The 57671-nt window shown below is 47.4% G+C and carries 58 protein-coding genes; 20 read left to right on the forward strand and 38 right to left on the reverse strand.

All coding sequences use genetic code 11. The features are described from left to right. Window positions 1-197 precede the first annotated feature (197 nt). From KO533_RS15540 to KO533_RS15555, 4 genes are read left to right on the forward strand one after another with little or no spacing between them, the layout of a single operon-like run. Entirely contained in the window at window positions 198-719 is a 522-nt protein-coding gene (locus KO533_RS15540; protein ID WP_113941345.1) for a hypothetical protein, read from the forward strand. A 60-nt stretch (window positions 720-779) separates the two neighbouring features. Continuing rightward, window positions 780-1457, forward strand: coding sequence for a response regulator transcription factor (locus KO533_RS15545; protein WP_006079763.1), 678 nt, complete (start codon window positions 780-782; stop codon window positions 1455-1457). Between the two features lie 49 nt (window positions 1458-1506). Further along, window positions 1507-2763, forward strand: coding sequence for a HAMP domain-containing histidine kinase (locus KO533_RS15550; protein ID WP_105251097.1), 1257 nt, complete (start codon window positions 1507-1509; stop codon window positions 2761-2763). A 33-nt stretch (window positions 2764-2796) separates the two neighbouring features. After that, window positions 2797-3489, forward strand: a complete 693-nt coding sequence (locus KO533_RS15555; RefSeq protein ID WP_219255004.1) for a TIGR01621 family pseudouridine synthase — start codon at window positions 2797-2799, stop codon at window positions 3487-3489. A 26-nt stretch (window positions 3490-3515) separates the two neighbouring features. Here KO533_RS15555 and KO533_RS15560 read toward each other — a convergent pair whose 3' ends face one another. After that, window positions 3516-4685 carry a GGDEF domain-containing protein gene (locus KO533_RS15560; RefSeq protein WP_219255006.1) on the reverse strand — a complete coding sequence of 390 codons (1170 nt, stop codon included), beginning with the start codon at window positions 4683-4685 and terminating at the stop codon, window positions 3516-3518. Between the two features lie 259 nt (window positions 4686-4944). Between KO533_RS15560 and KO533_RS15565 the strand changes: the two genes are divergently transcribed. Next, a complete protein-coding gene (locus KO533_RS15565) occupies window positions 4945-5112 on the forward strand; it encodes a YqaE/Pmp3 family membrane protein (protein ID WP_006079767.1) in 168 nt (55 codons plus the stop codon). Between the two features lie 72 nt (window positions 5113-5184). Here KO533_RS15565 and KO533_RS15570 read toward each other — a convergent pair whose 3' ends face one another. Further along, on the reverse strand, window positions 5185-7362 hold the full coding sequence (locus tag KO533_RS15570; protein WP_219255008.1) for a TonB-dependent receptor: 2178 nt from the start codon (window positions 7360-7362) through the stop codon (window positions 5185-5187). Window positions 7363-7786: 424 nt separating this feature from the next. Between KO533_RS15570 and KO533_RS15575 the strand changes: the two genes are divergently transcribed. Next, complete coding sequence (locus tag KO533_RS15575) at window positions 7787-7978, forward strand: DUF2986 domain-containing protein (RefSeq protein ID WP_113941341.1); 192 nt, start codon at window positions 7787-7789, stop codon at window positions 7976-7978. A gap of 19 nt (window positions 7979-7997) precedes the next feature. On the opposite strand, the gene KO533_RS15580 is transcribed toward KO533_RS15575, so the two are convergent. From KO533_RS15580 to KO533_RS15595, 4 genes are all read right to left on the reverse strand, one after another. Beyond that, the gene (locus KO533_RS15580; RefSeq protein ID WP_219255010.1) at window positions 7998-8510 is read right to left on the reverse strand and encodes a M23 family metallopeptidase; all 513 of its coding nucleotides are present in this window, start codon (window positions 8508-8510) and stop codon (window positions 7998-8000) included. Between the two features lie 37 nt (window positions 8511-8547). Further along, window positions 8548-9138 carry a hypothetical protein gene (locus tag KO533_RS15585; protein WP_219255012.1) on the reverse strand — a complete coding sequence of 197 codons (591 nt, stop codon included), beginning with the start codon at window positions 9136-9138 and terminating at the stop codon, window positions 8548-8550. Between the two features lie 12 nt (window positions 9139-9150). After that, window positions 9151-9816, reverse strand: a complete 666-nt coding sequence (locus KO533_RS15590; protein WP_219255014.1) for a CHAP domain-containing protein — start codon at window positions 9814-9816, stop codon at window positions 9151-9153. A gap of 189 nt (window positions 9817-10005) precedes the next feature. Continuing rightward, on the reverse strand, window positions 10006-11349 hold the full coding sequence (locus KO533_RS15595; RefSeq protein ID WP_105251110.1) for an anaerobic C4-dicarboxylate transporter: 1344 nt from the start codon (window positions 11347-11349) through the stop codon (window positions 10006-10008). A gap of 264 nt (window positions 11350-11613) precedes the next feature. Between KO533_RS15595 and KO533_RS15600 the strand changes: the two genes are divergently transcribed. Both KO533_RS15600 and KO533_RS15605 read left to right on the forward strand, forming a co-directional pair. After that, a complete protein-coding gene (locus KO533_RS15600) occupies window positions 11614-12792 on the forward strand; it encodes a monodechloroaminopyrrolnitrin synthase PrnB family protein (RefSeq protein ID WP_219251334.1) in 1179 nt (392 codons plus the stop codon). 4 nt (window positions 12793-12796) lie between these two features. Further along, complete coding sequence (locus KO533_RS15605) at window positions 12797-13918, forward strand: aminotransferase class V-fold PLP-dependent enzyme (RefSeq protein WP_113941336.1); 1122 nt, start codon at window positions 12797-12799, stop codon at window positions 13916-13918. Window positions 13919-14083: 165 nt separating this feature from the next. Here the strand turns inward: KO533_RS15605 and KO533_RS22670 are convergent, their stop codons facing one another. Further along, a complete protein-coding gene (locus tag KO533_RS22670; RefSeq protein WP_105251113.1) occupies window positions 14084-14407 on the reverse strand; it encodes a YceK/YidQ family lipoprotein in 324 nt (107 codons plus the stop codon). 492 nt (window positions 14408-14899) lie between these two features. On the opposite strand from KO533_RS22670, the gene KO533_RS15615 reads away from it, so the two are divergent. Next, window positions 14900-15772 (forward strand): hypothetical protein, encoded by an 873-nt coding sequence (locus tag KO533_RS15615; protein WP_219255016.1) that lies wholly within the window; start codon window positions 14900-14902, stop codon window positions 15770-15772. Window positions 15773-15955: 183 nt separating this feature from the next. After that, window positions 15956-16831 carry a hypothetical protein gene (locus KO533_RS15620; RefSeq protein ID WP_219255018.1) on the forward strand — a complete coding sequence of 292 codons (876 nt, stop codon included), beginning with the start codon at window positions 15956-15958 and terminating at the stop codon, window positions 16829-16831. A gap of 321 nt (window positions 16832-17152) precedes the next feature. On the opposite strand, the gene glnA is transcribed toward KO533_RS15620, so the two are convergent. Beyond that, window positions 17153-18562, reverse strand: coding sequence for a glutamate--ammonia ligase (glnA, locus tag KO533_RS15625; RefSeq protein ID WP_113941334.1), 1410 nt, complete (start codon window positions 18560-18562; stop codon window positions 17153-17155). A 1010-nt stretch (window positions 18563-19572) separates the two neighbouring features. Here glnA and typA point away from each other — a divergent pair. Then, the gene (typA, locus tag KO533_RS15630; RefSeq protein ID WP_105251119.1) at window positions 19573-21384 is read left to right on the forward strand and encodes a translational GTPase TypA; all 1812 of its coding nucleotides are present in this window, start codon (window positions 19573-19575) and stop codon (window positions 21382-21384) included. Window positions 21385-21496: 112 nt separating this feature from the next. On the opposite strand, the gene KO533_RS15635 is transcribed toward typA, so the two are convergent. From KO533_RS15635 to KO533_RS15655, 5 genes are all read right to left on the reverse strand, one after another. Continuing rightward, entirely contained in the window at window positions 21497-22522 is a 1026-nt protein-coding gene (locus KO533_RS15635; protein ID WP_219255020.1) for a diguanylate cyclase, read from the reverse strand. A 440-nt stretch (window positions 22523-22962) separates the two neighbouring features. Continuing rightward, window positions 22963-23379, reverse strand: coding sequence for a hypothetical protein (locus tag KO533_RS15640; protein WP_105251122.1), 417 nt, complete (start codon window positions 23377-23379; stop codon window positions 22963-22965). Between the two features lie 264 nt (window positions 23380-23643). Beyond that, window positions 23644-24858, reverse strand: coding sequence for a 4Fe-4S binding protein (locus KO533_RS15645; RefSeq protein WP_219255022.1), 1215 nt, complete (start codon window positions 24856-24858; stop codon window positions 23644-23646). Between the two features lie 266 nt (window positions 24859-25124). Then, window positions 25125-25778: a DUF2959 domain-containing protein gene (locus KO533_RS15650; protein ID WP_105251124.1), complete on the reverse strand. Its 654-nt coding sequence runs from the start codon at window positions 25776-25778 to the stop codon at window positions 25125-25127. A gap of 28 nt (window positions 25779-25806) precedes the next feature. Continuing rightward, on the reverse strand, window positions 25807-26028 hold the full coding sequence (locus tag KO533_RS15655; protein WP_006079786.1) for a hypothetical protein: 222 nt from the start codon (window positions 26026-26028) through the stop codon (window positions 25807-25809). Window positions 26029-26109: 81 nt separating this feature from the next. Here KO533_RS15655 and KO533_RS15660 point away from each other — a divergent pair, with 81 nt between their 5' ends. The 6 genes from KO533_RS15660 (at window position 26110) to azoR (ending at window position 30435) form a co-directional block, all read left to right on the forward strand. Next, entirely contained in the window at window positions 26110-27081 is a 972-nt protein-coding gene (locus KO533_RS15660; RefSeq protein ID WP_105251125.1) for a virulence factor BrkB family protein, read from the forward strand. 35 nt (window positions 27082-27116) lie between these two features. Continuing rightward, window positions 27117-28070 carry an alpha/beta fold hydrolase gene (locus KO533_RS15665; protein WP_168826472.1) on the forward strand — a complete coding sequence of 318 codons (954 nt, stop codon included), beginning with the start codon at window positions 27117-27119 and terminating at the stop codon, window positions 28068-28070. After that, complete coding sequence (locus KO533_RS15670) at window positions 28067-28672, forward strand: hypothetical protein (protein WP_168826474.1); 606 nt, start codon at window positions 28067-28069, stop codon at window positions 28670-28672. Before KO533_RS15665 ends, KO533_RS15670 begins: the two co-directional genes overlap by 4 nt. Window positions 28673-28688: 16 nt before the next feature. Beyond that, window positions 28689-29126: a D-aminoacyl-tRNA deacylase gene (gene dtd, locus KO533_RS15675; RefSeq protein ID WP_113941328.1), complete on the forward strand. Its 438-nt coding sequence runs from the start codon at window positions 28689-28691 to the stop codon at window positions 29124-29126. A gap of 93 nt (window positions 29127-29219) precedes the next feature. After that, window positions 29220-29657, forward strand: coding sequence for a thioesterase domain-containing protein (locus KO533_RS15680; RefSeq protein ID WP_219255024.1), 438 nt, complete (start codon window positions 29220-29222; stop codon window positions 29655-29657). Window positions 29658-29838: 181 nt separating this feature from the next. Then, complete coding sequence (gene azoR / locus KO533_RS15685) at window positions 29839-30435, forward strand: FMN-dependent NADH-azoreductase (RefSeq protein ID WP_219255026.1); 597 nt, start codon at window positions 29839-29841, stop codon at window positions 30433-30435. 167 nt (window positions 30436-30602) lie between these two features. Here azoR and KO533_RS15690 read toward each other — a convergent pair whose 3' ends face one another. From KO533_RS15690 to KO533_RS15700, 3 genes are all read right to left on the reverse strand, one after another. After that, the gene (locus KO533_RS15690; protein ID WP_219255028.1) at window positions 30603-30788 is read right to left on the reverse strand and encodes a hypothetical protein; all 186 of its coding nucleotides are present in this window, start codon (window positions 30786-30788) and stop codon (window positions 30603-30605) included. A 75-nt stretch (window positions 30789-30863) separates the two neighbouring features. Beyond that, a complete protein-coding gene (locus KO533_RS15695) occupies window positions 30864-31187 on the reverse strand; it encodes a rhodanese-like domain-containing protein (protein WP_219255030.1) in 324 nt (107 codons plus the stop codon). A 119-nt stretch (window positions 31188-31306) separates the two neighbouring features. Next, window positions 31307-31882 carry an XRE family transcriptional regulator gene (locus KO533_RS15700; RefSeq protein WP_219255032.1) on the reverse strand — a complete coding sequence of 192 codons (576 nt, stop codon included), beginning with the start codon at window positions 31880-31882 and terminating at the stop codon, window positions 31307-31309. 163 nt (window positions 31883-32045) lie between these two features. Here KO533_RS15700 and KO533_RS15705 point away from each other — a divergent pair, with 163 nt between their 5' ends. Further along, window positions 32046-33233, forward strand: coding sequence for a benzoate/H(+) symporter BenE family transporter (locus tag KO533_RS15705; protein WP_219255034.1), 1188 nt, complete (start codon window positions 32046-32048; stop codon window positions 33231-33233). 51 nt (window positions 33234-33284) lie between these two features. On the opposite strand, the gene KO533_RS15710 is transcribed toward KO533_RS15705, so the two are convergent. Beyond that, complete coding sequence (locus KO533_RS15710) at window positions 33285-33740, reverse strand: GNAT family N-acetyltransferase (RefSeq protein ID WP_219255036.1); 456 nt, start codon at window positions 33738-33740, stop codon at window positions 33285-33287. A gap of 572 nt (window positions 33741-34312) precedes the next feature. Between KO533_RS15710 and KO533_RS15715 the strand changes: the two genes are divergently transcribed. After that, window positions 34313-35308 carry a hypothetical protein gene (locus tag KO533_RS15715; RefSeq protein ID WP_219255038.1) on the forward strand — a complete coding sequence of 332 codons (996 nt, stop codon included), beginning with the start codon at window positions 34313-34315 and terminating at the stop codon, window positions 35306-35308. A 73-nt stretch (window positions 35309-35381) separates the two neighbouring features. Beyond that, window positions 35382-35543 carry a hypothetical protein gene (locus tag KO533_RS15720; protein WP_219255080.1) on the forward strand — a complete coding sequence of 54 codons (162 nt, stop codon included), beginning with the start codon at window positions 35382-35384 and terminating at the stop codon, window positions 35541-35543. 222 nt (window positions 35544-35765) lie between these two features. On the opposite strand, the gene KO533_RS15725 is transcribed toward KO533_RS15720, so the two are convergent. From KO533_RS15725 to recG, 21 genes are all read right to left on the reverse strand, one after another. Continuing rightward, window positions 35766-36509 (reverse strand): hypothetical protein, encoded by a 744-nt coding sequence (locus tag KO533_RS15725; RefSeq protein ID WP_219255040.1) that lies wholly within the window; start codon window positions 36507-36509, stop codon window positions 35766-35768. Window positions 36510-36540: 31 nt separating this feature from the next. Further along, complete coding sequence (locus tag KO533_RS15730) at window positions 36541-37800, reverse strand: beta-ketoacyl-ACP synthase (protein WP_219255042.1); 1260 nt, start codon at window positions 37798-37800, stop codon at window positions 36541-36543. Next, complete coding sequence (locus KO533_RS15735; protein ID WP_219255044.1) at window positions 37801-38526, reverse strand: 3-ketoacyl-ACP reductase FabG2; 726 nt, start codon at window positions 38524-38526, stop codon at window positions 37801-37803. 112 nt (window positions 38527-38638) lie between these two features. After that, window positions 38639-39172, reverse strand: coding sequence for a hotdog family protein (locus KO533_RS15740; protein ID WP_219255046.1), 534 nt, complete (start codon window positions 39170-39172; stop codon window positions 38639-38641). A gap of 4 nt (window positions 39173-39176) precedes the next feature. Further along, window positions 39177-40394 (reverse strand): beta-ketoacyl-[acyl-carrier-protein] synthase family protein, encoded by a 1218-nt coding sequence (locus KO533_RS15745; RefSeq protein ID WP_219255048.1) that lies wholly within the window; start codon window positions 40392-40394, stop codon window positions 39177-39179. A 28-nt stretch (window positions 40395-40422) separates the two neighbouring features. Next, a complete protein-coding gene (locus KO533_RS15750) occupies window positions 40423-41187 on the reverse strand; it encodes a DUF3261 domain-containing protein (protein ID WP_219255050.1) in 765 nt (254 codons plus the stop codon). Window positions 41188-41191: 4 nt separating this feature from the next. Further along, on the reverse strand, window positions 41192-42481 hold the full coding sequence (locus tag KO533_RS15755) for an NAD(P)/FAD-dependent oxidoreductase (protein WP_219255052.1): 1290 nt from the start codon (window positions 42479-42481) through the stop codon (window positions 41192-41194). Window positions 42482-42504: 23 nt separating this feature from the next. Further along, window positions 42505-44964 (reverse strand): MMPL family transporter, encoded by a 2460-nt coding sequence (locus KO533_RS15760; protein WP_219255054.1) that lies wholly within the window; start codon window positions 44962-44964, stop codon window positions 42505-42507. A 2-nt stretch (window positions 44965-44966) separates the two neighbouring features. Beyond that, window positions 44967-45740, reverse strand: a complete 774-nt coding sequence (locus KO533_RS15765; RefSeq protein WP_219255056.1) for an outer membrane lipoprotein carrier protein LolA — start codon at window positions 45738-45740, stop codon at window positions 44967-44969. Continuing rightward, window positions 45740-46171 (reverse strand): acyl-CoA thioesterase, encoded by a 432-nt coding sequence (locus KO533_RS15770; RefSeq protein WP_006086613.1) that lies wholly within the window; start codon window positions 46169-46171, stop codon window positions 45740-45742. Before KO533_RS15770 ends, KO533_RS15765 begins: the two co-directional genes overlap by 1 nt. Continuing rightward, entirely contained in the window at window positions 46168-47742 is a 1575-nt protein-coding gene (locus KO533_RS15775; protein ID WP_219255058.1) for an aromatic amino acid ammonia-lyase, read from the reverse strand. Before KO533_RS15775 ends, KO533_RS15770 begins: the two co-directional genes overlap by 4 nt. Then, entirely contained in the window at window positions 47739-49598 is a 1860-nt protein-coding gene (locus KO533_RS15780; protein ID WP_219255060.1) for a glycosyltransferase family 2 protein, read from the reverse strand. The genes KO533_RS15775 and KO533_RS15780 overlap by 4 nt, the downstream gene beginning before the upstream one ends. Continuing rightward, window positions 49592-49978, reverse strand: a complete 387-nt coding sequence (locus KO533_RS15785) for a thioester dehydrase (RefSeq protein ID WP_168826513.1) — start codon at window positions 49976-49978, stop codon at window positions 49592-49594. The genes KO533_RS15780 and KO533_RS15785 overlap by 7 nt, the downstream gene beginning before the upstream one ends. Next, on the reverse strand, window positions 49971-51335 hold the full coding sequence (locus KO533_RS15790) for an AMP-binding protein (protein ID WP_113941116.1): 1365 nt from the start codon (window positions 51333-51335) through the stop codon (window positions 49971-49973). Before KO533_RS15790 ends, KO533_RS15785 begins: the two co-directional genes overlap by 8 nt. Continuing rightward, entirely contained in the window at window positions 51332-51880 is a 549-nt protein-coding gene (locus KO533_RS15795) for a hypothetical protein (protein WP_113941115.1), read from the reverse strand. The genes KO533_RS15790 and KO533_RS15795 overlap by 4 nt, the downstream gene beginning before the upstream one ends. Further along, window positions 51880-52128 carry an acyl carrier protein gene (locus KO533_RS15800; protein WP_011787696.1) on the reverse strand — a complete coding sequence of 83 codons (249 nt, stop codon included), beginning with the start codon at window positions 52126-52128 and terminating at the stop codon, window positions 51880-51882. The genes KO533_RS15795 and KO533_RS15800 overlap by 1 nt, the downstream gene beginning before the upstream one ends. A gap of 9 nt (window positions 52129-52137) precedes the next feature. Further along, window positions 52138-52392 carry a phosphopantetheine-binding protein gene (locus KO533_RS15805; RefSeq protein ID WP_011787697.1) on the reverse strand — a complete coding sequence of 85 codons (255 nt, stop codon included), beginning with the start codon at window positions 52390-52392 and terminating at the stop codon, window positions 52138-52140. Beyond that, window positions 52376-53251 carry a lysophospholipid acyltransferase family protein gene (locus KO533_RS15810; RefSeq protein ID WP_219255062.1) on the reverse strand — a complete coding sequence of 292 codons (876 nt, stop codon included), beginning with the start codon at window positions 53249-53251 and terminating at the stop codon, window positions 52376-52378. The genes KO533_RS15805 and KO533_RS15810 overlap by 17 nt, the downstream gene beginning before the upstream one ends. After that, a complete protein-coding gene (locus KO533_RS15815; protein ID WP_113941113.1) occupies window positions 53244-53981 on the reverse strand; it encodes a beta-ketoacyl synthase chain length factor in 738 nt (245 codons plus the stop codon). The genes KO533_RS15810 and KO533_RS15815 overlap by 8 nt, the downstream gene beginning before the upstream one ends. Window positions 53982-54318: 337 nt before the next feature. Next, entirely contained in the window at window positions 54319-55215 is an 897-nt protein-coding gene (locus KO533_RS15820) for a DUF3014 domain-containing protein (RefSeq protein WP_219255063.1), read from the reverse strand. A gap of 202 nt (window positions 55216-55417) precedes the next feature. Continuing rightward, window positions 55418-57493 (reverse strand): ATP-dependent DNA helicase RecG, encoded by a 2076-nt coding sequence (gene recG / locus KO533_RS15825; RefSeq protein WP_219255066.1) that lies wholly within the window; start codon window positions 57491-57493, stop codon window positions 55418-55420. Window positions 57494-57671: the final 178 nt, after the last annotated feature.

Below are 57671 nucleotides of genomic sequence, written 5' to 3' on the forward strand. Positions count from 1 at the left end.
CGATTTAGGTTCTGTTGACGTTGGATTTCAGATCAATTGATGGCCGAACCAGAGTTAACGCTGACACAGTGTGATTCTATATCCAGTGGTAAATTGTGAGGGATTAGCTTGGAATTGCATACAGGCGCAATAGGTCCATCGACTTCTAACTGATTGTCTCATAAGATACAAACTTAGCTGATTTAAATGGAGGGGCCATGAGACTATGGTTGCTAGGATTCATGTTGGTATCTGGTGTCGCAACGGCGGCTCAGAGCATGTATTCGATGTTTGCGGGTGGAGACTATGTACCGCCGTTGAGCGTTATGCAGCAGATTGAAAAAGGGTTCTCCGGTGTGATTGCCGAATTTCATATGGAAGAGCAAGAGGGTGAATTAGTCTATCAGTTTGAGTTGATTAATCCTTTAGCAAACTCTATAACGCGGTTTGAATATCGTGCCCGTGATGGTAAGTTACTGAAACAAAAGGCGAGTAAAGTAAGCGCCGATGATCTGGGTGAGGTTGAGGCAACGCGTATGATCGCGGCAAAAGATCAAACCTTTTCAGGTCTAATCGTTAAGGCTACTAAAGATCATAAAGCCTTCTTAACCGAAGCAAAGTTAGACCACGACTTAGGTATCAGTTACTTAGAACTTAAGCTGCTAGACGATACGGGTAAGTTTAAGTTGGCCTTTGATGTCGAAAATTTACGACCGTTACCTTTACTCAAGTGGGATTGAAATATCTAAGTCAATCGAGCGCTCACACGAGTGCTTAAGATTGAGGAGCGCAACATACAGATGAAAATACTTTTAGTTGAAGATGATGCGACGACGATTGATTACATCGTCAAAGGATTTCTTGAGCAGGGCCACAATATCGAAACGGCGAGCGATGGCCACCAAGGTTTGTCACTCGCCACGAGTAGTCAGTACGATCTCGTGATCCTTGACCGCATGTTACCTCAGCTCGATGGCTTAAAATTGCTGGCCGCCTTAAGGGCAACGGGTAATCAAACACCAGTGCTGATTTTATCCGCTTTAGCGCACGTTGATGAGCGAGTAAAAGGCTTGCGGGCAGGTGGTGACGACTATATGACTAAGCCGTTTGCTTTCTCCGAGTTATTAGTCCGCGCTGAAAAACTGATGCACCGTGGGCAATCTGTGCCTGTGACCACTGATCTCGTTGTTGGTGGTTTGAAGATGGAGTTACTGACCCGTAATGTCACTTTAGACGGGCAGGAGTTGATGCTACAGCCAAAAGAGTTCCAGTTACTTAAGTATCTGATGGAACATGCTAATCAAGTTATTAGCCGCACCTTATTGTTCGAAGCAGTGTGGGATTATCACTTCGATCCGCGCACGAACGTCATCGATGTGCATATCGCAAAATTACGCCGTAAATTTGAAGAGTTAGGCCATGGCGAGCTTATCGAAACCGTGAGGGGAGCGGGTTATCGCTTACGACAAAGGCATTAAGCCTTACCAAAGCAGCGCCTGGCGCATCACAATCGTTTTTTCGACCTTAGTGATAGTGATCATCGGGGCGTTGCTATTTGCCCTTTATCGACAGTTGATTATTGAGCAGCAGTATCAAGTGACTCAATATTTAGAGTCAGAGACCCAACGTTATCAGCAACTTGCCCTAACGGTTGATCGCCGTAGTTTTGCCGCTCAAATCCGCGCCGCCGATCCACAAACTGCCCTGATCGCTTGGCGTAATAGCTACGATATGGTCGGTGCCTTGAGCTTTATGCCCGAAGGCATGCCCATGCTGCCGCAAACGCGGGATTTTCCTATCTTAACCGGTGGCCCGGATAAGCTGCATATTCTTACCGGCGGTCTGGTGATGACCCGCTACGGCCCAGTATTGATTGCGACCCGTACCGATAACTTAGCGACGTTAATTGATAAGTTTATCAGTGCCGCCGCGACGGCTGTCATGCTTACCGTAGTGTTGACTTTAGCGCTCGGCTATCTATTTTCTAAGGCGATTTTACGTCGATTAGTGCAATACAACCGCTTGAGTGAACAGATTGAACGCGGTCATTATGACACCCGCTTACCCTTGAGTTGGCGTCAGGATGAGTTCGATATGTTGGCGCTGCAGTTTAATAATGTGCTAGATATTCTCGAAAATAACCTGATGGCAGTGCGTGGTGCGACCGATAATATCGCCCATGATTTACGTACTCCACTGTCACATATCCGTATTGGTATTGAAGAGTTGGCGAGTAAGCCGAGCAATGAGATTAGCGAAGGTTGCGCCATTTTGACCGAGGAACTCGATCATTGTTTAGCGACGTTTGATGCCATGTTATCGCTCACGCGTATCGAAGAAGGTCAGCAGACACTCGATTTGCAGGAGTTAAGCCTAGCGCAACTGTGTACTGACTTATTGGATATGGCCGATGCTGTGGCTGAATCTAACGAGCAAACCTTGAGTTTATCGTTACTGACAGATCATAAGGTTTTTGGTGATAAATACTTATTATTCCAAGCCTTATATAATCTTGTCGATAATGCGATGAAGTATTCTGGCCAAGGTGCGCGGATTGAGATTATTCAGTCAGGCCCACAAATTCAGATCCGCGATAATGGCCCTGGTATTCCAGACGAGAGTAAAGAAAGAGTATTCGAACGCTTAGTGCGCCTCGACCCTAGCCGACATTTACAGGGCACTGGTTTAGGATTATCTATGGTCAAAGCGATTCTCTCACGGCACAATGCCAAAATTAATCTCACGGATAATCATCCTGGCTTAGTCGTCACTATTCAGTTTTAAGTCGATGATCCGCATTACAACGCCGAGTACTCCATGTATCGAATCATAGCCGATGAGGCTGATTTTATTGTTATTTCCAAATCAGCCAAAGTGCATTTCCACAGTCAGGATGGGACTGCAGGCGTGGTGGCGCAGGCTGAGCAAGATTTAGGGATTAAGCTTTTTGCTGTTCATCGACTCGATACGCCCACGTCCGGTCTGTTGATTCTGGCTAAGAGCGCGGTCGCCGCCAAGCAATTTACTGAGCTGTTTACCGCCCATAAAGTGCAGAAATATTACCTCGCCCTCGCGAAAGGCAAGCCGAAGAAGAAGCAAGGCTGGGTGATTGGTGACATGGCAAAGTCGCGTCGTAGCATGTTTAAGTTACTGCGGACTAAAGAGAATCCAGCGATTACGCAGTTTTTCTCCTTGAGTGTTAGCGAGGGATTGCGTTTATATTTGCTTAAACCCCACTCAGGTAAAACCCATCAATTAAGAGTTGCCTTGGCGAGCTTAGGTGTACCCATTTTAGGGGATGATTTATACGGCGGAGATGCTGCGGATCGGTGTTATCTGCATGCATATTGTCTGCATTTTCGCTATGGTGATGACGTGACAGGTTGGCGTGATTACGCTTATCGGGATTTGCCGACTCAAGGTGAGCATTTTGACGCTGAAGGTGTCACTGAGGCGCTAGTTTCATGGCGTGAGCCCGAGACTTTGGCTTGGCCTGCGAAAGGAGATTAATCTTTGCAGCGTTATGTTGCGAAAGCCTAGCAAGCTTGGCAAATACGGTCTCTGCCCTCAGATTTTGCGCGGTACATAGCTTGGTCTGCTTGAATGAGTAGTTTGTCAGGTTGGCATCCTTGATAAATCGTGGCGTAACCTAAACTGACATGGATTTTTATCGTAACACCTTGCCATATAAATGAATTATCCTTAAGTACTTGATGCAATTTCTCGGCGACGACTCTGGCCGCGGGGGCATCAGTTGCGGGTAAAATTACCAGAAACTCCTCTCCACCGTGACGACATAGGGCGTCATTTTCTCGCAATACTGATCCAAACAGTCTCGCCGCCGTCAGCAGGGCGAGATCGCCCGCATCGTGCCCATATTGATCGTTGATGTCTTTAAAATGATCAAGATCCAATAAAATCATACTGTAAGGTACTTTATCCCGCAGCCAGCGTTGATGGATATTGTTTAAAAACTTATGCATAGCACGGCGATTCCACAGGCCTGTAAGTTGGTCCCGCTCCGCTAACATGCGGATTTTACTGACAAGCCGAGTCATGGCATTACCTATCATCACGATATTGATCAATAGGGCCAGAAAGACATAGAACCAAAGCACAGGTATGGCTTCTTGTGTGTGCATGGCGATAAACATCGGACTTTCTTCGGGAGAGAGTAAGGCGATAAAGATACGAATGATAAAAATACCCACCATGGCGACTAAAGGCATAACCATAGCGATGGCAACTCGATTTCCCGTATCGCGTTTGATGGCAAGATAGTTATCTCGAGTTAACATGGCGAAAATGAGCGCGGCGCAGGCTGAGAATACGATGGCCAAAATGCGTTCGGAGCTGAAATTAGGTGGAACCAAGAGCATCACACCAGCGGTGAGTGCTAAAAGAATAAGATCCGATTTTACGCTGGGCTTGAGTCTGAAAAGCGCCTTCGTTCCCCAACGCGCTAGAATGAAGCCAAATAAAATCGCCATATCCGAGCAGAACCAAAAAAAGTAACTGGAGGCTTCGGTGCGTTGGCTGTTGAGTATGATGCCAAGGAGGACGAACAAGTTCGCCAGAGAAAAGCGCATACTGGCTTGAGTGGCAATTTTTAAAGGTTGTGCAATGAGTCCCCATGCGACGGCAGCCGTGCTAGTCAGCAGGCAAATAAACTTGATGAGTAATAAGGCTTGGGGATCAAATATCATTCTTTTACTTCATATTTTTCTTTAACTATAGATGCTTTTAGGGATTTTTGGTTGGAGTTTACTGGATATCTTAGTCTACTCTGGACGGATAATGGGTTTAATATCCTTTTTCATTTTAGGGAATGGTAAGGGCCTTCATTTAGGCTGCGGCTGGGATTATTTACGCCTTGCAAACTAAAAGGTTTGCAAATTCTGAGTCTTCCTGCGAAGTTAGATCTTGTTGATTTGCCTACAATCTCCGTTTTGAGGATGTTCTGTTATGGATACAAATAAACTACTTTTAGTCATTATTGCGATTTTATTGCCCCCAGTTGCTGTATTTTTGAAGGCGGGAGCGGGTAAAGATCTGCTAATAAACATCGTGTTATGTTTACTGTTCTGGTTCCCTGGTTTATTACACGCACTCTGGGTCGTGACCAAGGCATAATTTGCTTTCTTCCACACAATAAAAAAGCGCAATTTAATTGCGCTTTTTTATGTTTCAAAATGGGCCTTTCATTTAGAAAGGCAAGGTGTAGCCTATTGTTGCAGTACGCCCCATCCCTTTGAAATAACGATCATTTGTACCCATGGTTTGTGAGTAATAATTGAAATAATCCTTATTAAATAGATTTTGCAAACCTAGGCTCAGGGTGCCAGTGTAAAGCGGCATTGAGAAGGAAGCATCGACTGTCGTGTAGCCATCAAACTCTGCATACTTGTTGCCCGCCGCGTTTTTAAAATCGCGGTCCATGTAGTAATTGGCTTGAACGCGGGTCGACATTTCATTATCGAAGCTATGGGTCCAGAACAGGTTGATACGGTTTGGCGAAATATTTGCACCATCGAGATCGGTATCGACTTGGCTATCACCATTTGAATCGTATTCGCCCTGCTGGAAGGCGATATTCATGCCGAGATCATCATTGCTGGTAATGTAGGCGGTGACATTGGCTTCAATACCATCGATCACACTCTTTTCGCGCTTCACGTCGTAGAAACCATCACTATTTAAGGCCAAACGTGAACCAAAATCAGTGGCGGAACGATAGTAAGCTAGCTTAGCGCTTAAGTATTTACCTTGGTAATCGGCGCCGACTTCAACGTTATCTGTGACGATCGGTGTGAGCGCCAGTGAGCCATCTATGCTGGGATTGTCGCCGGGGAAGCTTTTACCATCACGCAGAATTCGGCCGATATCCGGCATGCCAAAACCTTGGTTATAGCTGGTATAAACACGAATGTCAGGAGTGATTTTATAAGAGATACCGACGTTAAATAAGGTTTCATCGAAGGTGGCTGAACCGCCCGCAATTTGCTTATTGCCTGCACCCCATAGGGTTTTGTAGTCATCGACACTTAACTCGGCATGTTCGTAACGAACACCAGTCGATAAGGTTAAATTTTCAATTAAGTCATAATCTAACTGTAAGTAAGGCGCAACGTTGTCATAGGTACTTTCGGGAACCCATGAAAAGCCAGTTTTTACTAAGTCTTGCTCAGTGGTGTCGCGGAAAAGGTCGACACCGTAGGCCGCATCAATTCCTGAGCCGGCAATATCCTTAGCGATCAAGGCGCTTTTTAAACCCCATTTAACCGAAGAGTTACGCGATTGCTCGTAGTACAAGCTTTCGCCTTTACTGCCGATACCGCATTGGATGACTTGATCGCTGCCTTCGAAGGATGGATCGTAGAAGCTATCGAAACAGCCACCGCCATAAACTGCTTTAAAATCTTGATTAAAGAGTTGCAGGCTAAGTTGTTGACCACCAATGTTGGCGTGGGTGTAAGTCAAACTTGTGGTGGTCACTTGGTTGTTGGCGGCTTCCCATGGCTGAGTTTCTTTAACTGCACCTGTGGGTACACCATTGGGCTTGTCACCTGCAACGGGCATCCAATCGCCATTGTTGTCTGCATTGTAATGGTTAACCATTAATTCAAGGCGAGACTCATCGAAGTTATGGCCAAGCTTAATGAAGAAGTCTTTACTCTGACTATCCATCGACTCGCCTTGAGTCGTGTCGACACCCACTACGTTATGATTAGCATCGTAATAGACGCCATTATTGCGGTAGCTAACCGAACCTATCATGTCGATAAATTCTGACTCGCCAGAAAACGCATAGCTAGCACCAAAGCTTAAGCCATTGGATTTCATTGAATCAGGCACTGTGACATCGAAACTAGCAACCTGTTCGCTGTCGCCTGTAGGCTTTTTAGTGATGTAGTTGATGATGCCGCCTTGGGCACCGAGACCGTGCATGGCATTGGCGCCGTGAATGATTTCGATGCGCTCAATCATGGCAGGATCTATGGTTTGTCCCTCTCTACCACCACTGCGAAGTGGGTTCGATTGAGGCACTCCGTCGATCATAATCAATGGTGGACGACCACGCAGGGTTTCACCTGTGTTACTCATCTTCTGGCGGCTCGGTGAAAAGCTAGGCGCTAAGTTACCGATAATAGTCGATAAATCTTTAGTGGTGCGGAACTGTTCTTCTAATTGGGCGCGGTCGATGATAGTGACAGTATTGGGGATCGAGCTGGGGGATTTATCCATTCGACTTGCGGTGACAGTGATTTTTTCTATGTCTTTATTTTTGTTGTTTGGACTGTTGTCGGTGGCATCTTGGGCCGTAGCGGATTGGGTTAACGCTGCCAATACGGCTAAAGCAACAAACGAGGTTTTGAATGTCATATAACTTCCTGCTAAGGGCGAATGAGTTTGTTACACCGGCTCCCTTGGCATAGGTTAATATTCCATTAAATTGTATTACAAATGATAACGATTTTTATTATTCGCGATTTTAGGGGAGGAATTACAGCTTGTCTAGTCACGCCATACAGGAAATTGCATGATTTGACGACAGTATGAATAAATTGCGACACAGCACTCGGTATCGAGAGATTTTACCGTAAAGGCCATGCATATAGTGCGAGTTTATGTCGGTAAGGCATTACCTTGTTTGGCATTTGTCTTTGATTTAGGAGACCTATGCTTTAGTCGCAGGTTTGATTATTTGATTGGGCTACGCGTTTGCCTTAGTGCTTTCGATTGTCTGGCGTGTTGATGGAAGGCTATAATCGCGCCCCTTTATACCGTATCTCGCATTGGTGCCCTGATGAACCGTAAAAAGAAGATTAATCAAACCTTGAAGAGCAAGGCAAAAAAGGCCAATGCCAAACTGCAATCTAGCAATAAACCTAAATATATTGCGAAGGCAGAGAGAGAAGCATTAGCTGCGGCAGTTGAGCATGAAACCCCATCAAAAACCGCAGAACCTCAGCTTGATATTGCACTGCCAATAAGCTGATTAAAGTAAGTCGTTAAACCTATCGTGCAGTTAAATACTCGATAGGATTTTGATAAAAGGCCTTTTTATAACCTTGGGTTGAAGTATCCATCAGCCAAGGTTTAGGCAATAAGCTCAAAATGGAATAGTGCAAATGGGGCGGTTTACCTTGTGCATTGCCCGTATCGCCGACAGTGCCCAAAGTGTCACCTTGGTAGGCAATCAATCCTGTGGCTGATTCAATTTGGGCTAAATGGGCAAAGTAGTGAATTTGCCATTTCGGACCTAAACCAACCACCACATTTCCTCCTTTGAAGAAGTCACCTCGATACAAGATCAGCATAGGCGTTGGCGCAATCACTGCGGTGTTTTTGGCGGCGAAAATATCTATCCCCTTGTGAACGCCCGATGGACCCCAAGGTTCATACCAAAAGGTTTGGCTGTTCCAATCTTTACTGCTGGCACCTTTTACTGGGATCGCGGGTGACTCAGGGATCAGATAACCACCAAGTAGCAGTAACGTCAGTGCTAATCCAACATATTTCAATTTCATTTTTTATCCTGCATTAAGTGTTTGCGTACCTTAAGTTTTAATGAAACTCGCTAAATTCCCGCCAACTTTCAGGATATTGCAAGCGCTCAGTTTCTGAGAGTGATAGCCAATAGGGGCGCCAAAAATAGCTGCACCAAAAGTCGATATTACCTTGAAGACTGCCGAGAGTATCGGGATCGATATTGGGAAAGCTTTCCCATGGATTGGGCGGGGCAGATTTGAATCTGATTAATGCTTCTAGCAAGGGTTTGTCATTGGTCACTAAGGTTATGCACACACCCGCAAAATCGTCATATTGGTTCAGCAATACGCAGGTCGCTTGGGTTGGGTGTTCGATAAAACCGTTAAAGTTGACCGTTTGCTCGGGCAATATGTTAAAGCCTGCCTGGCTAAGTAAAGTGTTTAAGGCCTCTTCCCCTTGGTAAGTCAGCAAGCAATGCAATTGATAAGCAAAAATATCTTCTCTGTTCATAGGTACAACGAGTGGATAGGTTTGTATGATTGGCAAGCTGATATTGGGCATCTGGGTTTGATGAAAAACAGTGCGTAACTCAGTTTGTGGCCTAGATTGCTTGAGGCTATCACTATTACGTGCAAGGCGTTGTTTAATCCAAGTTAATACTGACATTATTGTTATTTCTCAGTGAACCTTACTGGGGAATGGCGTATTTGCGGATTCTGCAATCGGGGATGCCGTGATTTCCGGGTCCTGCCATCTTAACCAACCTTTTACTCGAGGCGCATCAATATACCAGAGGCCGTTTTGTTGAATTAATGCCAACCGTTCGCGTGATGGGCCAAAGGGGCCGGGATTTTGTTGGGCAATTTCAATACTGCTATCGGTAACTGAGGCAATGATTGCAACGTGACCGTAGGGGTTAAATATCCATGGAGAAAACACGAGTAGATCATCCTGCATAGGTTTGGTCTGACTCGCATTAGTGTATTGCCGCATAGCGCGTTTTTCATTCCACATGCCATCGCTTAACTTGTTATCAAAAAAGTCTCTAGCATGGCCTAAAGCGTCAGGCATTTTATGCTGGTAGCGTTGGTAAAAGTAGCGCTTAACAAATTCAACACATTGATATTGAATACCTAAGTTATAACCATCTATAGATAGGTTGCGTCCTGAATGGGTATTAACTCCTCCGTTATAATAGATATTAACCCCGTTTAGAGTGTCGATGACTTCTCCTACTTGATGGTGGGAATTAAAGTTAATCCGAGTTATCAGACTGTAGGCACAGTATACGAGCCCCATCAGTATCGCGAAAAAAACTAATAGAATGGATAAGCGTCTAATCATCTTTAGTACGGCAAGCTAAAAAGAGTTGTTGAGTAAGATACTTATCTCACTTTCGGGCTGCGTATTTTATGTTCTGAAGAACATGGACGTCTAGGGTATGGATTTTATATTGGCACAGGTTAATACTTTTGTGTGATCTAAGGTTATCTAAAACAAAGGCCGCATCAGCGGCCTTTGTTATTTTGGCGTTTAGAGTAAAGCGGTTGCGAGTAGATAACCGACAGCCGATGCTGTCGCTACACCGATAAAGCCTGGAATGATAAAGCTGTGGTTAATAATGAACTTACCTATTTTAGTCGTACCTGAACGGTCAAAGCCGATACAGGCTAGATCACTTGGATAGGTTGGTAGCACGAAATAACCGTAGCTTGCAGGGAGGAAGGCGATTAAGAGTTTTGGATCGACCCCTAAGGCGAGTCCCATAGGTGCGATTGCTGTGAGTGCTGCCGCTTGGCTATTAACAAGCTTAGAGATGAGAAACAGCACTAAGGCATAGGTCCAAGGCTGGCTTTGTACTACATGGGACAGGTTTTCCTGCAGTACATCCATATGGCTGATGAAGAAAGTATCGCTCATCCACGCCACACCAAATACTGAGAAAATTGCTACCATGCCCGCTTTAAAAACGGGACCGTTAGAGATGTTGGTCGGTTTGACTTTACAGGTCATCAGGATAAAAGCACCTGCAATTAACATCATCATCTGGATCACTAAGTTCATCGAGAGCAAGGTCGACTTACCTTTAACGTCAAAGGCGGGACGCAATTCACTAAATGAACCTAACAGTACCACAGCAGCGATAGCGGTGAAGAAAATCCCCGTTGCCCAGTAAGCTTCCTTCGGATATTTTTGATTTAACAGGGTTTCGCTCTTGTCATAGATAAAGGCTCTTTGGACTGGATCTTTAATGCGTTCTTGAAATTCTTCATCTTTATCTAAATCTTTACCACGACGCAGACTCCAAAGTGCAGCGGCCATGACACCGCAAAGCGATGCTGGCACTGACACCATTAAAATTTCGAGCAGATTGTAAGCGCGGCCTACACCCTGTTGTGATGCCAGAATCGACACCATAGACACCACAGCTACCGACACGGGCGAAGCACAAATCGCCATTTGTGAGGCGACAGAGGCCACCGCCATTGGGCGCTCTGGGCGAATATTTTTCTTCAGCGCGATATCGGAAATAATCGGGAACATGGTGTAAACCACATGGCCAGTACCGCAAAGGAAGGTCAGCGTCCACGTGGTCAGCGGCGCTAGAATCGTGATGTATTGTGGATGACGGCGCAGTAAGCGCTCGGCATACTGCATCATCACATCTAATCCACCCGCGGTTTGCAATACGGCTGCACAGCCAATGACTGCAAGTATGGTTAGCATAACTTGCACTGGCGGTTGTCCCGGCGCTAAACCGAAAACAAAAATCAGTAAAAATAAGCCAATACCGCTGATGAGGCCTAATCCCATGCCGCCGTAGCGGGTACCTAGCAGTAGGCAGCTAAGCACTACTATAAATTCCATTAAAATCATCCGATTTACCTCTGCGGAACTTACCGCTTAGCTATTAGTTGAGTGATGAGTGTCTTCAGGAACATTCTGCGGAGTAAAAGTGTTTGAAAAATTGCGCTGGCGCATGGTGTAAATAAAAAATGGCATTAGTTTTTTCGGAAATTTGACCTAACGCTAGAAACATGTGGCGATAAGTTGCATTCTGGTTACGAGTTTTACGGATTGGGCTAACGCTTTGAGCTCACTCCGTTTAAAAGAACGATAACAATACTCAAGGATAAGCCCGTGAAACCTGCCACCTTTAATACCGAAGCTTTTGATGATTGGATCCGCAGCCGCTTTGTGGAACTCAATTCCGAGCTAGAACAGCTTTACTACCAACAAACGGATCGGGCCAATGTGCTTGATATCGGCGCAGAAGCTAAGTTGGCGCTGGAGAGCGAAGGGCGAGAGTTGATTAAGACCTTGCTCGATGAGGGGAATACTGATGAAGGTTTCGACAGTGCCTTCGATTTACTCGGCAATGTGGGCTTGTATATGGCGGCCTGTCGGCGCCATGAAATTACCGAGCCCTCGCGGGAAACAACATCGCCATTAGCTGAGGCTTCTGCGCTCGCCATGCATATTGGCGCTTCAATAGGCGTCACGCCGCGCTTTGCCACCGCACATTTAACTACGCACAATCGTGCCCACAATGGCATTTATAAGCGCTTTACCGATCTGAGCGCCGAAAAGCTGTTTGTGGATTACAACACTAAAGGCATTTTGGCCTATAAACGCGCCGCCGATGCGCTATTAAAGATCCAGCCTTTGGGCATTTCCCATCCCATCAGTCACGATTTACTGCGAGTCGCTAAACAGGCATTGCAAGATGTGATTGAGTCGAATACTCAATTATTCAACCGATTAGATACTGACCGTTTCTTTTACTGTGTTCGTCCTTACTACAAACCTTATCGGGTGGGTTCAGTCATCTATCGCGGTGCTAATGCAGGTGATTTTGCGGGAATTAATGTCATCGATTTAACGCTAGGTCTTTGTTTTGCAAACGAAGCCTCCTATTCACAAATGCTGGTGGACAAGTTTTTATACATGATGCCGGAGGATCAACAGATATTGCGCGAGTGCATGCGTCGGCCGAATTTGATGGATGACTTCTTGCTGGCAAAAGACTGCTCAACCCAAGATTGGTATCAAGAAAACTTGCGACTCTTTATCGAAGTCTGCGAATTACATGGCGAGACTGCGATTCAGCACCATAATGAGTTAGTAACTAAATATATTGCTGAGCCTTCGACAAGTATGGAGCAGCAGCATTTAGCTAAGGTTACCGCGAGTGGTCCGCCACTGCATGTGCTACTCGGCTCATTGGAGCGACTCAGAGACAGACGCGCCGCCGCTCAGCGCAGCGATATTCGGACTCGTTATTGTGATATTAAAAAACTAAAAGAGAGTTTGAGATAACACTATGTTTGAAGATTTTAAAAAGGACTTTTACCTAGCAGGTCCAGGATATCTATTAAACCATTCCGTTGGCCGGCCATTAAAATCGACCGAGCAGGTCTTTAAAGAAGCCTTTTTTGCGCCTTGGCAGGAGTCGGGGCGTGAACCTTGGGGCCAGTGGTTGGGTGTGATTGATGATTTTACCTTTGCTTTATCTAAACTATTTAACGGCCACCAGAAGGATTTTTGCCCTCAGGTCAATCTTTCCAGTGCGCTGACTAAAATTGTCATGTCCCTCGACAGATTGAACCGCGAACACGCCGTTGTGTTAATGAGTGAGATTGATTTTCCCAGCATGGGTTTTGCCCTTAAAAAAGCGCTGCCTGCCAGTTGCGAAGTACGCTTTATTCCTAAAGGGCTCGATATCACCGACCCTAATGTGTGGGATGCGCATATCAGCCGCGATGTGGATCTGGTGTTTGTCAGCCATGCTTACTCGAATACGGGGCAGCAGGCGCCATTAGCCAATATTTTCACTATAGCCCGTGAGCGAGGTTGTTTGAGCTTAGTGGATGTAGCGCAATCGGCGGGGATTATTCCGCTGGATCTTGCGCGCCTACAACCCGATTTTTTAATCGGTTCGAGTGTGAAATGGCTCTGCGGCGGCCCTGGTGCTGCCTATCTTTGGGTTAATCCCGCCATATTGGATAGTTGTCAGCCTAAAGATGTGGGTTGGTTTAGCCACGAGAATCCGTTCGAATTTGATATCCATGATTTTCGTTACCAGCATTCCGCACTGCGCTTTTGGGGAGGGACACCATCAATCGCGCCTTATGCCATTGCCACCCATAGCATTCATTATCTTGCTGGTTTAGGTACTCCGTTGCTGCGTAAATACAATCAGCAATTGATTGATGCTGTGGCGCAAGAGCTCGACCATGAGTTTGTGTCGCCGCGGGATACTGAAAAGCGCAGCGGCACGCTTATTCTGCAGTTTGGTAAACAGCAGCATCAAATGATGACGGCATTGGCGAACGCGAATATTAGTGTCGACGCCCGCAGTATGGGGATCCGGATTTCTCCGCATATTTATAACAATATGGCTGATATCAAGTTGTTACTTGATGTGATTAAAGCAAATCGCTAACTTAAATGATTTAAAATGGCTTGCTAGGCTAAGTTGTACCACGTAATTACAACTAACAAGGCACAACACTCTGGGAGGCAAACCGCGACATGGTCGTTCCCGTATGCTGGCGTTAACTCACCGTCACACAGGCAACTTGAGGTTATTTATTGGGTGCGATCATGCTTAAATCTTGTAGTCATAGCGGCAGACCATAGGTCGCGGGGTGTGGAGCTTGGGATCGCTGGGCGTGATCGCTAAATCTGCAGGTAGCATAACAGTATCGATGATCAACGCACTGCTCATATCAACGAGTGTCAGCGGGATGGTAAAGAGCAGCAAGGGCGGGGCCGCCAACGCGGAGATAATCATACACTCCTCGCCATTATCAACAGCCGTTTGCACACTTGAGAAAGAGTGACCCCAAGTTGAATCTTCTCCCATCCTCGACGTTATCGTTGCACATCCCGTGAGAGAACAGCACACGACCAACCAAGTCAACCAACGCATAACCACTCCATTGTTTATATGTGAAAAACTGCATTGCTTCGGTATGATCTACTCACTTGATCAACTGAGAGCGTTAGTGATGTGGAACCAGATCTGGTTTCATTTGACGCCAACCTGTTCTGTTTCAACAGCTTGGCATTCTAACTATATGATTATATCTGTCAATTATTCATCAACAGAAACGAGATACAACCAAGCTCAATAACCTAGTTGTTAACGGCGACTCTTGTTTTGGATTGGTATTAATCATGGAGGTTTGTATGCCGTGTCCTCGCAGCACTCAGATGAGTTTTGAACATACTCTTTAAAATCAGTCTCCACTTCCCTTACTGGCCATCTAGCTACTTTTATTACTTTCCTTAAAACTGTTTCAGTAAATATTCGCTTGAGGGTAGGCCGAGAGCATATTATGTTGCTGATTTAAAATGGATGACTGGATTTACTGCTTGGCGATGGCCACGCTACAAGTAGAGTCTACCGAGAGGTAACAGGATGAACAATAAAGCAGCGCCGCAGCAGTTGGCGTCGACAGAGCAAGAGACACAACCGTTGGACGACAGTCGGTATGAAGACCTGCCGCGCAGTGAGTACCTGCAATTACCCCAAGAGGAGCAAGACCGGCTCTATCAGTTGCGTCAGCAGCGGGTACGCGAGGCGCCCACCCTTTATGAGTGGGATATTCGGGTGGCGACTGTCTATGGTCTATTTTGGTTAACCTTCCTGATCCCGTGTGGCTGTTTAGCACTTATAGGGAGCTATTTGCTATCTGGCGATACTAGCTTGGGTATAGGGTTAATCATCATGGCACTAATAATGTGCCTATCTGCTCGTTACCTCTGGTTTGCAGACAAGCAGTACCACTATCGGCTCACCACAGAGGGGCTGGTCACCACCTATCATGACGCTATTCCGGATGCAGCCTACGCGGTAGTGCGGTGGCTGGCTTGGTTTGGAGTGGTGGTTTGTATTGTCGGGGTGGCGTTGTTAGGCCCGGCCGCCTTGGTCGGTGCAGGAAGTTTTGCCGTGATGGCATTTTTCTTTACTGGTTTTAAAAATGTAGAGACTACTTACGAGAGTCCTATAAAAAATGGGCATCGTCATTTGATTAAGGTAACGCGGAATCGTCCATTTATTGCCTGCCAATCGGATATACGAACAATGGGCTTACGCGCAAGCATTCGTCTTCATTGCCCATTGGATAAGATGCACATTATCTTGTCATTGCTGATGACGCAGTTACCTGATTCTGAAATCCGTGTATTTAAAAATGAGCGCGTGTTAGATGGCGTACCATTTGCGTCATTTGAGTCAGGCAAACCAGCCCAACTATCAGATTTTGCCCCTGACAATACCCAGCCCAGTTAACGTTTTTTCTCGCGCCTGTTATTGGCGCGAGACTCGGTGTCCATCAGTGACAGCTTTGCCACCAAGATGCTAACAGACTTTTTAGCGGCAAGGTCGTCAAGGGTGAGAAAACATTAAGTACGAGCTGTGTGGGTAGGTTAACGATGACCGTGCAGTCCGTGGGTACAGCAAAGGAATAGCTATATGAATAAGAGGGCAGCGCCGCAGCAGTTGGCGTCGACAGAGCAAGAGACACAACCGTTAGACGACAGTCGGTATGAAGACCTGCCGCGCAGTGAGTACCTGCAATTACCCCAAGAGGAGCAAGACCGGCTCTATCAGTTGCGTCAGCAGCGGGTGCGAGAGGCGCCCACGCTTTATGAGTGGGATATTCGGGTGGCGACTGTGTATGGCATTGGGTGGATCATGGTCCTTATTCCGTGCGGGATTACGGCTCTAGTTGGGTTGGTGACATACTGGTATGGATTTGAGCAATGGTATTATTTTCTCATCATAGTGATGATTTTTGGGCCATTTATGCGCTACCTCTGGTTGGCCGACAAACAGTACCATTATCGGCTCACCACCGAGGGGTTAGTTACCACCTATCATGACGTTATACCGGATGCCGCCTACGCGGTAGTGCGGGGGCTGGCTTGGTTTGGGATGGTGGTTTGTATTGTCGGGGTGGCGTTGTTAGGCCCGGCCGCCTTGGTCGGCGCGGGTGGTTTTGCCGTTATGGCATTTTTCTTCACCGGTTTTAAAAATATAGAGACTACTTACGAGAGTCCTATAAAAAATGGGCATCGTCATTTGATTAAGATAACGCGGAATCGTCCATTTATTGCCTGCCAATCGGATGTACGAACAATGGGCTTACGTGCAAGTATTCGTCTTCATTGCCCATTGGATAAGATGCACATTATCTTGTCATTACTGATGACGCAGTTACCTGATTCTGAAATCCGTGTATTTAAAAATGAGCGCGTGTTAGATGGCGTACCATTTGCGTCATTTGAGTCAGGCGAACCTGCCCAACTGGCAGATTTTGCCCCTGAGAATCCCAGCCTAGTTGAATAAAGCGTGGACACTCAACAATAATGGCGCGGTAGTTAACTTCCGACTATATAGGTGGTTTTATGCCGCACCCTCTTTTAATTTAGATCAGTTTTCAACCATCTATCTCTATTGTTGCTGTTGCCGCGGTGTCTGGCGTGCCTTCTCTGAATGATAAAAGAGTGGTTGGCGATGATGCCTATGTAGAGAACAACGCGATGATTGAATCAGAATAAAAGTTGTATATACCTTTAAAATACAAAAAGCCCCGATAGCGTTGCTATCGAGGCTTTTATATTTTCTGTATCAATTACATAAAGCGAGCCGGTTGTATAGCGCTAGCCATTACAGGCTGTAGTACATTTCAAACTCAAGTGGGTGAGTTGTACGTGCTACGCGCTCAGCTTCTGCTGTTTTCAGTACGATATAAGATTGGATGAAATCTTCACTGAACACGCCGCCTTTAGTCAGGAACTCATGGTCAGCTTGCAGATTTTCAAGGGCGTTTTCTAATGACGTTGCCACTTGTGGGATTTCAGCCGCTTCTTCTGGAGGCAGATCGTACAGATCTTTGTCCATCGCCTCACCTGGGTGGATCTTGTTTTGGATACCGTCAAGACCCGCCATCAGCAGCGCTGCGAAACCTAAGTATGGGTTTGCATGTGGATCAGGGAAACGTGCTTCGATACGACGGCCTTTAGGGCTTGGTACCACTGGAATACGGATTGATGCAGAGCGGTTACGGGCAGAGTAGGCCAACATAACAGGTGCTTCAAAGTGTGGCACTAAACGCTTGTAAGAGTTAGTGCTTGGGTTAGTGAAAGCGTTCAGCGCGCGAGCGTGCTTGATGATACCACCTATGTAGTACAGCGCCGTTTCACTTAAACCTGCGTATTTGTCGCCAGCGAACAAGTTAACACCGTCTTTCGCCAGAGATTGGTGAACGTGCATGCCGCTACCGTTGTCACCAACGATGGGTTTAGGCATGAAAGTCGCCGTCTTGCCGTAAGCGTGTGCCATGTTGTGCACTACGTACTTCAGAATTTGGATTTCATCCGCTTTCTTAGTCAAGGTGTTGAAGCGAGTTGCGATTTCGTTTTGACCTGCAGTCGCCACTTCGTGGTGATGCGCTTCAACCACTTGGCCCATTTCTTCGAGCACTAAACACATAGCGCTACGTAGGTCTTGTGATGAGTCAACCGGTGCAACTGGGAAGTAACCACCTTTAACAAATGGACGGTGACCTGTGTTGCCGCCTTCGTAGCTAGTGCCTGAGTTCCAAGCCGCTTCTTTAGCGTCGATCTTAACGAAACAACCTGACATGTCAGTACCGAAACGGACATCGTCAAATAGGAAGAATTCTGGTTCTGGTCCAATCAATACAGTATCAGCGATACCAGTAGAGATCAGGTAAGCTTCTGCTTTTTTAGCAATTGAGCGTGGGTCACGGTCGTAACCTGTCATAGTACCGGGTTCAAGAATGTCACAACGGATCAGCGCTGTGGTTTCTTCGGTGAAAGGATCCAGTACAAATGTCGTTGGATCTGGCATCAGTACCATGTCTGATTCGTTAATGCCTTTCCAACCAGCGATAGAAGAACCGTCAAACATTTTGCCGTCTTCGAAGAAATCAGCATCTACCTGATGAGAAGGAATAGATACGTGCTGCTCTTTACCTTTAGTGTCGGTAAAACGTAAATCAACGAACTTAACTTCTAATTCTTCAAGTTGCTTTAAAACTGATTCAACTGACATTCTCAAGCCTCCGGTAGGGTAAAGGGATGCCCCTTCTATAATCTTTTAACTCAAGTGATTTATCTTGAGCCAAACTTACGAGCTATAAAGCGATATCCATGCCAATAATTTAACTTACTGATTAACATGGTTTAAAATCTTTGTTGCACTTAATTGGATTCGCGTGTGCACCATAATAGTGCTTTTGTCTGTGGCATTTTGGTGCATTACTCCATTTTGGTGCGCACTGAATTGATTCATGCAAACCTTAAGCTGGGATGCACAGCGATAACATGCACCGCTTATATGGCACTGAGATGGCAATGACGCTTTGGCTTTCACTATCTCAGTAAGTACCGCCTCTGTGAAGCTCGCACATACTTGCAGCACTGCACGGGACTATTTATCACCGCATAATCGCCGCATAATTGTCATAAAACCACGCTAGTCTGTCCAACTATGCCACGCATTATCAATCCAATAGTGGTTTATTATCATATTATTAGGAAAGAGTTCGTTCTCATGTGCGAAATGTCTTTGCTGTTCACAGGCCAAGTGAAATCAGTGATGCGTAAAAAGGTATTCCGTGACAATGAAGTGAGTCTTAATGCCATCGGGTGTAAACGCCAACATGAACGTTAGATTAAGTGTGCCGCAGAATTTATTGCAGTGTGTTCACGTGGTAATTTCTCTGTATCTAAGTCGATTTTGCTGATGCTTAAATCGACATTAGCAGTGCTAACATTGAATACGAAAAATAGCAAATTCAGCTGCTTAACTCGAATTTTTCCTACGAATATGGCAATTAAACAGAGCGTTAACTCTGGCTATAGAGGATTTCATTCAGTGGATGATTGGCGGAAATTACCCAAGGATTGGCGAATTGTTTTATAAGTGTTCAAAAATAATCCTGTGCGCCAAGGCCGCTCTGGAGTAGAATGGCACGCTTTTTATTGTGGTAGATCGAGCTCGATCACCATAACGAATTACTGAAATATCCCTATTTTTGTTTGATGGTAAGAGGTTTATCCGTGCTAGAGAATTTACGTAACATCGCCATTATTGCACACGTTGACCATGGCAAAACGACCCTGGTAGACAAGTTGCTGTCACAGTCAGGCACCCTTGCAACCCGAGGAGAAGCCACTGAGCGGGTGATGGACTCCAACGATCTTGAAAAGGAACGTGGGATCACGATTCTGGCAAAGAATACTGCCATCAAGTGGAACGACTACCGTATTAACATTGTTGATACCCCAGGCCACGCCGATTTCGGTGGTGAGGTTGAGCGTGTTCTGTCTATGGTTGACTCAGTATTATTGCTAGTTGATGCCGTTGACGGTCCAATGCCACAAACTCGCTTCGTAACGAAGAAAGCGTTTGCTCAAGGCCTAAAGCCAATCGTTGTTATCAACAAAATTGACCGTCCAGGTGCACGCCCAGATTGGGTTATTGACCAAGTATTCGACCTGTTCGATAACTTAGGTGCAACTGACGAGCAGCTAGATTTCCCAATCGTTTACGCTTCTGCGTTAAACGGTTTTGCAACTTTAGATCCGGATGTAGCGAGCGATGATATGACGCCGCTGTTCCAAACTATCGTTGAAAAAGTATCTTTCCCAGATGCTGACGCCGAAGGCGCGTTCCAGATGCAAATTTCGCAAATCGACTACAACTCATACGTGGGTGTTATCGGTATCGGCCGCATCAAGCGTGGTAGCGTGAAAACGAACCAACAAGTGACTATTATTGGCGCTGATGGCAAAACTCGTAACGGTAAAATGGGCCAAGTATTAGGTTACATGGGTCTAGACCGTACTGAAGTTGAAATTGCTAACGCTGGCGACATCGTTGCTATCACTGGTTTAGGCGAGCTGAAAATTTCTGACACTATCTGTGCCGTTGGTGCAGTAGAAGCTATGCCACCTTTGACTGTTGATGAACCTACTCTGACCATGACTTTCCAAGTTAATACTTCGCCTTTTGCAGGTAAAGAAGGTAAGTATGTGACTTCACGTAACATTCTGGAGCGTCTGCAAACAGAATTAGTCCACAACGTGGCACTGCGTGTTGAAGAAACAGAAAGTCCAGATCGCTTCCGTGTATCTGGCCGTGGTGAATTGCATTTATCAATCTTGATTGAAAACATGCGTCGTGAAGGTTACGAGTTAGCCGTATCACGTCCAGAAGTTATTCTGAAAACTATCGACGGTGAACTGTGTGAACCATTTGAAACGTTGACTGTTGACGTTGAAGAAGAAGATCAAGGCACAGTAATCGAGAAATTAGGTACCCGTAAAGCTGAAATGAAAGACATGCAGCTTGATGGTAAAGGTCGTGTACGTATCGACTTCATCATCCCAAGCCGTGGTTTAATCGGTTTCCAAACTGAGTTTATGACCGCGACTTCTGGTACTGGTCTAATTTATCACTCATTCGACCATTATGGTCCGCACAAAGGTGGCGATATCGGTCAACGCGCTAACGGCGTATTGATCTCTAACGCAACGGGTAAGGCTCTGACCTTCGCATTGTTCGGTCTGCAAGATCGCGGTCGTCTCTTTATCGGCCACGCCGCTGAAGTATACGAAGGCCAAGTGGTTGGTATTCACGCTCGCTCAAACGATCTGACAGTTAACTGTTTGAAAGGTAAGCAGCTGACCAACATGCGTGCTTCTGGTACTGACGAAGCCCAAGTGTTGACTACGCCAATCACAATGACACTTGAGCAAGCGCTTGAGTTCATCGATGATGATGAATTAGTTGAAGTAACGCCTAAGAACATTCGTGTTCGTAAGAGACACTTGACTGAAAACGATCGTAAGCGCTTTAACCGCGGTTAATGCCAGCCTGTTAACTCAGGTGACACGCCCTTAAGGTGAGTCAATCGGTTTAAAAAGCCCTGCATAGGAAACTGTGCAGGGCTTTTTGTTGGGATAAATTGAGTAATGGGTATTAGTAGTCCTTATCCATCACCCGTATGCAATTGCGGCCAGCGGATTTGGCGCGGTAGAGAGCGGCGTCAGCTTGGCGAACGAGTTCTAAAGCATTTTGTTTGTTAGAGGGTTGCAGATAGGCGATGCCTGCGCTCACTGTCACAATCCCAAGGTCGGTATTTGCATGCGGAATGGCAATGGCTTGGATCAACTGATGTATATGCTGCGCTGTCTCAAGTACGGTTTGATTATCGACATTCGGTAATAGAATGACAAATTCTTCGCCGCCGTAGCGAGCGACTAATTCGCCCGCTCTGCGACCGGACTGGGACAGTGTACTCGCTAATTGTTTAAGGCAATCATCTCCGGCGAGGTGGCCATAGTGATCGTTAAATTGTTTAAAGTGGTCAATATCGAGCATGATGAGGGCCAGTGATGAATTGCTCCTTTGTCCACGACTCCACTCTGTTTGTAACATCATGTCAAATAGGCGGCGATTGCCGATATTGGTTAAACCGTCGGTATTGCTGAGTATTTCAAGTTGCCTATTGGCTTCTGCCAGCTCACAGGTTCGAGCTGTGATCATGGATTCAAGTTCGACGTTACGTTCCTCTAATCGCGCGATCGGGTAAATTTCCCCTTTGTGGGCTAAGCCGTAGGGGATGGATATGCCACTGTGGACAATCATCCAGTCGTTGTTTTCTCGGTGAAATATCAACACTAGCCGTGCTGTCTCGCGGGAAAGCATAGGATTAGGGATAGGTAAGTGGATATGGAAAAAGGCAGTCACAACCACGAGGTTGTCGGCAAGGTCTTGTAAAGAAAGATCTAACATTTCGATGTGGATTCGCTCAGGCACTTGTGCAAAGTCCTGGCGAGTGATTCGCACCCATTCTTCCCTGCTGGTGACAAGCTGGTCACTGCTCCCTGCATAGCCGCTAAAGTTATCACTAAAGCGACGAGTTAGCCTGTCATCACGGGAGGCATACATCTCTATATATTCGTCAAATAACGAATGGATCAATTGCTGTCGGTCGGGTCGCATAGGTTAGCTCCGTTGGGGAACATAAAACCATTTTCCTAATATCCGTATAGGAATATTATCTGCGATAAAGTCTAGCTGTTGCCTGATTGTAATCAATTTTATGACGTATATATTAAAAATACTGCAGTGCAGTATGGTCTGTGAGACAAAATTGTTTTGCATTCACTTAATGTATCATTTAGCCCAAGTATTATTTAACACAAGCCTGCTGGGATTATTCAAAATCAGGCAAAGCTTGTTGGTATTGCTTAGCAGTGACTGCTGATGAGAGGTTACTGGATTGCGTTAGCTGAGTGTGTCACTGGGCGGCAGGTGAGGTCTTTTCTGGATAGTATTACTTGGCTGTGGCTTTATTGCTGACGCCTATCATCGCTGTGGTGCGACCGAGGACGTCGGGATACTCGATAGGACTTAGAGCCCTATCGAGTGAGCAGTCAAGCTTATGATTTAGCTTTATCTGCCAGTTTTACCGCATTGACACTTTCACCTTTGAAGCTGATAGTCACATTTTTCTGAGCGACTTCATTATCTTTGAGCAAAGTCTTAGTGGTTTCTGCCAGCATTGGAGAAGCTGCATTTAACGCACTAAGATCATAGGCCCAAACTTCTAGATCCGCTTCATTATAAGTGCTAGCAGGCGCACCTAATTTTTCAGTGATTGTTTGCTTGGTTGAGCCTTCTTTAATGCCGAATGTATTTTTAATCGCTTCATTCGTTGCGCTGTCTAACGCATTGGTTGCCGTATCATTCACTGTGTCAGTGACAGATTGAGTTGCTGATTTAACGATTGAATCGAATGGGCCAGCATAAGCAAATAATGGTAGAGCAGTAAGAGCGATCAATAATGATTTTTTCACACAATAATTCCTTTGGTTAATACATTCCTTTATTAAATGCGCGCGAATTAGACCAGTAATTAGATTTCGTGTCAATTAAGCATCTGTTCTATATGATTTTATTTTAATCCTTTCAGATTATTCCTACTAAGTGGGTAAACCTTTAGTTGTACCTAAAGGTTTCCATTTTGAGGTTTTCTAGTCTTATCTGCTGCTGTTTTTCAATTTCGTTAGTGTTTTATTCCATCGCAATTGGATCCCATCATATGTGTCATTTTAGGTGTTCTAGTGCCCAATTCTATTAATCACTTGGATCAATTCCATGCGGATGTTGTCTGGTGTTTGGCTATGCCAGAAACCTGCTAAGTAAGCGCCCAGCGGTAGGATAAATAATGCGATAAGCACTAATGCGAGCAATCCCTTATGACCGAGTCTATGGCCTGATTTCAGCCCAAGGCCGAGGGCGGCGGATTTAGGGCAAGCCGCGACACAGCGCATGCAGGCTTGGCACTCGTCACTGCGAATCGTGGTTTTAGTGTGCACTATGATGTTTGCTGGGCAAGCGCGGGTACACTTGTCGCATTTCATCCCTTTTGCTTCGATAAGGCAGTGCTGGGTATTGCGGCGGATTTTTAATGGGCTCGCAAAGCTTAAGATCCCAAGCATAGCACCATAGGGACACAAGTAACGGCAGAATCCCTGACGACGCCATGCAGCTAAAGCGAGGATCAGCGCAAATACCAGTAGCGTGATTAGGCTGGGTGTTAGGAAGAACAATGCCATCTTCAAGTCGGCAATCTTATGATAATTACCTTCAAGATAATGGGGGATGGATTGTGCTGGCATACCAATGACTATGTAGCAAAGTGCTAGGAGTAATAGATATTTCAACATTCGCAGTGGCCAATCTAGCCAAGCGGGTGGTGTAAGATCTGATTTAATAAAGCGTTTTCTAAAGGAATACAGATATTCCCCTGCCAGACCTAATGGGCAAGCCCAACCGCAAAATGCCCGCTTGCAGAGTAAACCTGTGAGTAATACCGCCGCTAGCATGACTGCTGCCGCAGGATGGGTTTGATCCCACAAATTGAGGCTGATAATGGCTTTAAGCTCAATGCCACCCGCAATCGGTAAAAAGGCATCGACTACGTCTGGGCGCATTAGCCAAGGTGTGATTCCTTGCTTAAGCAGTACGGTATTGATTGTGTATTGTATGGCAACCAGCAAGAGCGATAGCGCTAAGACATGTTGAGTCCCTTCACGAAGGGTATTGATTTTAATTTCACCCTTGAGTGCATCAGGCGCAAATTTATGCCCAAGTAGCATCAGTGGCAGTGCAATAAGAAGCCCGAGAGCCAGTGGCCAATAAAGACTCATTGCCACCGCACCGATACTGAGCAACAGTGTGGCGACCGCGCCCCATTTCTGGCCGCTCCAATAGCTGAGGGAGGCGAGATACATGAGTGCCAACATCAGCGTGAGTGATTCGATAAAAGTCATAGTGATGAATACAGCTAATAAGTTACAAGTACAGGCTCTGAGTGGTGAACTGAGGATAAGTTTTTGAGTAATAAGTGAAATTGTGCGTCAGATCTAAGATTCGCGCTATCAATCAATTAAAGCGCGCCATAGCTCACAAAGCTAAGTGTTTTAGTCTTGCACAAATAAAGTATGGCTTGCAGGGACAGAGGGTGAGGTCACACGAAAAATAAAAAGCCCTAGCAATTTAGTTTGCTAGGGCTTAGGAATTCAGTAGGGCATTTGGATTAATTTTTTGATTTTTCGAGTGCTTCGATAAATTTGCTCGATTCGTTAATCGAGGTGTTCATCTCTTTAATCAGGGCCGAAATATCGGTTTGCAGACTCGCAAATTCGCTTTTAATCGCACCAATGGCTTGGGCGTTCAAGTTATGCTTTAGATACAGCATATTGTCTTTCATAGCGGTGAGTATCGGCGGCATTTTCGACTCGGCACGGCGCATACTTTTAATCAATTGTTCATAGGCGCGGCGCGTTTCTTTGAGTTTAGCTTCACTGTTGCGGCGTAGATTAGCTTTACTGATCTCGCTAATTTCATTTTGCCACTCATCGAACAGTGCTTCGGCTACATCTTCGACTTTATTGATGCGGTTGCTGACGTTGTCGGCGGCACTTTGAGCCGATTCGTATTCATCTTTGGCTCTGCTATAGGCTTTTTCTAAGTTGCCATCACTGTAATTGAGCAGTGCTTGCATTTCTTCTAGGGCAGAGCTGAACTCTTTTTGAGCATCCTGTTGGGATTTTTTCGCATCTTTAACTCTGTCGACCATAATATCGCGTTTATGGTAACCGACCTTTTCCATTGCGCCGTAGTAGGCACTCTGGCAACCACTAAGCAGGAGACTTGTGGCAATCAGCCCTGAAGCTATCAGTCTTTTCATTGGGTGTTCCGTCGCTGAATGAAATTAATTAATCGGCTTTAAATCGCGCCGCATCGATAATGCTCCACAGATGAAAGATAGCACCTATTACCGCGGGCACAATCAGCCACCAGAGGGCATAACCCACCACTGTGATAATGAAAAATAACAGTGCGGCCATTATTCGGCCTTGCAATAATTGGCCTAGCCCAGGAAAAAATAGGCTAGCAATCGCGGAAATAACGTTACCTGCAGATCCTTGTTGAGACATCAATTCACTCCTTAGACTTGTAAATTAAGTGTTTATTGTACGAAGATAACGAGTCTATACCAACAGAATCAAGAGAAACCCGTGACTAAGAAGATAGAACTGGCACAAATTCGCGCCTTATTCCTCGGGATCTGGCACTTCCTGCTGCATTTGAGACGGCGTTTAGTTGAAGATCAAATCAATATCCGCGCCGGACATTTAGCCTATGTCACACTGTTGTCACTCGTGCCTATGGTGGCGGTGACTATGTCTATGCTGTCAGCTTTTCCGGTATTTAAGGGGATACGTGGACAGATAGAAGGTTTCGTTTATCAGAATTTTTTACCCGCCGCTGGCGATACTGTGCAAGTGTATATCAATGAGTTTGTGGCCAATGCCTCTAAGGGGACTGCGGTCGGGATTGCGGCCTTAGTCGTGGTTGCCATTTTGCTGATTTCTGCCATTGATAAATCGCTTAATAACATTTGGCGCACTAAAGAGAAGCGTTCAGTGGTGGTGGCTTTTTCTATGTATTGGATGGTCATCACTTTGGGCCCGGTATTGGTGGGGGCCAGTTTGGTCGCCACTTCCTACGTGGTGTCATTGAAGGTCTTTGACGGTCAGTTGTCGGGTGTGGTGCCTGTGTTTCTTGAGCGTTTACCTATGCTTTTCTCTGTGGCGGCATTTTTGTTGTTGTATATGGTGGTGCCTAATCAAAAAGTGAAGTTTTTACATGCACTATTAGGGGCGATTGTTGCCGCAATCTTGTTTGAGTTAGGTAAAAAAGCCTTTGCTTTGTATGTCACTCAGTTTCCGAGTTATGAAGCGATTTATGGTGCTTTAGCCGTGATCCCCATTATCTTTGTCTGGGTGTATTTATCGTGGATGATAGTATTACTCGGCGCGGAAATTACCGCCGCTATGCCTGAGTATTTAGATTATGAGTCGAGCTCAGATGATGACGAAACCGTTCTGAATGCTAAGCCCCTAGAAAACGCCTCCCAAGATAATTCCGCTGCGGTGTTAACTTCGGCTGAGGTGACGGCACTCAAGGCGGTGGCTAAATCTGAATGACCCCATTAGAGGATTATTAATGGCGATGACACTGAATGCCTGAATCCTTCCCATCTTTTATCCGTCGCGACTGGTTTAACGTTGGCAATGGTCAGCAATTGCATCTGGCGCAATACGGTAATCCACAAGGTATCCCACTGCTGTATTTGCACGGCGGTCCAGGAGCGGGTTGTGATATCGGTGATTTAGCTTTATTTAATGGCGATCAATATTGGATTTTGCTTTTAGATCAACGCGGTTCTGGACAATCTTTACCCTTTGGCGATTTAGCCAACAACCATCTCACTGGTTTGATTAGCGATATTGAGGCGATTCGCCTCGCATTGGGTATTGAGCGTTGGTGTTTAGCAGGTGGCTCTTTTGGGGCCACATTAGGCTTAATTTACAGCGGATTATTCCCAGAGCGGGTGATTGCACAGGTACTGTGGGCGTTATTTATTCCATCCAAAGAAGGTCTCGACTGGCTCTATGGCGCTGACGGCGCTGCAAAATTGCAACCTGCTGCTTATCGACTCTTCAATGACATTTTTCCGGTTCAGTTATCGCTGACTGAACTGCTGGATTCGTACCATCAAGGTTTGGCATCGGCAGATGAAAATGTGCGATACCATTTTGCGCGGCGTTGGGTACAGTGGGAGTTGCAGCTTGCGGGGGCGAGGTTAGTGCTACCAAGGCTGTTACCCGAATCCGTATTAGCATTAGCCAATATCGAGTTACACTTTGCTCGACATAATTACTTCAATGCCATGAATGTGTTACAGCGCGTGACGCCTAGAGTGAAGGCGCGTAGTGTGTTATTGCAAGGAATGCAGGATGCGATTTGCCCAGCGACGCTATTACGCGATTTTTTGGCTGGGTTGGAGCATGCTATTACAATTCAATCTGTTGTCGATGGCGGACATATGCTCAATAGTGAGTCTTTGTTTTTGGCGGTTACAGCAGAAATCCATGCTATGTGGTCGTGGATACATCAAAGGGAAATACAATGAAAACATTGCTCATCAGTGCCAGTTTACTCGGATTAACCGCCTGTGCCGCTACGGCGCCCTCGCAAACCAGCGCGATTGATCAAGTGGCGACTCAGGAGGTCGTGAGTGCCCCTGTCGCGCCCAAAGTTGTTGAACTCGGTGGGTTGACCAATGAAACTGCCGCTGATCGCTTGTACCAAGCGCTGATTAACGCAAATTATCTGGCCACCCAAGTTGCGCCGACTAAAGTGGCTGTGCAGTTTGGCAATAACCAATTCTTGCTTGAGCCGAGTATCAATTCGGCGGGCATTGACCGTATTTTAATGAATCGCTTCTATGCAGTGCATCCGCAATTGCAGGCCAGCCAAGAGTTGCCTGCCGTGATTGGCACCTTGAATCAGAAGCTTAATTTTGCCAAGTTTGTGTTGCTGGACCAAGGCGCAGTGATCCAAGTGCAAGGTACAGTGACCTTTGCCGACCGTATTGAAATAGAAGAGTTACGTCGTTTTATGCTGTGGACTAATGGCGGCTTAGCGCAGGTCGTACAATCTTTGCCTGATGGCGTAGAGCAATATATCCGCCCGCTCCCGCTAATGCCGCAAATGGTTCCCGTTAAGCCTTAATCTAAAAGGAAAAGTTGTGATTGCGTTAATTCAAAGAGTGAGTCGCGCCAGTGTAGTGGTTGATAACCAAACCCTAGGTGAAATCAATAAAGGCTTGTTGGTTCTGCTCGGTGTCGAGCAAGAAGATACCCGCGAGAAGATGGAAAAGTTGGCGACTAAAGTCATGAGTTATCGCGTTTTTTCCGATGAAAATGGCAAGATGAATCTCAATCTAGAACAAGTCGGTGGGTCTTTATTAGTCGTGTCACAATTTACCTTAGCCGCTGATACAGGCCGAGGCTTGAGGCCGAGTTTTTCAGGGGCAGGTACGCCGGATCAAGCCTTAGGCTTGTATGAAGAGTTTGTCGCATTCTGCCGCGCTAAGGGCGTTCACACAGAAACCGGACAGTTCGGCGCCGATATGCAAGTGTCCTTAGTCAATGATGGCCCAGTGACCTTTAATCTGCAGGTGTAGCTTCTATCGTGATGTTTATCTAGGGGTCTAGGTGATGGGGGGCTAGGCATAATCAATGTCGCTTGTACCAAGAGGGAGTATTAGGGAATGCACATGGATCAATTACTCATTAAATTACGCCAGACTTGGCACAGTACGATCCCCGTTAGCGAGTTTATGCAGATAATGCCACTCGATTACAGCGAGGGAGAATTTCGAGTCACAGCGCCGATGACGCCCAATATTAATCTGCATCAGACCATGTTTGCGGGCAGCATTTATACCTTGATGACCTTAACAGGGTGGGGGGGCGTGTGGCTAAATCAACAGTTGGTGGGCGTGGCGGGTGATATTGTGCTCGCCGATGCCCATATTCGTTATCTTGCTCCTGTGACTTGTGACCCTGTGGTAAAAGTACAATGGCCAGATGTGGATCTCAGTCCGTTACAAAGGGGGCGCAGAGTTAAGGTGAAGCTGGAAGTGCAATTGTATTGTATGGATTCATTGTGTGCGGTTTTTGAAGGCCTGTATGTTAGTACGTCGAAAGCATGAATGCGTCGAAAACAACTTAGTGTATCTGTACGTCGAAGGTGACGTATAACCTTTCTAAAAAATCGAAGCTAATCTCAGATTTTATCCGCTTTATTTCTTTTTTATGGGCTAATACACTAGCGTCATAGAGTTGAGATATTCCATCTGACTCTGAGTCATTTACCTATTTTCGGAGCAGATTATGTCTAAAGTCTTAATTTTAAAATCAAGCATTCTTGGCGGTTATTCACAATCTGCCGTGTTAATTGACCACTTAGCGAGCCACTGGGAAACCCAAGGTGCCGCTATTACAGTACGTGATTTAGGCGGTAAAGACGTACTGCCTATGGTAGACGGTGAAATCGCTTCTGGGTTACGCGGTGGTGCAGAATTATCCGCACGTCAGCAAGAAATGCTCGCCTTATCAGATACCTTAGTCGCTGAATTAAAAGCGAACGATACGATTGTTATCGCTGCACCTATGTACAACTTTACGATTCCGGTTCAACTTAAAAACTGGATCGATTTTGTCGCCCGTGCCGGTGTGACTTTTACTTACACTGAAACAGGTCCAAAAGGATTAGTGGAAGGTAAACGCGCTGTGTTAGTGACGACCCGTGGCGGCGCTCACAAAGATGGCCCAACGGATCACGTTGTACCTTACTTGAAAACGGTTTTAGGCTTTATGGGTATCACCAATGTTGAAGTGGTTTACGCCGAAGCGTTGAACATGGGCCCTGAAGCCCACGACAAAGGCATGAGCGAAGCGAAACACAGTATCGATCAGCTGAAAGCTTAATTGTCCCATTGATTAGCTGAGTCATTTGATTTAGCTGAATAAATAATGCCAGCCTTTAATAGGCTGGCATTTTTGTATGTCCATTTCAGCTAAGCACGCTTTGCTTAAGTGGCTAGGTTTGAGCAACTAGACTCGAGCGGCTAGGTTTAAGTGGCACGCTAAGCTGTTTATTCGCAAAGGCTGCAGCCTTTGGCTAGGGTGCTTGTCTCAACATAACGCACCTTAGTGCTGGCTTGGTCGCGATTACGACTGATGCTAAAGCGTGTATGGCGTTCAGTTTCAAGCGGCTTTTCAGCAGTGTTACTCTGTGTGGCTTCAAACTGTAACGTTTTGGCATGATTTGTTTTATGCATACACCACCTCGCAGATATCTACGTCATCACAATATACAGACTGGCCTGATTAGCGCCGCACAACCAAGGCTTAAATTAGCTCGGCTGGCAGCAGACTAAATCTTTAAGCGAACCGCCATTTACCACGCAGCTAAAGCCATTGGCCTTGAGAATGTCGCAGCCCTTTTGCGCTCGAATCCCTGCGCCACAGTAGAGCACGAATGGATGCTGTTTATTGTCGACTTGATGTAACCATTGGTCGAGCATTGGCAGCGGGACATTAATGGCTTGGGGCAAATGACCTGAGGCGAATTCCTCTGGTGAACGCACATCAATCACTCGTGCGCCTTGTTCAATCAATTGCCAACATTTTTCGCCCGAGTGGCTGCCGGATAACTTAGCCAGTAAAGATTGAAACATAGCATTGCCCCTACCATTAGAGAATTTTCAATAAGTTTATTCTAATGGATTGGTGAGTGCAAGCACTGCAGATTATCGGCAGTGAATGGTTTTTGGCATTACTGGCACTAGACAAGTAGTTAGAGGCTAGACACATTAGCTCTTTGATAGTGAATGATGTCGTGGAATACCACGGCTTGCTCGTTTAGATTGCGATAGCCATGGGGTTTGTCGGCCGCAAATCGTACCGCTTCACCTTGCTTGAGTGTTTGCCACTCGCCATCGACTAGCACTTCCATAGTACCGCTCAAGACAATGACATGCTCAGTGACACCCGTTTCATGGGGCTCAGAAAGGCGCTCATAGTTTGGCTGTAGGGTGAGTTCAAACATCTCAAAACCGAAGCGCTCTTCAAAGGGGAAGAGTGAGGCGACTAGCATGCCGTCGGTGGCGGGTTGTTGGCGTAACTCGTCGGGCTTACGGAATACTGCGCCTTGGCTCTGGGGTGTGGGTTCGAGAAAGGTCGACAGCGAGATATTGAATCCACTGGCTATTTTCCATAGCGTCGCAATGGTTGGGCTTGATTCACCGCGCTCGATTTGTCCTATCATGGCCTTACTAACGCCCGTCTCTTGGGCGGCTTTATCTAAACTCCATCCCTTTTGGTTGCGAAGTGCTTTAAGCGTGGTGGCGAGATAGCTGTTTATCGTCTGCACAATGGCCCCATCATTTTTATGAAAATTTAGTTTGTACGTTATAACGCACAGATGTTATCTTGTCCATCTCGTACGTTATAGCGCACAAAAGCTATCTTGTTCATTTTATAAGTTATAGCGCACAAAGTAATGGCGACATCAATTGCAGAGAAAGGGAGTGGATATGTGGCGAGATGCAGGGAGTTTATCAAAAATATCAGCGGGATTTATTGCGGTATTAGTGGGTTATAGCAGCTCTGCTGTGATCATCTTTCAAGCGGCGGAGGCTGTGGGGGCGACACCAGCACAGATCAGTTCATGGCTGTGGGCTTTAGGTGTGGGCATGGGCGTGACTAGCATAGGGTTATCGCTTTACTACAAGAATCCTATTCTAACGGCTTGGTCTACACCGGGCGCGGCGCTGATGGTGACAAGCCTTGCGGGATTGAGCGTCAATCAAGCCATAGGCGCTTTTCTGGTGAGTTCGATTTTAATCACTCTTTGCGGGGTGGCGGGCTGGATGGATAAACTTATTCGTATCATGCCGCAGTCAGTCGCTTCAGCCATGTTAGCGGGGATTTTATTGCAATTTGGCCTAGGGCTATTTCAGGCGATGCAAACCCAGCTGAGCCTCATATTAATCATGCTGTTGGTGTTTGTCGTCGTTAAGCCTTTTGCGCCGCGCTACATCATCTTGCTGACCTTGCTGGTGGGTATAGGCATGAGTTTTCAATTAGATTTGCTCAAGTTAGATGCCGTTCAGCTGCAATTGGCGATGCCAGTGTGGACTACGCCTGAGTTTTCGCTGGCGAGTATTATTGGCGTGGCGCTGCCGCTGTTTGTGGTGACTATGGCCTCGCAAAATATGCCGGGCGTTGCTGCGCTGCACGGTAATGGCTACAGGCCGCCCATTTCACCTTTGATCACGACTACAGGATTCATCGGGGTTATTCTCGCGCCCTTTGGCGGTTTTGCTTTTAACTTATCCGCCATCACAGCCGCGATTTGTATGGGTAAAGAAGCTGACCCGAATCCCGCGACCCGCTACTTGGCGGCGGTATGGGGCGGGGTGTTTTACTTTATCACTGGGTTACTCGGCGCCACTGTGGTTGGACTGTTTTCCGCTTTCCCGAAGGAGTTAGTACTAGCCATCGCCGGATTAGCCCTGCTCGGCACTATTGCCAATAGTCTGACCGCCGCATTGGCTAAAACCGAAGATCGTGAAGTGGCGGTGATCACTTTCTTGGTCACTGCATCGGGTTTTAGTGTGCTGGGCATCGGCAGCGCATTTTGGGGGTTGTTGCTTGGGTTTATTATCCATTGGTGGAACGGGCACAGAACTGCATCAGTAGTTAAGCGAGCGAATACTTAACTGCAGCAAAGCGCCTTAGAGATGAATTTCAAAGACTAAGGCGCATGTTTTTTAGATTTTCTTCGTCATAAACACGCTATTGGGGTCGAGTCGATAATCGGCGAAGGGGCCACAGATTTCAAAACCAAATTTGGTGTAGAGCATTCGGGCGGGGTTAAAGAAGTCCATCGAACCTGTCTCTAGATTCAGGCGTTTAATGCCAGCAGCTTTAGCGTCGTTGATCAGGTGCTGCAATATCTTAGACGCTATGTCCTGTTGTTTATAGGGCACCGCGGTGCGCATGGATTTGATCTCCGCGTGCTCGGCATCTAACCATTTTAGTGCACCGCAGCCCGCTAAATTATTGCCATCCCACAGGGTCCAAAAGCGAATATTGGGCTGACGTAGGCCATCAAGATCTAATGCGTGAACGCTTTCGGGCGGAGAGGTTGCCCGCATATCGTCGAGGTGTTCTGTTAAAAGTGCTGCAATTTCAGGCCCTTTTAGATCATCTAGTATAATTTTCATCGTCTTTCTCAAGATTGAAACTCCCTCTGTTGTTGCTTATCCATCATAGTGTTATCGCGTTTAGTTCTTTTTAGGGGTAAACGCTGCGGTGGATAAGCAAAGGGTAGGCCAAGAGTTTTTATCTTTAGCTAAAGCTAAACCCAGAATCAAAGTCGTGGGGCTTCACCCCACACCCGACCAAAAGGGGAAAAGCGCCTGTTCCCCTTTTGGATATCCCCCGGCGTCCCCAACGGAGTTGAAAGCCCCTTGTGCTCATTGACAAATTTGCTATCGCTTCCGAAGGATGCGTCCCTGCACCTGCGAAAGCTAGTCGGTCATCCATGACCGAACTCACGCAATTTGTCTATTCGCCCTGCGGCAACTCCGAGGTGATGGTATATTCTTTTGACTTTAGAGTTGTCTGATCGTCCTTAAAGCATAAAAGAGTAGTTGTCCTGTTTCTGCCTGTGGTAGGAGTTTTAGCCTGAATTTAGGGGCGGAGTGCAGTAAATCAACGTCATGAATTCCCCCAAATTTAGCGCGGCGAATAACTACTAATACGTTAGCAATAATTATAATTAACAGAGGTGGATATGGGGTGGAAAGGTACTGTTAGAGCAATCAATGCAGCTGCTAAAAAAGTCGAACGAAATGCTAAAAAGTCTCAGAGAGAGCTAGCACTTAGACATAAAGAATATGCAAAAATGCAAGGGTTAGAACAGGCCGCGTATGATGTAGAATTTTTTGAAAATTATATAGAAATTGTTCAATCGATGCACAAAGAGTGTGGTGATAGCATTAATTGGGAAAAAGTTGCAGTTATAGCAGAACCGAATAAACCTATTTTCATCAAAGGATTAGAGTCGGAGGCGATTAGTCAAAAAGAACAATATCAACCGAGTTTTTTTGACCGTTTATTTAAACGTATTGAAAACAAGCTGAGAGTTCTAGATGTCGCAATTGAGTCTGCTAAAAAGCAAGATCAAATTAATTTTGAGTTGTCACTTGAAAAGTGGCAGCAGAATTATAAAGAGTGGGCGGAAAGTGTTGAGCAAGCTAATTTGCTTATAGCTGGTGAGCCAGAAGCAAGAATTAACACGATCAAAGAGCTTAATCCTTTTAGCGAGTTAGACACTTTAGGTTCTAGTTTGCATTTTTCAGTATTGGAGAATTATCTTCTAACCATAAATATAAATATTCGTGGCGCAGATATTATTCCAAATGAGCAAAAATCGTTGCTTAAAAGCGGTAAATTGTCAGTTAAGAAAATGCCTGTAGGTAAGTTCAACGAATTGTATCAGGACTATGTATGTAGTTCAGTTCTGCGCGTAGCTAGAGAAACTTTTGCAATCTTGCCTGACGAGTTTGTGTTGATTAATGCTACCGATAAGCTGTTAAACAAGGTTACTGGATATCTTGAAGAGCAAACTATATTGTCGGTGTATGTATCAAGGAGCACTTTGGATAGTTTGAATATGGATTTAATAGATCCTTCTGACAGCATGCGAAATTTTATCCATAACATGTCCTTTAAGCCGACAAAAGGCTTTGAGCCTGTTGTGCCAGTAGACGTGGTAACACTTGCGTAAATTGGATGACTAAAAGTGAACTGTTAATGTGTGGTATTGGCATTTGTTATTTTTTTTAAATTGTCATCGCTAAATGTTAGCTCTAGTCTTTGAACCTAAGGTTATGCTGATGCTCGAAAGGCAAACCATGGTGATTGGCGAGACGACCGTCCGCCCCATGGACGGGGCGGTCGAGCATCCAAGGATGGACTTGCTGCGTGTCGTCGAGCCAGTACCATGGTTGGCCTCACTCTGAGCAATATCTATGTTTAATAGCCTCTTCGCCTTTCATAGCTCTCGTTCATAAACTTTGAAACTATTCACAGTGTCGGTGAGTGAATGCCATGGCAAGCCTGTATAGGCAATTTCAGCAAACGCTAAGGCCAACAGTAATTTAAAAAGTGATCGAAGCGAATATAAAAATGGCCGAGGATAAGCTCGGCCATGATTTACTCGATTAAGCGTAAAGCGGGCAGGTTTAGTAGTATTTCTTCAAATAACTCTCGGCGTAGTTTTTGAGCTTTTTGTTTGAGCTCGTGGTTGCCATATTTTCAATCACATCGCGGTAAGCGGTATTCCCCGAACTAGCTAGCGCTTTTGCCATGTTGGCATAGGTATCGATGGCGAGTTTGTCATTGGCCATTAAGCGTGGTGTTTTCAATTCGTTACTGAGTACGGCTAGGATAAAATCATCGTACTGGCGGTCATCTATGATGCGTTTAGCCGCGAGACGCATTAATTCTAAATCATTGCTGCGTAGGGCATTGGCAAAGGCATTATTTTGCTGACTTTGATCGGCAGTATATTGGCTTTTATCCGCAAGAATCGCATTCCATTTTTTATATATTGTTATGTTTTCTAAAGCCTGACCTGCGTATTTTTTGAGTTTTTTAGGATAATCACCATTAACAATCTTGTTGATGGTTTCGCTGTACTTATCATTGCCTGAATAAGCTAAGCCTTTGACTAACCAAGCACTGTAGTCAATGGCATTTTTTTCAGTGGCTTGGGGCAAAGATGCGAGTAGCTTTGCTTCGAGCGCATCAAAAATGGCCGGATCGGTTAAACCAGCGATGGTGAGTGATTCAATGGCTTCTTTTTGCTTGAATTGGTTATCACCCTTAAAGATTTCTTGATAGGTTTCAACCGTATATTCCTCAGCCAATAAAGGCGAGCTTAATAAACTGATGCTAAGCAGCATACCTGCAAACAGTGGTTTCATAGTGATGTCCTTATGTGGTTTTTATAGGTTGTTATTGGGTCCAGCGTTTAAAAATCAGCGAGGTATTAATGCCGCCAAAGGCGAAATTATTACTCATCACATAATCTGTGTCGATTGGGCGCAGTTCGTTGCGGATATAGTCCAAATCGGCACATTGTGGGTCGATACTTTCAAGATTAAGTGTCGGCGCAAACCAGCCCGCATTCATCATCTCAATACTCACCCAAGCTTCTAGCGCGCCGCATGCGCCTAAGGTGTGGCCCGTGTAGCTTTTAAGGGATGAAATCGGCATACCAGCACCAAAAACTGCATGGGTCGCGTGGCTTTCGGCGATGTCACCGCGATCCGTTGCCGTGCCGTGGGCGTTCACATAACCTATGGCGCTAGGCTCAAGCTGTGCGTCTTTGAGCGCCAACCTGATGGCGATTTCCATGGTCTGCGCATTCGGTTGGGTGACGTGTTGGCCATCTGAATTCGTGCCAAAACCGACTAACTCAGCGTAAATCTTGGCGCCGCGCGCCTTGGCGTGTTCGAGCTCTTCAAGCACCAGCGTACAGGCACCTTCGCCAATCACGAGGCCATCACGGCTCGCATCGAAGGGGCGTGGCGTGAGTTCGGGAGTGCTGTTTTTAGTGCTAGTGGCAAATAAGGTATCGAACACGACGGCCTCTGTGGGGCAGAGTTCTTCACCGCCGCCCGCCAACATTAAGGTTTGATGACCGTATTTGATGGCTTCATAGGCGTAACCTATGCCTTGGCTCCCCGAGGTGCAGGCGCTGCTAGTGGTGTGAATTCGGCCCTTTAAGCCGAAAAATACCCCCACATTTACCGCTGTGGTGTGTGCCATCATGCGGATATAACTCGTGGCGGTGACGCCCGACATATCACCGGTTTTCAACATATCGCCAAAGGCGATGATGGCATCGGTACTGCCAGTGGACGAGCCATAGGCGATACCCATTTCACCCGAGGACACGATAGGATCGTCCAACAATCCCGCATCGATTAATGCAAGTTCACTGGCGCGGGTCGCCATGATAGAAACCCGACCCATAGAACGAATTTTCTTGCGCGAATAATGGCTTGGCACTTCAAAGTCGCTAATGGGCGCAGCTAAACGAGTATTGAGGCCATCGTATTTATCCCAGTCACCCATAGTGACGACACAGTTTTTCTGCGCCTTAAGGCTCGCCGCTATCGTCGGCCAATCATGGCCCAGGGCGGTAATGCCGCCAATGCCAGTGACGACCACTCGTTTCCCTAAGCGGGTTTGATTTGTCGGCTCGCTCATTTAGATCATGCCTCCATTGACCGATATCACTTGGCGAGTGATATAGGCGGCATCGTCAGACATTAAAAATGCGGCTAAGGCGGCGATTTCACTGGGTTTACCCATGCGGCGCATCGGCACTAATTGCTCGACCATATCCTTAGGAATATCGGCCACCATGTCGGTTTCAATCAAGCCGGGAGCGATACAGTTGACGGTAATTTTGCGTTTTGCCAGCTCTAATGACAGTGCCTTAGTTGCGCCGATAATACCCGCTTTTGAGGCGCTGTAATTCACTTGGCCACGGTTACCCGCAATCCCAGAAACTGAGGCTAAGGTGATGATGCGCCCGCCCTTTCTACCTTGTACCATAGGCATGACACAGGGGTGGATGACATTATAAAAACCGTCCAAGTTAGTGTGGATCACGCTGTCCCACTCGCTTTCTGTCATAGCGGGAAAGGCGGTGTCGCGGTTGATGCCAGCATTGAGGATCACGCCATAATAGGCACCATTGGCCTCGATATCGGCTTCAATGGCTGCTCTGACGGTGGCGCGGTCGGCGACATCAAATTTCAGCAGGCTCACATTCACCCCAAGCGCGTGGATTTGCGCGGCAGTGTCATCGGCAGCTGCTTGGTTACTGTGGTAATGCAGGGCGATATCGAAACCAGCAGCGGCGAGTTTTAGGGCGATAGCTTTACCAATGCCGCGGCTCGAACCGGTAACTAATACTCTGTTATTCATCTGTTTTCTCCACCCCATTTTATCGTTATGTGTCGGTATGGGGTTTCATGTATTTATGGTAAAAAGGTCGCTTGTTAAGGCGCTTTAAGGCTTTTTTATCTACATCATAGCTTTAGTGCCCAAGACTTCTATTTGCCGCGTCTTGATTGCCTGCAAGGTAGGCTTGTGTGTCCTGAGGTTGGAACACATTTACATTGGCTTGGGCCACTAAGCTCTTTTCTAGCTCAGTGCCGGCTTCGGGCAGCAGATAAATTTGGCAATCGAATACCGCTAATCCCGATCCCTCTTGATAGAGGCGGCTGACTTGGGTGCGATAGGTGCGTCCGAGCTCATATTGCTTGGCATACAAGGTTAATTTGCGCGATCCCAATAGAAACCCAACGCGGATTTTATCATTGCGAAGCTTTGCCTCAACCCCAGCAAGGGCGGCAATACTTTGAGCCATATATTCGATACCCACATAATTGGGTACGGCTTGATATTTATCATCGAAATAAGGGCTCTTGGCCGTGATAGTGACTTCGGTCTCTAGGTTATCGCGCCGATAGCCAATGACTTTATCGAGCAAAATCATCGGTGCCCTATGGGGAATAAAATCGGCAATATCCTGTTCGGCAAAGGGTTGGTTAATCTTAAGTAACTGCATGGTACTAGGCCTCGTTACGGCAGAAAATCAGGCTGGCATTACTGCCGCCAAAGGCGAAGGAATTGCTCATCACATAATTAAGCGCGCCCTTAGCGGCGACTTGATGGCGCTCGACTAAGGCAATGGACGGATCCTGTGGATCGACTTGTCCGTCCCATTGGTGGGGCGGCAGGGCTTTGCCGTGATTATGTGCTGAAAGTAATAAATAACAGAAGGCGGCTTCAATGGCGCCAGCGGCACCTAAGGTATGGCCGACTAAGGGCTTGGTCGAGCTACAAGGGGGCGTGTTCACGCCAAACACCTCAACCAGGGCGCGGCTTTCCATCGCATCATTTTTAGGCGTGGCTGTACCGTGTAAGTTTATGTAACTAATGTCTTTTGCTGCAATGTGTGCATCTTGCAACGCCGCTTGCATGGCTTTGATCGCGCCTTCGCCTTCGGGGTGTGGCGCCGACATATGGTGCGCATCGCTCGACTCTCCAATACCCGCTAGCATGAGCTCTGACTCGCCTAACGTCAGGACAAAAAGCGCCGCGCCTTCGCCGATATTGATGCCATCACGGTTGATACTAAAAGGATTGCAGTGGCCTTTCGAGACAGATTCTAAGGCGTGAAAACCATTGACTGTGAGTTGGCATAAACTATCGACACCGCCGACAATCACAACATCACAGAGATTCGCCTGTAATAGGCGTTTGGCACTGGCAAACACTTTGGCGCTGGATGAGCAGGCGGTTGAAATTGTGTAGCAAGGGCCATCGAGCTCAAAATATTGGCGTAAAAAGTCGCTGGTGCTGCCGAGCTCCTGCTGGAAATAGTGGTAATCCGCCGGAAAGTATCCGTGTTGATTGCGGTAGCTCAGCGCGGCTTCACCTTTTGAAATCCCTGACGTGCTTGTGCCTAGCACAACACCAATACGGGCATGACCAAAATCCCGTTTCGCTTGTTCAACTGTGGTCGCAATTTGCAGTGCGGCGCACAGCAGTAATTGGTTGTTACGGCAATCGAACTGAATGAGTTTTTCGGGAATGGTTGGTAGCGCTGTCGTCACGGGGGCAACTAAGGTTGGATGCTCGAACAGCAGAGTGTCACTGCGCAGCATCGCACTGGTATCACCGGCGATCAGGCGGCCTAAAACCTGCTGGGGATCTTGCCCTAGCGGGGTACACAATCCAATCTGTGTAATAGCTACTCTGTTCATTATTGTGTGTCTTTTTACCATGGCACAGTTAAGTGCGGATGCTAACAGATTAAATAGGTTCGATTTCTAGCTCAAATTTAGCTTGTGGCATAGTTAAGCTGATGTGGGCTTGCCAAAGAGCATCGCCGATATTTTGTTTATAACGGATTTGCACCACATGGGTTTGCTGGCCGCTTTTACTGATCAAGGTATCTTGACTATAGATCTGGCGACAGGGGATTGTATTCACTCGGGTGCCTTCAAGCGTATCGCCCTGATTTCTCCCAACCGTATCGCAAAGACCTGTGACTAAATGACCACCTTCTAAATGGACGCGAATACTCTGCTCAGGCCAATAGATCAGTTGCATCATCGCCATTAAATACTCAGCTTTAAAATTGTCTCCTAGCAGCACACTTTGTTCACTGCTGAGTGTATTACCATCATAAACTAAGGTAAACAAAGCCTGTCCGAGTGGCGCTAAGCCAACGAGCGTCATGCGCTCATCCTCTAACTCTAATTGAGTGAGCAGTTCGTGGGACTTATCACCCACTTTAATGCTGACCTTTTGGCTAAAGGATTGGGGTGAGGATACGCCCGTTTTGCTCTCGGTTTGCGGGCTGCTAATGTCCGCAGGTTTGGCCGTCGGCTTAGTCAGAGGCTTATCGGCTGCGGGCGCAAAATCATGGGGTAGTGGCGCCAAGCAATAACGCATGTCTTTAGCGAGGCCGACACAGGTTTGCCTGAACAGCAGTTCGCTACATCCCGTCAGCCCCAGACTGATGATCAGTAGCGCGGGGAACATTCGCCATTTCGCGTCAAAGTTAAGCGACATGCGGTTACGCCTCTGCAAATTCAGGAATGGCAACTTGGTTTTGGCACAATTCGACCACCATGTTCAGGCGGCGCTCCGAGTCTTTAACGAAGGGATTATTGAGGTCCCAAGCGTAGCCCGCCAGAATCGAGCAAATCATTTGCTTGATGCGTGGATTCGGTTCTTCATAGAAGATCACATCCTGAAAGCGGCCATCATACCAAGCTTGCACATAGGTGCGGAAGGTATTCACCCCCTGCATTAAAGGTGCTGAGTAATCGGCTTGCCAGTCAACCGTTTCGCCATTGAGTTGTTTAGTCACACATTTTGCCGCCATCGATGCCGATTGCATGGCGATAGTGACGCCGGAGGAAAATACCGGATCAAGGAACTCGCCGGCATTACCCAGTAGGGCGAACTTGTCGGTCGCAAGCCGTGACACATTGGCTGAATAACCCTTGAGTGTGGCGCATTCTTGCACCACCTTAGCGTTTGCCAGTAGGGCTTTTAGTCCTGGTTCTTCATTGACTATGTTCATCAATTGTTGCTCAAGCGAACCTTGTAAACGCGCAAGTAATAGCGGTTCTGCCACTACGCCGAGTGAACAACGGCCATTGCTAAAGGGAATGAGCCAATACCAAATGTCTTTATGCTCAGGGTGGACACTGATTAAAATCTTATTTCGATCAAAGTGAGGATCGCTGATGTTGTCTTCCACATGGGTAAAGATGGCGCTGCGCTGTGGTAGGCAAGATGGACTTTCTAAGTCGAGCAAGCGGGGTAACACGCGGCCAAAACCACTGGCATCAAGCACATATTGGGCGCTGATTTGATAAAGCTCGCCCTGTTCATTGCGCACCATTAAGCATGGATTCTCGGTTAAATCTATCGCCTCGACGGTTTCACCGTAGCGGATGTCGACCCCTTGGCTTTGGGCGGTATCGGCTAACAGTTTATCAAAACTAGCGCGCTGCACTTGGAATGTGGTGCCCGGCCCTGGGGTAAATTTATCGGTAAAATCGAAGGTGGTGTAAGTGCCATTGCGACGAAAGGCGGCGCCATTTTTATGTTGGAATCCGGCGGCATTGAGCGCATCTAACATGCCGGCTTCTTCGATAAACTGCATGCAGCAGGGCAGTAAACTTTCACCGATGGAGAAACGGGGGAAATGTTGTTTTTCTAACACAAGCACGCGCTTGCCTTGTTGGTGTAGCAAGCTGGCGGCAATGGCGCCTGAAGGTCCTGCGCCGATAATAGCCACATCGACGGCAAGTGAATTTGGCATAGCCGATAAATCGTGAGCGGGTGTAGGCATGTAAAGTACGTTCCTTGTCGTTATCAGGACTTTTTAGTCGTTAAAATCAGTGGCGAAAGTAAAAAGGTTAAACCTATACCTAGTGACAGGGTTAAACCAAAATAATGAATCGCTTGGGTCTGGCTAAAGGCGAGTAAACCAAAGGCTAATAGGGTCGAGCAGGCGGACATAAATACCGCCATCATCACTGCCTTGCCGTGGTTTTGAGCAGAGGCAAAGAACAAGCTGTAGTCTATCCCAATTCCGAAAACTAAAATGAGCGCGAGTGCATGGAACAGACTCAGCGGCGAGCCCGTTAAGCCTAAGGTTGCAAGCGTTAGCAAGGCCGCAAGGGCTGGAACGGCAACGACAAGCGCGGCTTTTTTAATGCCAAAATTCAGGCTAAACAACAAGAGTGCGATACCGAGTGCGAGCGCTAACAGCTTTAGGGTTAACAGTCGGTAATGGCCCATGACGGCGGAGATATCCGCGACTTTATCGATAAGTTTTACGCTTTCATCATGGGCAAAGCGCGCCTTGATCGCGTCGATCTGTTTAATGCCGCCAAGCAAGACAATGGCACCATGCTCAGCGCTCGCGCCACCATCATTTATCGCGCCGCCATCATTTAGCGCGTCATAGTTGGTGGCCTTGCCATTTGGTGCTAGCCACAGCGGTGCGAGTTGCTTGCCTGCCTCTAGCGTAAAGAAATCCGCTGGACTGATATATTGCTCTTTAGCCGCTAAGTAGCTTGCTTGCAGCTCTGGCTTTAAGTTCTCATCCAACCCAAGGTTTGTGAGCACAGTATCTATCTGAGTTTGATAGATTTCGCCCTGTAAGCGATAAGCCGTGTCTTGCCTTTGATGGCTGGGAAGATACCGGCTGAGGCTGACGTAGTTGCCTAACTCTTGGTTCGCAATAGCGGCATCGAGCTGTGGCGACACTCGCTCAAGCTGTTGTAGTAGTGCTTCTTCACTCGCGGCGCGTACCAGTAAGAATTGATTATCTGTGCCGCCACTGAGTAGCTGCCTGAGCTTATTTTCAGGTTCAGTCACGCTCGCGGGGCTTTGCTGTAAATGGCGAATATCGTCATCGACGGTTAACTTGTTTACGCCAACCAGACACCACATTACTATCACTAAAGCAAACATGCTCATGCCTAAAGGCGTGGTCAATCTGTTGGATAACTGAGTGAGGTTGGCAAGGTACTTCCCCGCTAACGCTAATGGGCGGGAGCCCGATGGCAAACGACTTCCCGCTAATAGTGGGTAGGCGAGAATGAGGGTGAGATAGGCCCCGAGCAGCCCCGCGGCGCAGAAAATCGCCACTTGCTGCATTCCAGGAAACGGCGCTAAACCTATGCCCACATAAGCTAAGGCACTGGTGATAAAGGCAAGTGTCACAGTGGGGAATATATGCGCGACCGTCGCCTGAGCGCTCCGCTCGGTATCGCTTAAGCGCTCGCAGTAAAAATGAAAGCTGTAGTCGATGGCAATGCCAATCAAGCTAGTACCAAACACTAAGGTGAGTAAATGCAGCTCGCCAAACACGCTTAAGGTAAAAGTTACGGCCAGCAACAGCCCGCTGGAAATGGTAACGATTGCCAACAGTAGCGGCATTACGGAGCGAAACGCCAGCCAAACTAAGGCTATCACCCCAAGTAAGGATGCAAGACCAAGGTTCGAGATTTCACGCTTAGCCGTTTGGGTCGCCGCAATCGCGTGAAACAGGGCGCCAGCCTTAAGCAGGGTAATATCGGGATAGCTTTGTTTAACCGCATCCAATCCTAGGGTTAATGCCGTCATCTGCGCCAATTGCGCATTGGGATTAAAAGCACTTTCTTGGCCCTTTGCCATAACAACCGCAGCGACATTATCGCCTTGATTAGCCAGCAGAATACCTTGGCTGGCTCTGACTTTTGAACTCGGCGCGAGGGCGAGTAAATTGGCGGGGAATAACAGCAGCGGATCTTGGGCAAGCAAGTTGCTATTGGCGTAACTAAAGGCGTTGTAAAGCTGCGCTGTGGTCGCTTCAATCAGATTTCCAATGTCTTTCGTTGTTAACGCCTCAGCTTGTGGCGCTGTCAGTAATTTAAATCTGTGGGGGAAATAGTATTGCCCTAACGCTTCACCAAGCTGCATATCGGCGCTGCGAATCTCTGTGAGTGCAGCATTTTTTCCAGTAGCAACAAGGTCAGTTTCAAGCTTTTGCATCAACAGCTTAGCCGCAGCGATTGCCGTGGTTTCATCCTTGGCGACGAGCGCAATATAGACTTGATCGGCGAGCGTCGCTTCAACTTGGTTAAGGGCGCGCTCTGTGAGTTTGTCCTGCTGTAAATGGGGCAGCATGGCGAGAATATCGCTCTGCACCCTTGCGCCGTTTTGCCAGAGTTGCAGCGTCCATAGACTGGCTGACAGCATCAATAGCAACCAAATGGCGAGGCGCCATTTAGGGGATGATTGTATTAGCGCTTGATTGGCGCGCGCGGTGAAATTGGCGGCCATGGTTAAGGTTTACTCGCCTCTACCGCCAACGCATACTGCGCCAATTCGGTTTCGCTGAGTGTGCCTTGGGAAAGCGCACTAAAGTCGATGCGGGTCATATCCTGTGGGCTCACACTCGGCGCTGCGCTCAGTAGCACTAAGGATTGCAACACATCGCTCCCCTCTAACACCATATTGGCGATGGCTTTTTTCATTAAGGGATCTTTGGGCGTTAGGCCTAATTGCCATTGGCCGTCTGTGTTCAAGCTTTCTGTTATGAGGAAGTGCAGTTCGAAGTTCTCACTTAAACCGGAAATATCACCGCCGAGCATAGCGCGCACTAGGCTGGGCAATAAATCCCCCATAGCGGCTGCGCTCGTCGAGGCATCGGCCTTGCTGACCTGTACTCTACCTTGGCTATCACGCTGAATCAGTTGCTTATCTTTTAAAATTAGCAGGGATTCGAAGGGCTTTATTTGCTGCCAAATAAGTCCTTGGGTCTGATCGAAGATAAACTGACCTTGGCTGATTAACGGCTTTTTGAGCACTTTTAACTGCCGAGATTGCACAAAGTGACCTCGCACCGTTTCGCCCAAGTTAAGTTTTTGGCTTAAGGCGACAAGCTGCGCAGTATCTGCACTTTGGCTAAAAAGTGTTTGATAAGCGCCGGGCGCGGCTAAAGTCTCAGCCTTGAGTGGCAGGCTTATCAAAGCAAAAGCTAAGCAGAGGAGTAATGCACACTTCGCCAGCACAGGATTCTTCGTCAGCGCAGAGCTCTTGGCGAGTACTGAGTTCATTAGTCTTCAACCTTAGCGAGCAGGGTGGCTATTTTGTCACGGAACACCTCTGGGGTAACAAAGCACAATTCTTGGGTACTCATATCGACCGCCGCTTGAATGGTATAACCCTTAGTGATGCGCGCACCCGTTTCGACATCGCGAATTTGATAATTGATCTTTAAGCGGTTTTCCCACTCGACTAACTCGGCGCGCACTGTGATTTTTTGCTCGAAGGTGCTGGCTTTGACGTATTTAATCTGCAAATCGATAATAGGCCACGCATAGTTAGATGCTTGCATTTGGCGGTAGTTGTAGCCCAACTCATCGAGCAGTTTGCAGCGAGCAATCTCGAAATAACGCAGGTAATTGCCATGCCAAGTGATCCCCATGGAATCCACATCGTGGAAGGGGATTTGCATTTCCATATCGATAGTGAGCAATGATTTCATCGGCACACTTCCCATTCGCCTGCTTGGATTTTAGCTATGGTTTGGCGCAGCACGGCTTCAAGCGGTCGGTCTTCGATTAAGGTCTCAAAATCACCGCGCACTTGGGCGAGTGTTTTCGCCAATGAAGGCGTGAGCGAGGCTTCGTCCAGTTCATTTTGGGCGATACGTAAACCAATACCTTGGGTCATGGCGAGCAGGGCTGCCGCAGCGACTTGTTCGGTCAATTGCAGCACGCGCATACAGTCGCGGGCGGCGATAGTGCCCATGCTCACCTTGTCTTGGTTGTGGCATTCGGTCGAGCGCGAGAATACGCTGGCGGGCATAGTGTGCTTGAGCGCTTCTGCTGTCCACGCTGATACGCCAATTTGCACTGCTTTAAAGCCATGATTAATCGCGCGGCGCGGGCCGGTTGAGCCGGATAAGTTAGCGGGTAAGCCATTATTAAACTTAGGGTCCATTACCAGTGCCATTTGGCGATCGATAAGATCGGCTAAGTTGGCCACAGTATTTTTCAGTGAATCCATCGCAAAGGCGATATGGCCGCCGTAAAAATGGCCACCGTGGAGAATATGCTCGCCTTCGCCATCGACAATCGGGTTGTCGTTGGCGCTGTTGACTTCGGTTTCGATAAACTGACGCATAAACGGCAGGGCATCCTGCAACACACCGATAATGTGCGGTGCGCAGCGGATGGAATATCTGTCCTGCAGCCTGTCCGAATTGCGCGGATGTTCGTGGTGATTTAAATCTTCCCGTATCCAAGTGGCGATTTGGTTTTGTCCCGGATGCGGTTTAGCGGCAAATAAGATTTCATCAAAATGGTTCGAGTTGCCTTTTAACGTTAACGAAGCCATAGCGGTAATGCGGCTACTTAAGCGGGCAAGATATTGGGCGCGATCGAAGGCTAAACAGGCCAAGGCCGTCATTACAGCCGTGCCGTTCATCAGGGCTAAGCCTTCTTTTGGCCGCAGGACATGCGGGGTGATGTTGAGCTTAGCATAGACATCTTGAGTCGCTTGGCGTTCACCTTGGTAGATTACTTCGCGCTCACCGACTAACACGGCGGCTAAATACGACAGCGGTGTTAAGTCACCGCTGGCGCCGACCGAACCTTCTTCTGGGATTACAGGGACTATGTTGAGATTGAGCAAAGTTTCGATGCGCTTTAATAGTTCATAGGTCACGCCAGATTTGCCAATAGCTAAGGAGTTTAAACGGCAAGCCATCACAGCGCGGGCCTGCATTATGCTTAAGGTCTCGCCTAAACCGCAGCCGTGGAAGCGGGTTAAATGTAGTGGCAATTCGTGGACCAGATCTAAGCTCACATTGACTGTGCAAGAGTCGCCATAACCAGTTGTTACACCATAAACCACGCCTTCTTCGTGCAGCAGGCTATCGATAAAGCGCGCACCTTTTTGAATATATTCTTGATAATCCGCATCATCACAGAGCTTAACTGGTGCGCCCTTGGCGACGGCAACCACTTGTTCTAAGGTAAGAAATTGACGGCCGAACTCAACAGTCTTTAAGTCTGATTGATTCTTTGAGTCGGCGGCTTGGGTGTGGCTCATGAATGACTAGTCCTGTCTGTCTTATGATCCTGCTCTGGGATCTGCGGTGATGTTGACTCTGCTGTTACAGCATCGGCTTGTACTGAATTGGTTGATGCGCGTTCTAATTCGCTGTCTTTACGCCAAAAATCGAAGAAGTTAAACCATTGCAAAGGCTCGCGTCTGGCAAAGTATTCTAAACGTTCGCTGTAGCGATTTACCGCCTGCTGTAATCTGTCCATTCTGCCCGCTCGCGGGCCTTTTAGTGTTTCGGCGAAGCGCTCTAAATGCACCCGATAACGGCCCTGTTCCCGCAGGCAAAACATTAAAAATACAGGGCAATCGAGTAAACCTGCCAAAATAAACGGCCCTTGGGGAAACGCTGCGTCTTGCCCCATAAAGGGCGCGTACATGACGCGACCTTGGGGATTCGGCGAGGTTCTATCGCCCGCGATCACCACCAGTTCACCGGCTTCTATCTTTTGCTGCAACAGCATAGACGTCGCGGGGTTAAGCTCGGTCACTTGAATAAGATTAAGCGTGCTATCAGGGTTTAACTGCTTGAGTACCTTATTGAAATTTTCAGCATGGCTCGTTAACACCATGACGTTTACTTTGACCTTGCGCTGGTGGATGGAAATGGCGCGGCAGAGCTCTAAATTACCGAGGTGCGACACTAATAACACGGCGCCTTTACCGCTTTCGAGTTGGTCGGCCAGCACTTGGCGGTCTGGGAAATCCACTTGGCTCAATTGGATGCGATCGCACCACGCATCGATTCTATCGAGTGCGGCATTTCCAAAGGCTAAAAAGTGATTCAGGCTATCGCGCCAGCCTATGGGCTGATTGAGCTTAGGATGTTGCGGCTCAAGCATTTGCACGCGGCGCAGGAAATCTAACGAGGCTTCGCGGGTGACTTTGCCCGTGAGAAAGAAATAGCAAATCACCGGATACATAATGGCGCGGCACAACCAATGGCCGCCAATACGATAGCTCTCGGCGAGGAGTTTGATGCCCCAGTAACTGCCGCGCTCCTTCATGCCCGACCAATGGGTGGCTGAAGTCGATGATGTTGCTGACGAGCAATGGGAGTTTTGCGCGGCTTGTCGCTGTGATTTACGCTTCAATAGCCAAGGCAGGCGTTTGAGCATGCCGAAAAACAACTTGGTATGCAGTTTAGTGATGCGCACATTGTCGGCCACACCTTGAAAGTGACTAACACCACCTTCGGGATAAATCACCTTAGTCGGCTGGAATAAAATTTCCACCCCTTGCCAGTAGAGTTTAACCAGGATTTCGATATCAAAATCCATTCGCTCCGTTAATGCTTGCTGGCACAGTAATCGCTCTGTGGCGGCGAGGGGATAAACGCGAAAGCCACACATAGAATCTTGAATATCAAAGCTTAAGGTTTCGACCCACACCCAAAAATGGGTGAGATAACGGCCATAAAGCCTGCCCTTAGGCACGGATTCATCGTACTCGGGTTTGCCTGAAATCAGTGCATCGGGTTTAGCCTGCGCCCTTGCTACCATAGCTGGAATATCGGCCAGATTGTGTTGACCATCGGCATCGACCTGCAGTGCATGACTAAAGCCATCGCGGTAGGCTCGGCGTAGGCCCGTCATCACAGCTGCGCCTTTACCACGGTTGTAAGGATGCAGCAGCAAAGTCACCCAAGGATAGGTTTTAGCTAAGGATTGCAGTAGATAACGGGTTTCGTCATTGCTGCCATCATCAATCAAATAACAGGGCAGATTAAATTGGGCGAGTTCGGCCAAGGTCTGGGCAATTGCGGCACTGTGATTGTAATTGGGGATCACTAAGGCGAGCTTAATGGGCGCCGACTCAACTAAGTCGCTGGGAGGTGTTAGCACTGGCTCGCCCCATCGCTGCTGTTAACTGGCGAGATATCGAAGGCGATACGACCTGACGCGTAGCGGTTTTCACCATCGCTATAGGCGAAGGTGAGTTTCCCCTTAGCCACATTGTTGCTAATGCTCAAAGTGACTTCTTGCCCCGGCAGTATGAGTTGCTGAAACTTAAGCACTTCTAAGTTGGCTACGGCTTCGCAATAGCCGAAATATTGGCAGCCTAAACGCACCGCCCAATCTAATTGCGTCACGCCTGGCAGTACGGCTTGCTCGGGGAAATGTCCCTTAAAAGATTCAAGGTCGGCCGCCACTAACAGACGTAATTCAATGTTATCCATGCCGATATTGGAATGCAGGATCGGCGGTAAACTCGATTTAATCATGGTCAAATAACTCGACTAACTGGGCAGTGACACGCTTACCCTGAGTGTTAAGCGGCAAAATATCGGGATAACGCCAGCGGCGAGGCAGCGTGACTCGCTCAAATTGCGTCAGTAAATGTGCTTTTAACGCATTGTTGATACTGAGTTTTCCCTGCTCTTGATGCACACTGCGGCCAAGTGCGGAGAGGGTCACGACCGCGCCCAGTTGGGATTTAAACTGCGGCAATACGACAAGTGCCGCTTGCTCAACATAGGCGTGACTGCCTAACAGCGTTTCCATTTGCGCCAGTGACAGGCGTTTCTCTTCAATCTTAACGATGCGATCGAGTCGGCCCTTGAGTCTAAACTGGCCATTTTCGGTCGGTTCGATTTTATCTTCGCAGCGCAACCATTCATCGTCGGCTAAATAGGGTGATTTAAGCAGTAAGGCTCCGTCGCTAGGGTCTTGATCTATCGATATTCTGTCAAACACTTGCCAAGGTTCATCGGCCTCATGCTGACGGCGATAGGCGATACCGCCCGTTTCTGTGCTACCAAAAATCTCGATGGGCAGATGGCCATAGCATTGGCTGATCCCCTGAGCCGCCGCAAAACTTAATGGCCCGCCGGAGCTAAACACTAAGCTGGGTGAGCGCAGCTGCCGCTCGTGCTCTAAGGCCTTAGGTAAACGCGATAACTGGGCAGGGCTACTGATCAAACATAGGTTTGGCAGTAAGGCTGTGTAATAGCTTAAGGTTTCTGGGTATTCAATCTGCTCGCTTAAAAACGGCCGACTGGCGGCGAGTGGCCACAAAATCTTGAATAACAGGCCATAGATATGCTGGTGGGAAACCGTTGAAACCACACTGCAATGGGGTAAATGTTCGGCAAAGGTATGTTCGAGCACTGAGACTTCAACGTCTAATTGCTGAAGTGTTTTACGGATCGCCTTAGGTTCGCCACTGCTGCCGGAGGTAAATAGCACAAGTTCGCCGATAGCCTCGCTCGCTGGCCAAGGTTTGCTCGGTAGGCTCAGCTCTTTTCTCAGTAGAATAAAGGCCTGACTTTCACACAATGGCTTGTCCGACAATATGCCTTCAAACTGGTGGGTTAACTCGCTCAGCGTGCCCGTTTGGGTGTTGGCTGGTAAGATAATTTCCTTGCCTGCTAACAGCGCCGCACATAAACCCACAGCAAACAGATCGCTGGTATCACTCGCGAGCAGCCATTTTTTCTCTGGCGCGGCCAGCAGTTGCTCGTAAAAATACGCCACCTGATTGGTAAATAATGCACCCGTGACTATGTCGTGGTGATTAAAGCTGATCAGTTGTTGGGCAAAGGGCCCTTGGGTTAACCAGTTTTTGAGTAGCTGTGTCATGTTTTCTTCAACCAAAAGCTGCGATATAACCATTCCCCACCGAGGAGCAGTCCCATGAGTACGTATGCAATCAAACCGTTATACAAGGTCCAGGTTGCTAAGCTAGTAAAGCCAGCGGTGTAAGCCGCCATAGTGCCATTGAAGATAAATAAGCCGCACCAAAGTAGCGTGACTTTTTTAAGATACCCAGTGGCTTCATCCGGTAAATCGGGTTCTTTCAAACGGGCTAAACGTTCGATCATGCTAGGGCCAGTGTGCAGTGAATAACTGAACAGCGCCAGCATAGTGAGATTTATCACTACTGGGTAATACAGCAGCCAATCACTGCGCTTGGCAAGATAACTGCCTGCCGTGAGCACAATCCCCACCAATAGTGGTAAAACTAATGTCTTAACCCTTTGCTTTTGTAGCATTAGCCGCACTATCAGCAATAAACACAGCACGAGCGCTATGGTGCCAGCAGGCAAGTAACTGAGCCCTAAATACACGGCAACGGGGTAGGCCAGCAAAGTTAGGGCGGTTAAGACCTGTAGCAAGGCTCGCATTAGGTTTTAACTAAACCTTCGATAGCATTAATCACATCGTTGATTGTGCGAACTGATTTAAATTCATCGGGTTGGATCTTTTTACCTGTCAGTTGCTGCAGTTTTATCACTAAGTCGACTGCATCAATACTGTCGAGATCGAGCTCTTCATACAGGTTGGCCTCAGGCGTAATCGCCTCGGCATCAATTTCGAATTCGTCCACTAAAATAGTGGTCAGCATAGCGAGGATTTGTTCACGATTTTGCATATTCCTCTCCTATGGACGCTGTGATTCGATAAAGCGAGCTAAGCTGGCAACACTGTGGAAATGGGCCTTAGTGGCATCCGAATTGGCTTCGATTTTGACATCAAATTTTTTCTTGATGGCTAAGCCGAGCTCGAGGGCGTCGATAGAATCTAAGCCTAAACCTTCGCCAAATAGCGGCGCATCGGTTTCAATATCATCAATGCTGACGTCTTCTAGATCGAGACAGTCGATGATTAACTGCTTTATTTCATTGTTTAAGTTCATAATTATTTTCGAGTTGTTGTTTATAGTAATGTTCAAGATCCCGCGTCAGCTGCCGGGCCATTTTTGCATGCTCACCTAAAGCCGCTTGGTACTTCTGGTAAGAAACGATTGTGCCGATTTCAACGGCCATTCCCATGGTTTGCCTTGGGATTTCATACCAAGGTTGCTCCTTTGTCAAACCACGGACATTGGTACGTAGTACCACAGGTAAAATATCCGCTTCGGCCCTTAAGGCGATATTGGCAGCGCCGCGGGCAAAGTGGTTAATGGTCGCACCGACCACCGTACGCGTGCCCTCGGGGAAGATAATTAAATTGGTGCCTCTTGCGAGCACTTCGCGGCAATCCTCTAGCATCAATTCGGCGCCGCGATTGGGAATATAACCCGCGCAGGACACCACCCCCCGCAAAAATGGATTCCGCCACAAAGCTTGTTTGACTATGCAGCCCGCATTGGGCATGAGACTTATCAATACCACCACATCGACTAAACTGGGGTGGTTGGCAATGACGATAACACCTCTGGTATCATGTAATTTTTGTGCATCGTGGCTGCTGACCTTAATCACACCTGCCCAAGTGAGCATGGCGACAAAGCCTTTGAACATTAAATGCACGGCCTTTTGTACCCGAATAATCCGCGCCTCTGGTGTGCCTGGCCAAAAACGCAGTAGCGGCAGAATGGTCAGGGAGCTTAATAAGCCGCCTAAGCCAAAGGCGATATAACAACTCACGCCACCTAGCCAACGTGGCACATAATTCAGCCCTTCGCGGCGAGTTTCCGGCAAGGTATAAGCGGCATTGAGCATTGAATCTTCATGGCCCTTAGCGGCGTCATGGCTGTGGGCTGCATCAAACATGCTCAAGTCTCCAATGCCATTGGGATAAGCAGCCTGAAATATTTTGCGCCGTTGCTAGGGCGTGGATAAATGCACCATAGGTCAGCGGATTTAAAGCTGTTGCCTTAGAAATGCGGCTCACCGTGAGCTTGGCCGAAGCGGGTGTATCGAAGGGCGCGAGTTGTAGGCCTAGGGCCAAAGGTAATTCAAATTCTTGGGTAAACTCATCGTACACAGGAGGCACTGGATCATCACCGAAGACCAATAACAATGGTTCTGGCGATTGATGTAATTGGGCGAAGGCTTCGACCATAGCTTGGGACAGGGTTTCTGTGCCCGCCGCAACTGAGGTTGAAGGCGCGGTATTGGCCGCCACTATGCCAAAAATGCCGCTGGCGGTGTTGTGCACCGACTGACTAAAACCTAAGGGCGATAAGGGCTGTTTGGCGATAATGTCTTCGAGCAGGCCAATGGTGCGCTGCAACTCTCCATGGCGCGAGGCAAAAATAGAGCGACAATTTGCAGGCATTTCGCACTGAAAACTCACCTCTAACATCATCTTAGTCAAGCGACTAAAGCGGCGGCGCTGCATGGCGGGAATTTGTTTGAGTGCGGGAGCGGTGGTATCCGACTGTGGTGGCGTATCGAGATTGAGCTCAGCCGAACTCTCGCACCAAGTTTGCCAACTTTGATGGTGCTGATATTGGGGGGCCCAAGCGCCCCAAGAGAGAATGCTGAATGTTAGTTGCACTACTTTGCCTCGACACTAAATTTAAGCTGTCTTAGTTATCCCTAATTAAGTTAGAACATTAATGGATTGTCATACCATAGTGAGGAGTATACGCGTTAGAAGAATGACGCTCGAAATGCCCTCTACAGCGTGGTCATTCTACACTATGCCCCTTCTTTTTATGAAGCCATTTGCATTGTGCGGGTTAACGGAATGGGATCAAGTGCTGTGATTTGCAGCACTTATTCGACATTGAGTAACAAATATCGCAGTGGCTATCTGATTGCGCAGACGCTTTAACTTACAGGTTAAAATGAAAAAAGGCGCACTGAGCGCCTTTTGGCATGAGCTTGATAACCTATTGCGACAATTGATTCTCGATTTTACGCAGCGCTACTTTCAACTTGCGAGTATTTTCTGGACCCATACGGATCAACAGTTTTTGTGCACTGGGTAGTGCCTCTAAGTTAGGGTCAACGAATTGATAGTTAACGCTAATTGAATTCAGCTCAATCGGATCTTCAATAATAGGTGCTGCGAGTAACATTTTAATCGCTTGCAGCATTCTGTCGTTAAATTTGGCGTTGCTGTAGCCGAGTTCGGTAAATGCTTCCTCTAGGAGCGGCGTCAGTTGCTTGTAAGTTGTGATTAAGCTCTGTTCGTCCATTTTGGCAATCGAGTCAACATAGGCATCGTATCTGTGGAAACCCTCAGGATTTAAATACACTTTGTTGGTGATTTCTGAGACTGAGAACAGCTTCTCTGGTCCTTTAAGTGGGCTAACTTTACGGGTTAATTCACCCTGAGCTAGGTTATCCACGAATACCACAAATTGGCGGACGAGATCTTGCTGCACTAACGAAGAACTCAGCACATTGTTATTGATCATGGCGAGGGCTTTTTGTTGCACAAATGCATCACTTTCAGCCAGCACAGGCACAGGTTCTACGACAACTTCAGGCTCTGCCACTGCAGTGGTTTCAGTGCTATTGGTGTTCGTTTCTGTAACGGCAGGCGTCGTCTCTGTGGTTTCAGGCTCTGGCGCACTTTCGAGCGTCATAGGTTCAGATGGCGGTGTTTCAGGCAATACAATAGGGGCGTTAGGAATGAGTTTAGGTGAGTCAGAATCACCGCTGTAGTAATAATATCCTCCGGCAGAAAGTAGCACGACGAGCACTATCGCAAAAAGCGCAAAGCGATTGCTGCTAGAAGAAGTCTCTTGAGGTGTTATTCTATCATCTTGATTAACTTGCATTTTACATCCTTCGCTTGAGTGTCAAGGTAACTTGGTGAATACATGCAGCTAACATTAAAGTGCAAGAGCGGGCTATTTGAAGGCCGCAGGTTCATTTTGCAAGTTTCCATGCGCTTGTCTATAGCGCTTAGCTGAACATAAACAATTTATTTCGAGTAAAGGCAGATGTTACGCCTCGTCCTTTACCCTTTATATTTACGGCTTAAGCCTGCACATAGTGCTGCCTGTGCCCGAGCCAACGTAAAATAATTGCATCGACCTTTTCGGGGGCTTGCGCCATTACATGGCTCGCTAATTTCTGAATGTGTGGGATCAAAGCTTGATCGCGCACCAGATCGGCAATTTTGAGCTCAGCCAGTCCCGTCTGCTTAGTGCCAAGCACTTCACCTGGGCCACGAATTTCTAAATCTTTCTGCGCTATGATGAAACCATCATTGCTTTGTCTGAGTACACTCAGTCTTTGGGTGGCTGTATGGCTCAACGGCGCCTTGTAGAGTAACACACAATGGCTTGCGATGGCGCCTCGACCGACTCGTCCGCGCAGTTGATGCAGCTGTGCTAGACCTAAACGTTCAGGGTTTTCAATGATCATCAGGCTGGCATTAGGTACGTCGACGCCCACTTCAATCACGGTTGTCGCTACCAGTAGATGAATAATGCCTGCCTTAAAGTCGGCCATGATTTGCTGTTTCTCGGCGCTCTTCAATCTGCCATGCACTAGGCCAATATTGAGCTCGGGCAGGGCGAGGCGCAGTTCTTCGGCTGTGTCTTCGGCGGCTTGGCATTCGAGCACTTCGGATTCTTCAATCAGAGTACACACCCAATAGGCCTGACGTTGGTCGCTGATGACGGCGTTACGCACCCGTTCAAGCACTTCGTTACGGCGTAAATCAGCAATCGCCACAGTGGTCACTGGAGTTCGCCCCGGCGGCAGTTCATCGATAATGGACGTGTCGAGATCTGCATAGGCCGTCATCGCCAGCGTGCGGGGAATAGGTGTGGCTGTCATGATCAATTGATGCGGGTGGAAACCTTGGTTCACGCCCTTTTCCCGCAGGCCTAAGCGTTGGTGTACGCCGAATCTGTGTTGCTCATCGATAATAATTAACGCGAGTTTGCTAAAGACCACATGCTGCTGGAAGATGGCATGGGTGCCAATCACCATTTGGGCTGCGCCGGATTCAATATCCGCAAGGGATTGGGTTCTGGCCTTGCCTTTAAGTTTTCCCGCCAGCCAACCGACTTTAAGTCCGAGTGGCTCAAACCAAGCGGCAAAGTTAGTTGCATGTTGCTCGGCCAATAACTCGGTCGGTGCCATCATGGCAACTTGATACCCGTTTTCAATCGCTTGTAATGCCGCCATCGCCGCGACTAAGGTTTTACCTGAGCCCACATCCCCTTGCACTAAGCGCATCATAGGGTGCGGTTTTTCTAAATCTTTGCCTATATCAGCCACGACTCTTTGCTGGGCGCCAGTCGGCTTAAAGGGCAAAGCCGCGAGGAAGGGATTGAGCAACTGCCCCGTGGCCTGCATGGTGACAGCGGCATCTAAATTACTGCGCTGCCTTAGGCGTAACATGCTGAGATTGTGGGCGAGTAATTCTTCCTGCACGAGTCGTTGCTGGGCTGGGTGTTGGCCTAGCTCTAAATCGAACTGAGAGATCCCCGCAGGAGGACGATGTAGCGTCTGCAGCGCTTGTTTAAGGCTGATGTTGTTAGGTTGCAATTGTGGTGGCAGCAGCTCAGTTAAGCCACCCTCTTCCAGCAATACCAAGGCTTGCTCCGTCAGCTTTAGCCAACTCGCCTGTTTTAAGCCCTCAGTCGTGGGATAAATCGGCGTTAGGGTATCACTCAGGTGAACATCTTCACCGGGATACACCACTTTATATTCTGGATGCACTATCTCAGCTTGATGACTACCACGGCGCACTTCACCGTAGGCGCGGATGATCAAACCATTTTGCATGGCATTACGCTGAGCAACGGAAAAGTTAAAGAAGCGCAGGCTTAAGCTGCCCGTATCGTCGCGCACATTGCAGACCAGCATGCGCTTGCGGCCTTGGATGATTTGTGTCGATTGGATTTCAGCTTCTATAGTGCCATAACCGCCTAGGCTGAGGGCGGCAATGGGATAGATTTGGGTTCTATCTTCGTAGCGCAGGGGTAAGTGAAACAGCAGATCTTGTACTGTTGTGATGCCGAGCTTTGCGAGTTTCTCCGCGACCTTTTTGGCGACGCCTTTGAGGTCGGTGATCGGAACAAGATCCAATTGCTGCAAGTCGTTAGCACTCAATCACTGTGAATTTATACATATATTAACAGAGAATAAGCTTAAGGCAATCTCAAGGGGAATTAGGGTGTTATCAAATTTTGTTTGGAAGCATAGCTAATATCTTTCTGCGACCTTAAGGCTGCAAAATTGTTGATAAGATATCGTTAGGCTGAAAGCGTGGTTA

Source organism: Shewanella sp. NKUCC05_KAH, from assembly GCF_019345585.1.
In the GTDB taxonomy this organism is placed as follows: Bacteria; Pseudomonadota; Gammaproteobacteria; order Enterobacterales; family Shewanellaceae; genus Shewanella; species Shewanella oncorhynchi.

Excerpts from the sequence above, each read along its gene's own strand:
- KO533_RS15800 (WP_011787696.1), bottom strand. The coding sequence starts at position 52,128 with ATGCAAAATCGTGAACAAATCCTCGCTATGCTGACCACTATTTTAGTG.
- KO533_RS15730 (WP_219255042.1), bottom strand. The coding sequence starts at position 37,800 with ATGAGCGAGCCGACAAATCAAACCCGCTTAGGGAAACGAGTGGTCGTC.
- KO533_RS15720 (WP_219255080.1), top strand. The coding sequence starts at position 35,382 with ATGTTAGCTCTAGTCTTTGAACCTAAGGTTATGCTGATGCTCGAAAGG.
- KO533_RS15775 (WP_219255058.1), bottom strand. The coding sequence starts at position 47,742 with ATGAGCCACACCCAAGCCGCCGACTCAAAGAATCAATCAGACTTAAAG.
- KO533_RS15785 (WP_168826513.1), bottom strand. The coding sequence starts at position 49,978 with ATGATTAAATCGAGTTTACCGCCGATCCTGCATTCCAATATCGGCATG.
- azoR (WP_219255026.1), top strand. The coding sequence starts at position 29,839 with ATGTCTAAAGTCTTAATTTTAAAATCAAGCATTCTTGGCGGTTATTCA.
- KO533_RS15820 (WP_219255063.1), bottom strand. The coding sequence starts at position 55,215 with ATGCAAGTTAATCAAGATGATAGAATAACACCTCAAGAGACTTCTTCT.
- KO533_RS15635 (WP_219255020.1), bottom strand. The coding sequence starts at position 22,522 with ATGCGACCCGACCGACAGCAATTGATCCATTCGTTATTTGACGAATAT.
- KO533_RS22670 (WP_105251113.1), bottom strand. The coding sequence starts at position 14,407 with ATGCGTTGGTTGACTTGGTTGGTCGTGTGCTGTTCTCTCACGGGATGT.
- KO533_RS15560 (WP_219255006.1), bottom strand. The coding sequence starts at position 4,685 with ATGATATTTGATCCCCAAGCCTTATTACTCATCAAGTTTATTTGCCTG.
- KO533_RS15745 (WP_219255048.1), bottom strand. The coding sequence starts at position 40,394 with ATGGTAAAAAGACACACAATAATGAACAGAGTAGCTATTACACAGATT.
- KO533_RS15705 (WP_219255034.1), top strand. The coding sequence starts at position 32,046 with ATGTGGCGAGATGCAGGGAGTTTATCAAAAATATCAGCGGGATTTATT.
- KO533_RS15750 (WP_219255050.1), bottom strand. The coding sequence starts at position 41,187 with ATGTCGCTTAACTTTGACGCGAAATGGCGAATGTTCCCCGCGCTACTG.
- KO533_RS15615 (WP_219255016.1), top strand. The coding sequence starts at position 14,900 with ATGAACAATAAAGCAGCGCCGCAGCAGTTGGCGTCGACAGAGCAAGAG.
- KO533_RS15620 (WP_219255018.1), top strand. The coding sequence starts at position 15,956 with ATGAATAAGAGGGCAGCGCCGCAGCAGTTGGCGTCGACAGAGCAAGAG.
- KO533_RS15645 (WP_219255022.1), bottom strand. The coding sequence starts at position 24,858 with ATGACTTTTATCGAATCACTCACGCTGATGTTGGCACTCATGTATCTC.
- KO533_RS15650 (WP_105251124.1), bottom strand. The coding sequence starts at position 25,778 with ATGAAAAGACTGATAGCTTCAGGGCTGATTGCCACAAGTCTCCTGCTT.
- KO533_RS15655 (WP_006079786.1), bottom strand. The coding sequence starts at position 26,028 with ATGTCTCAACAAGGATCTGCAGGTAACGTTATTTCCGCGATTGCTAGC.
- KO533_RS15725 (WP_219255040.1), bottom strand. The coding sequence starts at position 36,509 with ATGAAACCACTGTTTGCAGGTATGCTGCTTAGCATCAGTTTATTAAGC.
- KO533_RS15690 (WP_219255028.1), bottom strand. The coding sequence starts at position 30,788 with ATGCATAAAACAAATCATGCCAAAACGTTACAGTTTGAAGCCACACAG.
- KO533_RS15665 (WP_168826472.1), top strand. The coding sequence starts at position 27,117 with ATGCCTGAATCCTTCCCATCTTTTATCCGTCGCGACTGGTTTAACGTT.
- KO533_RS15695 (WP_219255030.1), bottom strand. The coding sequence starts at position 31,187 with ATGTTTCAATCTTTACTGGCTAAGTTATCCGGCAGCCACTCGGGCGAA.
- KO533_RS15760 (WP_219255054.1), bottom strand. The coding sequence starts at position 44,964 with ATGGCCGCCAATTTCACCGCGCGCGCCAATCAAGCGCTAATACAATCA.
- KO533_RS15580 (WP_219255010.1), bottom strand. The coding sequence starts at position 8,510 with ATGAAATTGAAATATGTTGGATTAGCACTGACGTTACTGCTACTTGGT.
- KO533_RS15710 (WP_219255036.1), bottom strand. The coding sequence starts at position 33,740 with ATGAAAATTATACTAGATGATCTAAAAGGGCCTGAAATTGCAGCACTT.
- KO533_RS15575 (WP_113941341.1), top strand. The coding sequence starts at position 7,787 with ATGAACCGTAAAAAGAAGATTAATCAAACCTTGAAGAGCAAGGCAAAA.
- glnA (WP_113941334.1), bottom strand. The coding sequence starts at position 18,562 with ATGTCAGTTGAATCAGTTTTAAAGCAACTTGAAGAATTAGAAGTTAAG.
- KO533_RS15740 (WP_219255046.1), bottom strand. The coding sequence starts at position 39,172 with ATGCAGTTACTTAAGATTAACCAACCCTTTGCCGAACAGGATATTGCC.
- KO533_RS15585 (WP_219255012.1), bottom strand. The coding sequence starts at position 9,138 with ATGTCAGTATTAACTTGGATTAAACAACGCCTTGCACGTAATAGTGAT.
- KO533_RS15670 (WP_168826474.1), top strand. The coding sequence starts at position 28,067 with ATGAAAACATTGCTCATCAGTGCCAGTTTACTCGGATTAACCGCCTGT.
- KO533_RS15805 (WP_011787697.1), bottom strand. The coding sequence starts at position 52,392 with ATGAACTTAAACAATGAAATAAAGCAGTTAATCATCGACTGTCTCGAT.
- KO533_RS15715 (WP_219255038.1), top strand. The coding sequence starts at position 34,313 with ATGGGGTGGAAAGGTACTGTTAGAGCAATCAATGCAGCTGCTAAAAAA.
- KO533_RS15810 (WP_219255062.1), bottom strand. The coding sequence starts at position 53,251 with ATGTTTGATGCAGCCCACAGCCATGACGCCGCTAAGGGCCATGAAGAT.
- KO533_RS15770 (WP_006086613.1), bottom strand. The coding sequence starts at position 46,171 with ATGAAATCATTGCTCACTATCGATATGGAAATGCAAATCCCCTTCCAC.
- KO533_RS15765 (WP_219255056.1), bottom strand. The coding sequence starts at position 45,740 with ATGAACTCAGTACTCGCCAAGAGCTCTGCGCTGACGAAGAATCCTGTG.
- KO533_RS15565 (WP_006079767.1), top strand. The coding sequence starts at position 4,945 with ATGGATACAAATAAACTACTTTTAGTCATTATTGCGATTTTATTGCCC.
- KO533_RS15540 (WP_113941345.1), top strand. The coding sequence starts at position 198 with ATGAGACTATGGTTGCTAGGATTCATGTTGGTATCTGGTGTCGCAACG.
- KO533_RS15790 (WP_113941116.1), bottom strand. The coding sequence starts at position 51,335 with ATGACACAGCTACTCAAAAACTGGTTAACCCAAGGGCCCTTTGCCCAA.
- KO533_RS15590 (WP_219255014.1), bottom strand. The coding sequence starts at position 9,816 with ATGATTAGACGCTTATCCATTCTATTAGTTTTTTTCGCGATACTGATG.
- KO533_RS15680 (WP_219255024.1), top strand. The coding sequence starts at position 29,220 with ATGGATCAATTACTCATTAAATTACGCCAGACTTGGCACAGTACGATC.
- KO533_RS15595 (WP_105251110.1), bottom strand. The coding sequence starts at position 11,349 with ATGATTTTAATGGAATTTATAGTAGTGCTTAGCTGCCTACTGCTAGGT.
- KO533_RS15545 (WP_006079763.1), top strand. The coding sequence starts at position 780 with ATGAAAATACTTTTAGTTGAAGATGATGCGACGACGATTGATTACATC.
- KO533_RS15570 (WP_219255008.1), bottom strand. The coding sequence starts at position 7,362 with ATGACATTCAAAACCTCGTTTGTTGCTTTAGCCGTATTGGCAGCGTTA.
- KO533_RS15795 (WP_113941115.1), bottom strand. The coding sequence starts at position 51,880 with ATGCGAGCCTTGCTACAGGTCTTAACCGCCCTAACTTTGCTGGCCTAC.
- KO533_RS15755 (WP_219255052.1), bottom strand. The coding sequence starts at position 42,481 with ATGCCTACACCCGCTCACGATTTATCGGCTATGCCAAATTCACTTGCC.
- KO533_RS15605 (WP_113941336.1), top strand. The coding sequence starts at position 12,797 with ATGTTTGAAGATTTTAAAAAGGACTTTTACCTAGCAGGTCCAGGATAT.
- KO533_RS15555 (WP_219255004.1), top strand. The coding sequence starts at position 2,797 with ATGTATCGAATCATAGCCGATGAGGCTGATTTTATTGTTATTTCCAAA.
- KO533_RS15735 (WP_219255044.1), bottom strand. The coding sequence starts at position 38,526 with ATGAATAACAGAGTATTAGTTACCGGTTCGAGCCGCGGCATTGGTAAA.